The following is a 57,671-nucleotide window of genomic DNA, read 5'->3' on the forward strand; positions in this document are numbered from 1 at the left end:
CCGGCCCACCTTTTTTTACCATCCAAACCCCTGGGCTTGGGGGCCGCGGGGGGGGGGTCCCAACCGGGTTTCCCCCCCCCCCTGGCCAGCGGGGCACCAGTCAGCTGACGAGTGCCGCGATTCCGATCGCGGCCGTTGCGGCTCCCAGCACCATGGAAATGGTCACCAGGACCACGTGGACCGTGAGGAACTTCGTGGCCTTGCCGGCGGCGTCCCGTGCCCGCGGGTCCTTCATGACGCGGCGCAGGAACTGCGGCCACACCACCAGGGACCACACGCCCGAAACGATCAGGACCAGGGCGAGGAAGGCAGGGACGTCCACAGGGCTAGTGGCTTTCGAGCCAGGCCTGGGCCTGCTGCGACTGGATGTTCAGTGCCTTGCCCACCATGGGCTCGGCGGCGTCGGCGATCTTGCCGCCCAGGAACGGCACGGAAGAGGTGACGTTTCCTTCCAGTTCAACGCGCGTGCTGCCGCCGTCGGCGACGAGGCGCTGGACCGCGGTCACGTCAATCGGTGCGCCGGCGATCTTCAGCGAGATGGTGCTCTGGCGTGAGCCGTCGGCTGCCGGGGCTTCCCAGCTTTCCACCTGGGTCACCTTCAGGCTTTCGCCGACGAACTTGCGGGCGATTTCCGGCAGGCGCGTGGTGGGCAGGGTGCGCACCGACGTGGTGCTGAATTCCCCGGCAATGTCGCCAGCCACGGTGAAGGACTCGAGGCTGCCGCCGACGTATTCGCTGGTGTGACGCTGGAAGTCTTCGTTCGCGAAGACTGCGGTGACGCTGTCGACGCCGTGGGGAAGGGTGGTGGATGCACTCAGTGCCATTGATCCTCCGTCGTTGTGGGGTCAGAACGCTTTTTGCTCACCACATCCTACGGGGTTGGCCGCGCTTCCCCGGCACCGGGACGTTCCGCACCACGCTCTGCGGCCGCCTTCTGATCCTCGGCGGCGAGCCTCCGGGCTGCCGCCGTGATGTTGCGCGACATGGCCGGAAAGATGACGCTGTGGAAAGGAAGGACCGCCAGCCAGTAGAGCCTCCCGCTGAGCCCCTTGGGGAAGAAAATGGCCCTTTGGCGGTAACGGCTTCCGGCGCCGTCGGGCTCCACACAGAGTTCCAGCCAGGCGCGCCCGGGAGCGCGCATCTCCGCCCGCAGCCGGAGCAGGCGGCCGCGCTCGATCCGTTCCACGCGCCACCAGTCCACCACCTCGCCGGCCACCAGGTGGTGCGGATGCCGGCGGCCGCGGAGCAGCCCGGCCCCGCCCCAGAGCTTGTCCAGCCACCCGCGGACGCTCCATGCCAGCGGGAGCGAGTACCAGCCGTTGCGGCCGCCGATCCCCTCGATGATGGTCCACACATGGGACGGGTCCACGTCGCTGGCGAAGGTCCGCTCGTCGACGTACACCCTGTAGCCGGCCCAGCCGGGGTCACTGGGCAGCGGGTCGGCGTCGGCGCCCGCGTTGGCCCACGTCGTTTCCACCTGCCCGTCGCGTTCCTTGCCGAGCGCCAGGGCAACGGCCCTGCGGTAGCCGGTGAGGCCGCCGTCGGGCTGTTCGATGTAGTTGTCGATGTCGTGTTCGGCGGAGACAGCGTCATGCTGCAGGGACTGGACCAGCGGCACCGACATCGACAGCGGAATCGGGGTCACCAGGGCAACCCACAGCCCCGCCAGCCGGGGCGCCGGCACCGGCAGCGCCAGGACCGGGCGCGGCGGCAGCCCGGCCTCGGCCGCGTACTCCTGCATCATGCCGGCATAGGTCAGGACGTCCCGGGATCCGATGTCGAAGGTCCGGTTCAGGGGTTCCGGCAGCGAAGCGGCCCGGACGAGGTAGTAGAGCACGTCCCGGACGGCGATGGCTTCGATCCGGTTGCGGACCCAGCTGGGCGCCGGCATGAGGGGCAGCGTTTCGGCGAGGTGGCGGATCATCTCGAACGACGCCGAGCCGGAGCCGATAACCACCCCGGCCTGGAATACGATGGCGTCCACCGGGCCGGAGAGGAAGACCTCGCCCACCGCCTCGCGGGAGCGCATGTGCGTGGAAAGCGCGGTGGTGCGCGGGTGCAGGCCGCCCAGGTAGACGATCCGCCGGACGGAGGCGGCCGCGGCGGCACCGGCCACGAGCTGGGCCATGGCCTTTTCCTTGGCCTCGAAACCGGAGCCGGCTGCCATGGAATGGACCAGGTAGTAGAGGACATCCACGCCACGCAGGGCATCCTGCAGGGCAGCGGAGTCGTCGAGGCTGCTGCGGACCACCTCCACATCGTCGAACCACGGCACGCCGGCTATTTTCTCCGGCGACCGGACCAGCACCTTGACCCGGTGGCCGGCGTCCAGCAGCCGGGGGACGAGCCGGCCGCCGATGTATCCGGTGGCTCCCGTGACAAGCACAGTACGGGTGTCGGCGGCGCCGCCGGGTCCGGCTGTGCTGTTCGTGCTGCCGGGGTTTCCGCTGCTGTCGTTTCCGGTCTGGTCGCTCACGGGAGTCTCCTTGGGGCGGCGGCATGGCTGGGGTAGAGATCAGACTTCACCTGCTCGGCAAGCTTAGCAACGCGGCATTCGGACCCCGGATGCCGCCGCTGTGCCCGCAGGGGTAGGCTGGAAGCCCCGGCATTCGCTTCGAATCCCGGGTTTTCGTGTTGCCTGCGTCCGAATGAGATTCCAGGAGATCCTGCCCATGAGCCCCAAAGGCCAGAGCCCCAAAGGCCAGCCCTCCAACGGCCAGTCCTCCACTGCCCTGCCCCTCGACGGCCTGCGCCGCGTCCTTCATGCGGACAGGACGTTCGCCCGGGTACAGGCGGAGTCGGCGCGCAGCTTCAGCGTCCGCAGTGAGGACTACCAGATCAGCGCCCCGGCAGGCCTGCGGCCCGTGCTCCTGGCGGAGATGGCTGACGGGCTCCGGAACGCCGCGGGAGACGGCGCCACTGCTGGTGAAAAAGATGCCGCTGACCACACCGCGCCGGGCGTGGTCCTGGCCGTCACCGCCACGGGCCGCGAGGCCGAGGATCTTGCCGCCGCGCTGCGCGCCTACCTGCCGGCCGGCGCCGTCGCAGAGTTCCCCAGCTGGGAAACGCTCCCGCACGAGCGGCTGTCCCCGCGCTCTGACACGGTGGGCCGCCGCCTGTCGGTCCTGCGGCGGCTTGCCCACCCGGAAGACTCTGCCCGCCCGGACAATGCAGAAAGCCCGACGGCGGGACCCCTCCGCGTCGTCGTGGCTCCCGTGCGCGCTGTGCTTCAGCCGATTGTCGCAGGCCTGGGGGACCTGGTTCCGGTGACGCTGAGGATCGGCCAGGAGGTGCCGTTCACTGACGTGATCAAGAACCTGGCCGCCGCCGCCTACTCCCGCGTCGACATGGTGACCCGCCGCGGTGAGTTCGCCGTCCGTGGCGGCATGCTCGACGTCTTTCCGCCCACCGAGGACCACCCCATCCGGGTGGAGTTCTTCGGTGACGAGGTGGACCAGATGCGCTGGTTCGCCGTCGCCGACCAGCGCTCGCTGTCCGCCCCGGGCGTGCACCACCCCACAGAGCTCCATGCCCCGCCATGCCGCGAAATCCTCATCACGCCGTCGGTCATGTCCCGGGCTGCGACATTGAAGTCCCAGCTGCCCGCCGCCGCCGACATGCTGGAAAAGATCGCCGGCGGCATTGCCGTGGAAGGCATGGAATCCCTGGCTCCGGTCCTCGTGGACGCCATGGTCCCGTTCATGGAGCAACTGCCCGCCGGTTCGATTTCGGTGGTCATCGAGCCGGAGAAGGTCCGCACCCGCGCGCACGACCTCGCGGCCACGAATGAGGAGTTCCTGGAGGCGGCGTGGTCCACAGCGTCGGACGGCGGAACGGCGCCGCTGGATCTCAGTTCCCAGGCCTCGGCGGCCCTGCATTCCGCCAGCTTCCGGTCGCTTGCCGAGACCCGCACGGCGGCGCTCGGGAACGAGGTGTCGTGGTGGTCCATCACGTCGCTGGCCACCGACGAGGAACTGACCCCGGACATCGACGTGCTCAACCTCCACGCCCGTGAACCGCGCGGCTACCAGGGCGACGTGGCCGAAATGATGGACTTCATCGGCTCCCACGTGCGGGACCAGTGGCGGATCGTGGTGGCCACCGAAGGCCCCGGCCCCGCCCAGCGCCTGGCCGAACTGTTCCACGACGCCGACATTCCCTGTTCCCGGGTGGACACACTGGACCACGAACCCCAGGCGGGGATCATCGAGGTGACCACCGCCGCCGTCGGACGCGGTTTTGTCCTGGACGGGCTGAAACTCGGCCTCCTGACCGAGGCCGACCTGCTGGGCCGCACCTCCGCCGGCTCCACGAAGGACATGCGCCGCATGCCGTCCAAGCGTCGGAACGCCGTGGACCCCCTCCAGCTGGTGGCCGGGGACCATGTGGTGCACGAACAGCACGGCATCGGCCGTTTCGTCGAACTGCTGCAGCGCAAGGTGGCAGGCGGCAGCGACGGGGTGCGCGAGTACCTCGTGCTGGAGTATGCGCCGTCCAAGCGCGGGGCGCCCGGGGACCGGCTGTTTGTGCCGACCGACCAGCTGGACCAGGTGACGCGCTACGTCGGCGGCGACACCCCCGTCCTCAGCAAGATGGGCGGCGCGGACTGGGCCAGCACCAAGTCCAAGGCACGCCGGGCGGTCAAGGAGATCGCCGGCGAGCTCATCCGGCTCTACTCGGCCCGGATGGCCTCGCGCGGCCACGCCTTCGCGCCGGACACGCCCTGGCAGCGCGAACTGGAGGAAGCCTTCCCGTACGTGGAGACCCCGGACCAGCTGACCACCATCAACGAGGTCAAGGCCGACATGGAGCGCGAGATCCCCATGGACCGGCTGGTCTCCGGCGACGTCGGCTACGGCAAGACCGAGATCGCCGTCCGCGCCGCCTTCAAGGCCGTGCAGGACGGCAAGCAGGTGGCCGTGCTGGTGCCCACCACGCTGCTCGCGCAGCAGCACTACGAGACGTTCACCGAACGGTTCTCCGGCTTCCCGCTCCGGGTCAGGCCGCTGTCCCGGTTCCAGGCGTCCAAGGAAGCAAAGGAAACGGCCGAGGGCGTAAAGAACGGGTCCGTGGACGTGGTGATCGGCACCCACCGGTTGCTGTCCAAGGACTTCGAGTTCAAGGACCTCGGCCTCGTGATCGTGGATGAGGAGCAGCGCTTCGGCGTCGAGCACAAGGAAGCGCTGAAGAAGATGCGCACCAACGTGGACGTCCTGGCCATGAGCGCCACGCCGATCCCGCGCACGCTCGAGATGTCCCTGACCGGCATCCGCGAAACGTCCACGCTGGCCACTCCGCCGGAGGAGCGCCACCCGGTGCTCACCTACGTGGGGCCGTACACGGACAAGCAGACCTCCGCCGCCATCCGCCGGGAGCTGATGCGGGAAGGACAGGTGTTCTTCGTCCACAACCGCGTATCCACGATCGAAAAGACCGCCGCCAAGATCCGCGAGCTCGTCCCCGAAGCGCGGGTGGAGGTGGCTCACGGCAAGATGTCCGAAAGCCGGCTGGAGCAGATCATCGTTGACTTCTGGGAGAAGCGCTTCGACGTGCTCGTCTGCACCACCATCATCGAAACCGGCCTGGACATTTCCAATGCCAACACCCTGATCGTGGACGGGGCAGACAAATACGGACTGTCGCAGCTCCACCAGCTGCGCGGACGCGTGGGCCGCGGCCGGGAACGGGCGTACGCCTATTTCCTCTACCCCTCGGAGAAGCCGCTGGGCGAGGTGGCGCTGGAACGGCTGAAGGCCGTGGCCACGCACAACGAACTCGGTGCCGGCATGCAGCTGGCCATGAAGGACCTGGAAATCCGCGGCGCCGGCAACCTGCTGGGCGGCGAGCAGTCGGGCCATATCCAGGGCGTCGGCTTCGACCTCTACATCAGGCTGGTCGGCGAAGCCGTGGCGGAATATCGCGGTGAAGCCGAGGAGAAGGCCGCCGAGATGAAGATCGAGCTGCCCGTGAACGCGCACCTGCCGCACGACTACGTGCCGGGGGAGCGGCTGCGGCTGGAGGCCTACCGGAAGCTGGCGTCCGCCCTGACCAACGAGGCCATCGACGAAGTCCTCGCCGAACTCGTGGACCGCTACGGGGAGCCGCCGCTGCCCGCCCAGAACCTGGTCGCCGTCGCCCGCTTCCGGGTTGGTGCCCGGGAAGCCGGGCTGTCCGACGTCGCCCTGCAGGGGAACTTCATCCGGTTCTCACCGGCGCAGCTGCCCGAATCCAAGACCATGCGCCTCAACCGGATGTACCCGGGCGCCCAGGTCAAGCCTGCCCTCGACGCCGTCCTCATCCCCAAGCCGAAGACCGCCCGGATCGGCGGCCGGGACCTCCAGGACGCCGAGATCCTGGAATGGGCCGACGGCGTCATCCGCAACATTTTCTCGGACGCTCCCGTCCCGGCCGAAGCCGCCAAGGGCTAGCCGTGATGGGAGGACACCACGCCGCGTCAGGTGCCGCGGCGTGGGTGGCTGTTGCCTCGACGGGGCCGTACACCCTGGGCTGGTACCCGCTGGACGCCACCGGCGTGCTGATCGGCGGAATGGCGACGGCGGGCACCGCCCTCGTCTGCGACTGGGACCACCGTTCCAGCACGGTGGCGCACTCGCTGCCGCCCCTGTCCAACGTGATCGCCGTGGGCATCGAGAACGCCAGCGGTGGCCACCGGCAGGGGACGCATTCGGTCCTCGGCGCGGCCGTGTTCGTGCTGCTCGCAGCGGTTGCCGCTCAGATCCAGGTGGACACACCGTGGGGCGTGCTGTCGGTCGGTGCCGGACTGCTGTGCATGTTCATGATCAACATTGCCGCCAAGGCGCTGAAGCTGTTTCCGAGGTCCGGCTGGATCACCAACTGGGTTTTCGCCCTGGCCATGGCGGGCCTGGTGACCTGGTTCGCCCCGGAGCAGTGGACCTGGCTGCCGATGTCCATGCTGATCGGCGTCGTGGTCCATATTGTGGGGGACATGGTGACCACCGGGGGCGTTCCGCTGCTCTGGCCGCTGGTGATCAAACCACCCCGGTTCATGCGCCGGCTGTGGGTGCTGAGAAACTTCTGGCGGCCCAACGGCGCCTTCTCCATTCCGCTCTTGGGTCGGGCCGGATCGCGGCGGGAGTGGCTGGTGCTGATTCCGGTGAGCGGCTACGCCATGGTGGGCATGTGCGTGGCAGCCTGGTCGCTGGCCGGCACGCACTTCCCTGCGGCGCTGGCCCTGGCCGGCCGGCTGGTCAGCAGCCTGCTGGGACTTCCCTGAAATTGGACTTAAAGAGCTGAAGCCCCGGAGATTTCCGGGGCTTCAGCTCTTTAATTCTGGGGCTTTAGTATTCGCCGGCGCTGTCCGAGCGGCCCGTGATGGTCTGCGGGATCCAGAATGCGAGGGCGAAGAGGCCAAGGCACACAGCCATCGGCCACGGGTTGCCCAGGGTCAGGAAGGACAGCGAGTAGATGGAGCCCAGGAACAGGGCCATGATCACCACGAAGAGGACGATGCTGCCGACCAGGGTGTTCTCGTTCTGGGGCGTCTTTACGTGCTGGTCAATCTTGCTGGACATTCATTCCTCCTCGGCCCCGCGGGGCTCAAACTGTGGCTGCCGCCGGTCAGTACGCAGACGAACCCTGTTCGCCTTTGACGATTGCAATACCGGAGCTGGCGCCAATACGTGTTGCACCTGCAGCAATCATAGCCTGTGCGTCCTCGAGGGACCGCACACCGCCGGACGCCTTGACGCCCAGGTCCGGACCCACGGTGCGCCGCATCAGGGCGACATCCTCCACCGTGGCGCCGCCGCCGTTGAAGCCCGTGGAGGTCTTCACGAAGTCCGCCCCCGCCTCGACGGCCGCTTCACAGGCCAGGACCTTCTGGTCATCGCTGAGCAGGGCGGTTTCGATGATGACCTTGAGGATGGCCTCCCCGCCGTGCACTGCCTCCGCCACGGCCTTGATGTCATCCACCAGTGCGCCCTTGTCCGAGGCCCGAGCCGCGGCGATGTCGATGACCATGTCCACTTCATCGGCTCCGTCCAGCACCGCCCCGCGCGCTTCGAACGCCTTCACGTCGCTGGGCGTGGCTCCCAGCGGGAAACCCGCCACAGAACATGTGAGCACACCGGTATCCTTCAGGGCTGTCTTGACCGTCTTGACCCACACCGGGTTCACGCACACCGATTTGAACTTGTATTCTGCGGCCTCGGCACAGACCCTGAGGATTTCCGTCTCGCTGGCATCCGGCTTCAGCAGCGTGTGGTCAATGAAGGAAGCGATGCCCTGCGCGCCGGCACGTTCGCCGGGGGTTCCTGCGGGGCTGCTCGCGGTGCCCGTCGGGGCGCTTGCTTCGTGGCTCATGATGGTCCTTTCCAGGCTGCGGGCCCAGGGTGCGGCGTCCTTCCGAACCATCCTGCCACAGCAGGAGCGCTACGCCGCCGTGGCCAGCTGCCCCACGGAGAGGGCTGCCATGAGCTCGGCGGCGCAGACGCCGGCAGCGGAACCTGACGCCACCAGCAGGCCCAGCCGCACGCCGTCGAATGCTGCAGCATCCCCGATGGCCCAGATGCCCGGCACGGATGAGCGGAAGTCGCGGCCGACGACGATCCCCCCGGACGCCGCCGTCTTGACGCCGGCAGCGGCGGCCAGGCCGTCCCGGGGCGTGCGCTCCTCGGCGAGGACCACGAGGTCGCCGTTCATCCGGCTGCCGTCTTCGAACATGACGCCGGCGGCCGGCAGCACGGAGCCGGCAAGGGTGGGCACGACGGCGGCGGGCCGGGCGGTGGTGCGGACAGGCCGGACGCCGCGGGCGCGGAGCACGGCTTCGGCCTGGCCGGCTGCGGGACCGGTGCCCACCAGGATGCCCAGGGGACGGCGGCCCAGAACCCGGGTGACTTCCCGGACGGCGTGGCCGATCGTGTCGGCGTCGTCGATGGTGGAGTAGCTGAGGCAGCGGCCCGAGCCGTCCACAGGGGAGTCGGCCGGGGCCGATCCGGTGGCGATGACCAGTTCGTCGTAGCCGAACTCCATGCCGTCGGCAGTGGTCACCACCTTGGCGGCGGCGTCGATGTGGCTGGCGGGCTGGCCGAAGCGGACGGAGACGAACGGCAGGGCGGCCAGTTCCAGCAGCTCCTCGGGGGCGTCGTCGCGGCTGCTCAGGACGGTGACGGTGCCGGCGAAGCGGGCCGCGGCCAGCTGGGCCACGAGGGCCCGGGCGGCGGGGCCTGCACCGGCGATCAAGATTTTGGCGGAGCCGGTGGCGGTGGACGGAAACTGTGCCGGAGCGGACATGTGCGGGCCCTTTCGAATGCTGCACCAGGCGGGCCGGTCTCGGGCCCTGTTGTGCTGATGGGACCCAGCCTAGGGGGAGCGTTTTTCGGGGGTGTTTCCCTGCCGTTGCGGAATTGTCCCTGCCCGTTCGCTGCTTTTTACCACCCGGTAACAAAAGGGAGTTTTTGTACAGACATCGCGCCCTAAACCACGTTTTGGGGCCATTATCTGTACAAAAACTCCCGTTGTTATTGGCATCACACCGGCCGCTAGACGCGGATGCGGTAGCCGCGCTTCACCACGGTTTCCACGAGCTTGCCGTCCGGCAGGGACGAGCGGAGCCGGCTGACCGTCATGTCCAGCGCGTGCACGGAGCCGCGCAGTTCCAGGAGTTCGGAGAGGGATTCGCGGGACAGGACCGCCCCTTCGGCGCCCAGGAGCGCGCGGAGCAACAGCAGCGGGGCCGGGGCGATCTCCACCTGCTCGCCGTCAATGCGCAGTGAACGGCCCCGCAGTTCCACGGTTCCCGAGCGGGTTTCCAGGCGGCGCACATGGTTCAGCGCGAGGTGCTCGCACACCAGCCGGATCAGCGCGCCCATCCGGAACCGCTCCGGCACCAGGGGGGTGATGCCGGCGTCCAGCAGCGGCTGCGCGGTGACGGGACCCACGACGGCGGTCGTGACGGTGGTCTTCAGGCTCTCCACGAGCTGCTTGTACAGTCCCATCTCATGCGCCGTGCTCCACATGGCGTCCACGGCGGGGGCACTAGTGAAGGTGAGGACGTCCAGGTTGCCGCTGCAGGCAGCCTCGATGAGGCGGGGGAGCCGGTCGGCGCCGTCGGGCTTGACCCAGCGGTATGGGGTGACGGTGAGGACGGTGGCGCCCGACATCCGGAGGCGTTCCAGCTGGCGGACGTCCGTGTAGCCGTGCAGCTGCACGGCCACGGTCTTGCCGCGCACGCCCTCGGCCAGAAGCATGTCCACGAGCGTCGCCGTGGTCTCGTCGCTGCTGATTCCGACGTCGGCCAGGCCGGCCGCGCGCACGGCGCCGCGGGCTTTGGGGCCGCGGACGAACATCCGGCACGCGCCGAGGGTCTCCAGCAGCTCGTCGCCGATTCCCGAGGCGTCCGCCGCCTCGCACCAGCGGCGCATGCCGTAGGCGGTGGTGGCGATGCAGAGGTCCGGCTTGGCAGCGATGATCGCCTTGGTGTCCTCGATGAGGCTGATGTCCTCGTTTACGGGGGCGATCTTCAGGGCCGGGGCGTGCAGGACCTCTGCGCCGCGGCGTTCCAGGGCGTCAATGAGGTCGCGTGAACGGCGGTGGGATGTCACGCCGATCCGGAAGCCCTCCAGCGGGGCCTCGGCGGCGGATTCCGGAGCGCTTTCGGTGCCTGCCGCTTGAGTGCCCGCCGCTTCAGCGGGTGCTGTTTCGGCGGGTGTTGTTTCTCTGGGAGCTAGTGCATTCATTGCGTTCATTATCACGAACCCAGCAGCGAGGCCGCCAGACGGTCCAGCTCCGCCGCGGCCTCGGCATGCCCGCGGTTGGCCTCAGCCACCCGCACCACCTCGCCGATCACCAGGACGGCGGGGTTGCTGCAGCCGGCGGCCGCCGTGGCGATGGTGCCCAGTTCCGCGATGGTGGTTTTCTGGCCCGGCCGGTAGCCGCGCTCCACCACGGCCATGGGCATGTCGTTGCGCATCCCGGCCCGGCGGAGGCCCGCCGCGAGGTGGTGGAGCGTGCCGATGCCCATCAGCACCACGATGGTGCCGCCAAGGCCGGCCAGGTGCGTCAGCTCCTTCTCCGTGAGCGGTGCATGCCCGGACACGACCGTGAACATGTGGCTGACTTCGCGGTGCGTGACGGGGATGCCGGCGGCGGCCGGCACGGAAATCGCGCTGGTGACGCCGGAGATGACGCGGACGGGAACACCGGCGGCGACGCAGGAGGCAACTTCCTCACCGCCGCGGCCAAAGACGTACGGGTCGCCGCCCTTGAGCCGGACCACGTTGTTGCCTTCCAGGGCCGAGGCGACCATGAGCTTCTCGATGTCGGCCTGGCTCACCTTGTGGTGTCCGGGGCGCTTTCCGACGTCGACGAGATCGGCGGAGGTGAGGGACGCCAGCTCCTGGTACGGGGCCAGCCGGTCGTAGAACACGACGTCGGCATCCCGCAGCGCCTTGACCGCCGCCACGGTCAGCAGTTCGCCGGTGCCCGGGCCGCCGCCGACCAGGGTGACGTGGCCGGCCCGGCCGGCGGCCGGTTCGGCGGCCACCGGAATGCCGGCGGCGCGGCAGCGGTCCAGCAGCGGCTCCCAGCCGGACTGGCCGTCGTCGACTGCCGCGACGAGGAACGGGCGCTCGGGCAGGGGACCGTCGTGTCCTGCACCCTGCGGGGTGCTGAGGCGGTAGACGACGGCGCCGGCTGCCTCGTAGCGGCGGACGGCCTGGCGGGCGGCGTAGTCGGAGCCGGTGACCAGGACATCGCGGCCGGTGAGATCAATGCTGAGCTGCATGCCTATACCTCGTTCTCGTGGAGCAGTTCCGGCGTGGAGGGCAGTTCCGGGGTGGAGGGCCGCACGGGGATGGAGGCCCCGATCAGCACCTTGCCTTTTTCCTCCGCCGTTGCGGGCCGCATCTGGCCGCGCTCGTCCGGGACGAAGGTGATGGAGTCGTCCTTCTGGTCGGGGGCGTTGACGAAGGAGCGGAACCGGCGCAGGCGCTCGGGGTCCTTCAGGGTGTCGGCCCACTCGTCGATGTAGGTGTCGACGTGCTTGGCCATGGCGGCCTCGAGGTCCTCGGCGATGCCCAGGGTGTCGTGCACCACCACGTCTTCGACGTGCTTGATGCCGCCGTCGAGCTCCTCCTGCCAGCGCGCGGTCCGCTGCAGGCGGTCGGCGGTGCGGATGTAGTACATGAAGTAGCGGTCGATGTACTTGATCAGGGTTTCGTCGTCGAGGTCCTTGGCCAGCAGCTGGGCGTGGGCCGGGGTGGCGCCGCCGTTGCCGCCGACATACAGGTTCCAGCCGTCGGCCGTGGCGATCACGCCGACGTCCTTGCCGCGGGCTTCGGCGCACTCGCGGGCGCAGCCGGAGACGCCCATCTTGAGCTTGTGCGGGCTGCGGAGGCCGCGGTAGCGGAGCTCCAGCTGGATGGCCATGGCCACCGAGTCCTGGACGCCGAAGCGGCACCAGGTGGACCCGACGCAGGACTTCACGGTGCGCAGGCTCTTGCCGTAGGCCTGGCCTGATTCGAAGCCGGCATCCACCAGCTCCTTCCAAATTTCGGGCAGCTGCTCCAGCCGGGCACCGAACATGTCGATGCGCTGGCCGCCGGTGATCTTGGTGTACAGGTTGTACTTTTCGGCGACGGCTGCAATGACGCCCAGCTTCTTCGGCGTGATCTCGCCGCCGGCGATGCGCGGGACCACCGAGTAGGTGCCGTCCTTCTGCATGTTGGCCAGCGCCCGGTCGTTGGTGTCCTGCAGGGTGCCGCGGCCGGCGTCCAGGACGTAGTTGCTGTTCTGGCTGGCCAGGATGTTGGCGATGGTCGGCTTGCAGATGTCGCAGCCCGCGCCGGTGCCGTACTTGGCCATGATCTCCTCGAAGGAGGTCAGCTCCAGGACGCGGATGGCGTCGAACAACTCCTGGCGGGACAGCTCGATGTGCTCGCACAGGGCCTTCGAAACCTCGACGCCGGACTTGGTCAGCTCGGTTTCCAGCAGTTTCTTGAGCATCGGAACGCAGGAACCGCACTGGGTTCCGGCGCGGGTGCAGCCCTTGAGTTCGCCGAGTTCCTGGACGGGGGCGTTGCCGTCGCAGGCGCCGCAGCCGTTGATGGCGTCGCGGATGCTTCCGGCGGTCACGTTGTTGCAGGAGCACAGGGTGGCGTCATCCGGCAGTTCGGTCTCGGGGGCGTCGCCGCCGCCTGCGGCTGTCAGGTAGGCGCCCGGTTCTGCCGGAAGCTCGCGGCCCAGGAGCGGCCGGAGGCTGGTGTAGGGGGCCGCGTCGCCGACGAAGATGCCGCCGAGCAGGGTCTTGGCGTCGTCGGTGGTGACGATCTTCTGGTAGACGCCGCGGGCGGGGTCCGCGTAGACGATTTCGAGGGCGTGCTCGGTCTTGGCGAAGGCGTCACCGAAGCTGGCCACATCCACGCCGGAAAGCTTCAGCTTGGTGGCCGTGTCGAAGCCGGGGAAGGTGGCCTCGCCGCCGTGCAGCCGGTCCGCCACAATCTCGGCCATGGTGTTGGCCGGGGCCACCAGGCCCAGGCACATGCCGCCGAAGTTGGCGACCTCGCCGATGGCCCAGACGCCGGGCACCTGGGTGGCGCAGTAGTCGTTGATCACCACACCGCCGCGGGGGCCGAGGTCGAACAGGGCCTCCTCACCTTCGGCGGCGCGGAAGAGTTCGTCGCGGGGCCTGACGCCGATGGCGACGATGACGATGTCGGCCGGGATGGTGCGGCCGTCGGCCATCAGCACACCGGTGACCTGGCCGTCGTCGTCCGCGAGGATTTCGCTCGGGAACACGCCGCCGTGGACTTGGAAGCCCTTTGCCTCGATCAGGCGGCCCAGTGCCTGCCCGGCGCCTTCGTCGAGCTGGGTGTTCATGAGCCAGGGGGCGCCGTTGATGACCACCGGGGTGGCGCCGAGCTGTTCGGTGCCGGCGGCGGACTCAAGGCCCAGGAGGCCGCCGCCGATGGTGACGGCGTTGATCTTGCGGCCGAGCTTTTCGGTGAGTTCGGCGATGGACTTGTTGATGGCCCAGACGTCTTCGAGGGTGCGGTAGACGTGCACCCGCTCAGCGCCGGGAAGCGGGAGCCTGGCGGCGTCCGAACCGGTGGCAACCACCAGTTCGTCGTATTCATAGGTGTTCCCGGCAGCGGTTTCAACGGACTTGGCCGAGGTGTCGATCTTCACCACGCGCTCGCCGGTCTGCAGGTTCAGCGACTCGTGGTCCCACATGGACGCGGCACCAAGCGTGAGGTCAACCGCGCTGTCCGTGAGGGCCTTGCTCAGCGCGACGCGGTCGTAGGGGAGGTGTGCTTCCTCGGTGAGGACCGTAACCTGCCAGCCATCGAGGCCGCGGGCATGCATGGCATCTGCAAAACGGTGGGCCGCGGGGCCGCCGCCGGCGACGACGATGCGGCGCGGAGTCTCTGGGGTTGAAGTCTGTTCGGTCACTGTGGGCCTTTCGCACGGGCCGCAGACGGTGCTCTGCAGCTTGTGCATCCAGCCTAGGGAGGGGCAGTTTCGCTTCAGTTTCCCGTTTGTTTCGTGATCTTAACTTCTGCATCACGGGATTGTTTCGGGCCCTGTGAGGTGTCTTTTACGTACCCGACACATTGACTGCACCCCGTCGAAACACCTCCGCCCTAGCTTGGGTATACGGCCGCAGCGGCGGCAAGTGCAGGCGTCATCACACGCCTGGCAGGACCGGCCCGCCGCCGGAAAGCACGCAAAAGGGAGAGGAGCCGGACATGACGGCAACACTGGAACTTGAGGATCTCGCCACCGGGTTTGCAGGCTGGCACCGCGTTTGCGCGGTGGAGGACCTGGAACTGGCCTGGGGCGAAGCTGCACTCATAGCCGGCCGGCAGGTGGCCCTGTTCCGCACGGCCCCCGGTGAGGTTTTCGCCGTGGCCCAGGAGGACCCGGCCACCGGCGCGTTCGTCATGGCACGCGGCATCCTCGGCTCACGCGGCACACGCCCCACGATCGCGTCACCGCTGCACAAGGAGGTCTACGACCTCGAGACGGGCGAGTGCTTCGGCAACGCGGAGCTGCGCCTGGCCACGTTCAACACGCGCATCATCGACGGCGTCATCGAGGTTGAGCTCTAAGGGCTCCGCCTACAGCCCGAGGGCCTCGCGGACGTCCGTAAGCACCTGGTCCAGCGCGGCTCTGGCCGCCAGCCGGGCTTCCGGCAGTTCCGCGGCGGACCCGACGTTACGGATGACCTCCAGGTAGCACTTGAGTTTGGGCTCCGTGCCGCTCGGCCGGATGATCACCCGGCTGAGGTCGCGGGTCACGTAGAGCAGCCCGTCGGTCGGGGGCAGCTGTTCGCTGCCTTCGGCCAGATCCACGAATGACTCGACGGCCGAGCCGCCGAACGATTCGGGCGGGTTTACGCGCAGCCGGTTCATCATGGCATCCAGCAGGCCCAGGTCCCCGACGCGGATGCTCAGCTGGTCGCTCGCGTGCAGCCCGTGCACCAGGTACAGCTCGTCGAGGGTGTCGAAGATCGTCTTGCCTGCGGCCTTGGCTGCGGCCGCCAGTTCCGCAATGAGCACGGCAGCAGACAAGCCGTCCTTGTCGCGGACCAGGTCCGGCGCAACACAGTAGCCCAGCGCCTCCTCATAGCCGTAGACGAGGCCCGGCACCCGGGCGATCCACTTGAACCCGGTCAGGGTTTCCTGATGCGCATACCCGGCTGCCGTAGCGATGCGCGAAAGCAGCCGAGACGAAACAACCGAACTGGCGAATACGCCCTCCGCTTCCGTTCCGGAGGCCGCCAGGCGCGCCACCACGTGCGCTCCCAGCAGGGCGCCCACCTCGTCACCCCGGAGCATCCGCCATGCACCCGTGTCGGGGTCCTTCGCCGCCACCGCGGCACGGTCGGCGTCCGGGTCGTTCGCCAGGACAATATCCGCGTCCGCCTGTGCCGCCGCCTGAAGCGCCAGGTCGAGGGCGCCGGGTTCCTCGGGGTTGGGAAAACTGACGGTGGGGAAGTCAGGGTCCGGCTCCGCCTGCTCGCTGACCAGTGTCACGTCGTCGAACCCGGCTGCCCGGAGCACGGAGACAGCTGTGGCTCCGCCGACGCCGTGCAGGGGCGTCAGGACGATCTTCAGGTCCCGGGCCGGGAAGAGCGTCCGGTCGGCCAGCCCGGCCGTGGCCGCCTCGTAGTCACTGGTGATCGTGGCGTCCAGCGTCGTCCAGCCGTCCCGGGCCAGGGGGATCGAGGCAACGTCGCCCACGTTGCCGATCTCAGTGGCGATCAGGGTGTCGTACGGTGCCACGATCTGTGCGCCCCGGCCGCTTTCCTCCACCGCGTGCCGGCCCAGGTACACCTTGTACCCGTTGTCCTGCGGAGGGTTGTGGCTGGCCGTGACCATCACCCCGCCGTCGCACTCCAGCGCCCGGACCGCATACGCCAGCACGGGCGTCGGCAGGGCGGCCGGCATCAGGAACGTCTCGATCCCCACGGCGGTGAAGACCGCGGCGGTTTCCGCCGCGAAGATGTCCGAGTTGTAGCGGGCGTCATAGCCGACGACGGCGCGCGGTCGGGTTCCCGGTGCAGCCTCCGCCACCGTCCGGACCAGGAAATTTGCGAAGCCCGCCGCTGCGCGGCGGACCACGACGCGGTTCATCCGGTTGGGGCCCGGTCCCAAGGCGGCGCGCAGGCCGGCCGTGCCGAACTGCAGCGTTCCCCGGAAGCTGTCTTCAAGGTCCTGCCGGGCGGCGGGCGTGCCTGCCTCGGTGAGCTTCACGAGTTCGGTCAGCGTTGCCGCCGTCCGGGGATCCGGGTCCTGGGCGGCCCAGGCGCGGGCATCGTTGAGCAACTGCAGATCGGCTTCGGAAGACGTCATGGAAACCAAACTATCGTCAAAGTGCGGGGGAGCGGTGCCGGACGGGGCTGTGGCCCGGTCACAACCTCACCTGTTCACCGCCGCCTGCGCCGCCGCCGGAGCGACCCGGAGTGACCCGGACCAGCAGAAAATCTGGACACGGAAATTCGGGACACGTAGCGTCTGGGAGGTGAAATTGAACCAGGGGGTGGAGTGGGCCCTTCACTGCTGCGTGAACCTGGCGTGGGTGCCCGCCGGGGAACCCATCAGCAGCGGCAGGCTGGCCGAGCTCTATGGGCTGCCGCCGGCCTACCTCAACAAACAACTGCAGTGCCTGGTGCGCGCGGGCGTCCTGCAGTCGGTGTCCGGCCCCAGGGGAGGGTTCCAGCTGGCGCGCCGGCCGGACAGGATCTCCGTGCTGGACGTGGTGCTGGCCATCGAAGGCCGGGAGCTGGCGTTCCGCTGCGACGGCATCCTGGGGAGCTGCCCCGGCGGTAGCGCCGATGAGGACTACCTCCGGAGCTGCATCATTTCGCAGTCCATGCGCCAGGCGGAGCTGGCCTGGCGGACCGAGCTCGCGCGGCAGACCGTGGCAGGGATTGCCCAGTCGCTTGAGCGGCGCTTCCCCGACGCGCGGGCCAGCTCACTCTCCCAACTCCTCGCAGACGACAAGCGAGGGGTCATTTAGCGCCCGCTCCGAAGCCTGCCAAGGGCGCGAAGACCCCGCGCTCGGTTAGAGCCGGCCGATGATTTCCGCCAGGAGCTTGGAGATGCGCGGCCCGGCTGCGTGTCCGGCTTCAAGCACTTCCTCATGGCTGAGCGGCGTGGGGCTGATGCCCGCGGCGAGGTTGGTGACCAGTGAGATGCCAAAGACCTCCATGCCGGCGTGCCGGGCGGCGATGGCCTCCAGCGCCGTCGACATGCCTACCAGGTCAGCGCCGATCCGCTTGGCGTACTGCACCTCGGCCGGCGTCTCGTAGTGCGGGCCGGGAAACTGGGCGTAGACGCCCTCTTCAAGGGAGGGGTCGACGTCGCGGGCCAGGTCCCGGATCCGCGGCGAGTACAGGTCAGTCAGGTCGACGAAGGTGGCGCCTTCCAGCGGTGAGGCCGCGGTGAGGTTGATGTGATCTTTGATGAGCACCGGGGTGCCGGGTGCCCAGTCAGCGTTGAGCCCGCCGCAGCCGTTGGTGACCACGAGGGTTTTGCAGCCGGCGGCAGCTGCGGTGCGCACACCGTGCACGACGGCCCGGACGCCCTTGCCTTCGTAGTAGTGGGTGCGGGCGCCGAGGACCAGGGCGCGTTTGCCTTCCCGCGTCAGCACTGAGCGGATCGTTCCCACGTGCCCCGCCACTGCCGGGGCGGAGAAGCCGGGGACCTCCGAGGCTGCCAGTGTCGCCGTGGTCTCGCCGATAAGGTCGGCGGCCTCGGCCCAGCCGGAGCCCAGGACCAGGGCCGTGTCGTGCGCTGCGACGCCGGTCTCAGACGCGATGTAGTCCGCGGCTGCGCGTGCCGCCTCGAAGGGGTCCGTGTTCAGGAATTCTGTTGTGCTCACCCGGTCCAAGCTACCGTGCCCGGGCCCGTGCCGGCACGGGAAACGCGCCCCGGAAGGCCGCCGGGCCGGGCCCCGAAGGTTGGTGGTCCGGCGCCGGATGCAGGAGAATGACTCACTGTGACTATGCATCCTGATTTCAGCGCCCCCCGAATCGCAATTCTCGGCGGAGGTCCGGGTGGCTACGAAGCCGCCATGGTGGCCGCCTCGCTGGGGGCCATTGTCACCATCATCGAGCGGGCCGGCCTCGGCGGCTCAGCGGTGCTGACCGACGTCGTACCATCCAAAACGCTGATCGCGACGTCGGACCTGATGACCCGCGTCAGCGGCGCCGGGGAGCTGGGAGTCAAGTTCGACGTCGACGGCGGGGACTTCGTTCCGGTCATGCGCGCCGACCTCAAGCACATCAACGACCGCCTGCTCGGCCTCGCCCGCCAGCAGTCCCGCGACATCCAGACCGGCCTGGAGCACCAGAACGTCCGGATCCTGAACGGCTCCGGGAAGCTGGTGGACAACCACACTATCGAGGTCCTGACCGCGGACGGAACCGAAACTGTCGAGGCTGACGCCATCCTGCTGACCGTCGGCGCGCACCCGCGGGAGCTGCCCACGGCGCGGCCGGACGGCGAACGGATCCTGAACTGGGCGCAGATCTACAACCTGGACGAACTGCCGGAGGAACTGATCGTGGTGGGTTCCGGCGTGACCGGCGCCGAGTTCGCCTCCGCCTACAACGGCCTGGGCTCCAAGGTCACCCTGATCTCCAGCCGCGACCGCGTGCTTCCGGGCTCCGACACCGATGCAGCCGAGGTGCTGGAGGACGTCTTCGAACGCCGCGGCGTGCGGGTGCTGTCCCGTTCGCGGGCCGAGACGGTGGACCGGACCGACGACGGCGTGGTGGTCACCCTCGGTGACGGCTCCAAGGTCACGGGCAGCCACTGCCTGGTGTGCGTGGGCTCCATTCCCAACACCGCCGGCATCGGCCTGGAAGAAGCCGGCGTGGCGCTGACCGAAAGCGGCCACATCAAGGTGGACGGCGTCTCCCGCACCACCGCCCCGAACATCTACGCTGCGGGCGACTGCACCGGCGTCCTGGCGCTCGCCTCCGTCGCCGCCATGCAGGGCCGCATCGCCATCGCGCACTTCCTGGGCGACCAGGTGACCCCCATCAAGCTGCACCAGGTGGCCTCCAACATCTTCACCTCGCCGGAAATCGCGTCGGTGGGTGTGTCCGAGGCGGAGATCGAGTCCGGCAAGTACCAGGGCGACGTCATCAAGCTCTCCCTGCAGAGCAACGCCCGTGCCAAGATGCGCAACGTCAAGGACGGCTTCGTCAAGATCTTCGCCCGCAAGGGCTCGGGCACCGTGATCGGCGGCGTGGTGGTGGGCGCCAACGCGTCTGAGCTGATCTTCGCCATCTCCATCGCGGTGAAGCAGAAACTGCACGTCGACGACGTCGCCAGCACCTTCACGGTGTACCCCTCGCTGAGCGGCTCCATCTCCGAGGCTGCCCGCCGCCTGCACGTCCACATGTAGGCAGCGCCCCGCCGTTGGTGCGGTCGCGTTGGCCTGTCGAGGCCAGGGCCGCGCTTCCTGTGAATGGCACGTTTCTCCTAGTCGCCGCCCCCGGGCCTGAGTAAAATTCAGACTGTCGATCCCCGGGATTGGCGGCACCGGGCTTCCGACAGACCGACCCACCAGCGGTCAGCTATGCGGAGATTTTCTTCCGGACGGTCGGACCGCGGAAGCCAGGAGCATGCCATGATCACTGTCCAGAAAGCCGCAATCAACACGGCCCTCATAGCGGCCCTGGTGGGCGGCGGCGCCTACCTCGCCATGGGGTATCCCCTTATCGCCTCGTCCACCAGCAGTAGCGGCAGCCAGTCCGGCACGGAATCCTCCAAGGGAGGCCACACGGCCAACGGGATCACCGAGCAGCAGCTGACGGGCAGCACCGCCACCAGGGTGAGGAACGCAGTGCTGGCGGCCAACCCCGGCGCGACGATCCACCGGATGGAAACAGACGCCGAGGGTGCCGTGTACGAAGCGCACATCACGACGGCGGACGGCTCGCGGGTGACAGTGAAGCTGGACGGTTCCTTCAACATCACGGCCACCGAAGCCGGACGCGGGCGTAAGTAGCGGCCGCCGGATATCCGGCGGAGGCAGCGGGCGGTTCAGGAACAGGCGTACGGGGGGACGGCGTCGCCGGGCGCGAAGGGCTCGAACCAGTGCCTGATGCCGAGCCTTCCGGTGTCCGCCCCGCCGGTACCCTCCGCGTAGAGGGTCTCCGAGTCGGCGTCTTCCAGCAGGACCTCCTCGACGATGGCCCGCCACTCCTCGGGGAGGTCCAGTTCGTAGATGTCCTCGGTGATCCGGGCCTGGTCGAGCAGGCAATGGACGGCGAGCTCGCCGGCCAGGCAGCCGGGGGCAGTCCAGCCGCGGGCCAGGGACGCGGTGACGTCCGATGCCACCACAATGAACCGCTGCGTGAACTTCGCGTCATAGCTGGCAGCGAACTGCGGGGGCAGCGAGGACAGCACCGAGGTTCCGGCGATGGCCTCGGGCGTGACGGTTTCCAGCTCGTGCAGTGTGCCAAGGTCGCGGAACAGCTGGTCGATGAGGATGCCGGACGAGTTCCACAGCAGGCCCGCCAGCAGGCGGGTCTGGCGCACGGACCGCTCCCGCTCGCCGGTTGCGGCGATGGCCATTTCGGCCAGGTCCTCGGGATCGAACTGGAGCCGCTGCTCGTCGGTCATGTCATCCGGGTGCGGGTCCAGCCCCAGGAGTTCAAGGCTCAGCCCGGTGAGCTTGTCGGCGTCGGCCAGCAGTTCTTCGGTGATGTCGTCGTCTTCGTCGGCATTCATGCTCCCGATGCTACCGGCCAGCCACAGCAGGCCCGATTTGTGTGACGCGGCAGCTCAAGGCCACGTACAAGGTCCGATTACGCGGCAGCGGCCTCAGGCGGCAGCTCCCTGAAAGTGCTTCTCGATCAGTCCTTTGATGTCCTCGTGGCAGCCGCCGCAGCCGGTGCCCGCGCGGGTGGCGGTGGAAACCTCGGCCACGGTGGAGCACCCGCCTGCGGCGGCGTCGGCGATCTTGCCTCCGCTCACGCCGGCGCAGCGGCACACGGTGCTCTCAGGATCGTTGGAGGGACCTGCTGCAGCCAGCTGGTCGGGTCCGTCGAGGCGCAGGAGCAGGGACCTGTCCGCCGGCAGTTCAGCGCCGCGTTCGAAGAGCTGCACCAGCTCTCCGGCGGTGCGCGGCATGCCCACGCTGACCAGGCCCTCCAGCACGCCGCCGCGGGTGGTCATCTTCACGTAGCGCCCGTGCTCGGGGTCCGCCCACTGGGCCACCTGCAGCCGCGGCCTGCCGTTGACGGCGCCGGCTGCCAGGACTTCCTCATCCCACGGTTCCGCGGAGTTGTCACCGGCCACGGCCATGTTCATGCCGCGGGCCTTCAGCACAATCACGCCCGGCTTCTCCTGGGGGAGCGGGGGCAGTGCTTCAGCGTCCTCCACGGCACCCTCGGACAGCAGCAGGAGATATTCGGCGAGCCATTCGGCCTGGCGCCAGCCGGGCCCCACCAGCCCTGAGGGTCCCCGCGCCGTGCGGCACTCGATGCAGGCGGGATCCGGGCAGCGGACCTCGGCGCAGTCACCGATGGCGAAGATGTGCGGCTCGTGGTGGGCACGCAGCCGGTGGTCCACCAGGATGCCCGTGCCGGTGGAAAGTCCGCAGCCTTCGGCGAGTTCGATGCGCGGGCGGACGCCGCAGGAGAGGACCAGCAGGTCGCCGTCGATCGCCGACCCGTCGTCGAGCAGCAGTGCCGAGAACCCGCCGTCGGGGCCGTTGTGTTCAATGCCGGTGGAACGGGCGTTTCCAGCCATCCGGACGCCGCAGCTGCGCAGGCTGGCAGCCAGGACGGCGCCGCCGCCGCGGTCGATGTTCCGGCCCAGCGGGTGGGGGCCGTTGTGCACCACGGTGACCGTGGCGCCTTCCTCTGCGGCCGCGAGGGCGGTCTCCAGCCCCAGCACGCCGCCGCCCAGCACCACCACGCGCTTGCGGCCTTCCACCGCCGTCCGCAGGACCCCGGCGTCGCGGAGGTCGCGGAGCGCGGTGACGCCCGGCGGGAGGACGGGGGCCGCGGGGTCCGGGTTCAGCCCGGTGAGGTTGGGGATCACCGGCCGGGATCCGGTGGCGAAGACCAGCCGGTCATAGTGCGCGGTGGTGCCGTCGGAGAGGATGACGGACTGCCGGGCACGGTCCACGCGCCGGACCTTCACGCCCAGCCGGACGTCTACGCCGTCGGCCACCAGTGCTGCGGCGTCGGCGAGGGCCAGCGCCTCGGGCGTGGTGCGGCCAACGCCGAGGTCGGCCACCAGCACGCGGTTGTAGGCGGCCTCGGTTTCCTGCCCGATGACCGTCAGCCCCACCTGCCCGGCACGCAGTGCCGGCAGCAGCTCATCGACCAGCCGCGCGGCCACCGGACCGAATCCGACAATTACAATTTGCTCGCTCATGAGGCCTCCGCTGTCTGAAGAACGCTGCTGGCCGGGGTGGCCGCTGCCAGCCGGACCCACACTTTGTTGAACTTGAATTCGGGCATCCCGGAGATGGGATCCGTGGCTGCTTCCGTTAGCCGGTTCGCGCTTTCCAGTTCGGGGAAGTGGAACGGCAGGAAAACGGTCTCCTGGCGGATGGCGGTGCTGAGCTCGGCACGGCAGACCACCTCACCGCGCTCATTCGCCACCGAGACCTCCGCACCCTCCGTGATCCCCATGGCGGCGGCGGCCGCCGGATGGATCTGCACCCGGGCTTCGGGCTGCGACGCCAGGAGTTCGGCCACCCGCCGCGTCTGGGCGCCTGACTGGTAGTGCTCCAGCAGCCTGCCGGTGATCAGGGTCATGGGCTTGGCGGCCGGGTCTGGATTGGCAGTGGGAGTACGACGGCGGCGCGGCGCCACCGGTGTCATGACGGCCTTGCCGTCCGGGTGGGCAAAGGCGTCCAGGAACATGCGTGGGGTTCCGGTGCTGCCTGCGGGGTAGGGCCAGTACGCGGCTGCGCCGCTGTCCAGCAGGGCGTAGTCGATGCCCGAGTAGTCAGCCGCGCCTCCCGCTGATGCCTGGCGCAGCTCCTCGAAGACCGTCTCGGGGTCGTCGCTGTAGGTGGACGGCGCCTCGAGGGCCTCGGCGAGCCGGGCCATGATCCACAGCTCGCTGCGGGCGCCGGCGGGCGGCTGGATCGCCTGCCGGCGGCGGAGCACGCGGCCTTCCAGATTGGTCAGGGTGCCTTCCTCTTCGGCCCACTGCAGCACCGGCAGGACGAGGTTAGCCTCGGCTGCGGTCTCGGACATGAAGAAGTCGCAGACCACCAGGAAGTCCAGGCTGCGGAGCCCGCGGATGACGGCGTTGGCATCCGGCGAGGCGACCGCGATATTGGAGGCGTGCACCAAAAGGCACCGGACGCCGTCGGGCTGTCCCAGGGACTTGAGCAGCTGCACGGCCGGCAGGCCGGGTCCCGGAATGAGGGACTCATCCACGCCCCAGACCTTCGCCATGTGTGCCCGGGCGGCGGGATCGGTGATCTTACGGTAGCCGGGCAGCTGGTCGGCCTTCTGGCCGTGCTCGCGGCCGCCCTGGCCGTTGCCCTGCCCCGTGAGCGTGCCGTAGCCGCTGCGGGCGCTGCCCGGCAGGCCCAGCAGGAGGCTGAGGTTGATGGCCGCCGTCGCGGTGTCCGTGCCGTCCACGTGCTGCTCCACGCCTCGTCCGGTCAGGATGTAAGTGCCGCCCCGGCGCGCGCCGGCGGCCAGCCGGCGGGCTGTCTCACGGATGAGGTCGGCGGGTACGCCGGTGATGGACTGGACCCGTTCCGGCCAGTAGGCGTTGATGGACCGGACCACGGCGTCGAAGCCGGTGGTGCGCGCCTCGATGTATTCGGCGTCGAGGAGGCCTTCGTGGATCACTACGTGGGAGAGGCCCAGCAGGAGCGTGAGGTCGGTGCCGGGGAGGGGCTGGAGGTGGATGCCGCCGCCGTCGGAGGTAAATCCCGCCGTGGCGGAACGCCGCGGGTCCACCACGATGAGGCCGCCGGCGTCGCGGACGCCCTGCAGGTGCTGGACGAAGGGCGGCATGGTCTCGGCGACGTTGGAGCCGAGCATCAGGATGGTGCTGGCCGTATCCAGCGCCTCCAGCGGGAAGGGCAGCCCGCGGTCCAGGCCGAAGGCCCGCATGCCCGCGGCCGCCGCGGACGACATGCAGAACCGGCCGTTGTAGTCGATCCGCGAGGTGCCCAGCGCGAGGCGGGCGAATTTGCCGAGCTGGTACGCCTTTTCATTGGTGAGGCCGCCGCCGCCGAACACGCCGACGGAATCCGCGCCGTACCTGGCCCGGGCATCCTTCACGGCGGCGGTGACGCGGCCCAGGGCCTCATCCCAGGAGATGGGGCGGAAGACGCCGTCGGGCCCTTTGAGCATGGGCTCGGTGACGCGGCCAGGGTGCTGCAGGAGCGAGGCCGAGGTCCACCCCTTGCGGCAGAGGCCGCCGCGGTTGGTGGGGAAGTCGCGGCCGTTCACCTCGAGGGCGGGCCCCTCGAGAGCAGGCACCGCAAGGGCAGGCACGGGGCCTGACCCCGGCTGTGCAGCCGGGGCCAGGCCCGTGGCGGCCTGGGCCGCCGGGGACTTGAGCGTCATGGCGCACTGCAGGGCGCAGTAGGGGCAGTGCGTGTCGGCGCTTTTGGTCATGTTAGACGTGTCCCATCGCGTTTCGGTTGGCGTTGCGGATGTAGCAGAACCAGCAGACGGCGAGCATCAGGGCGTACGCACCGACGAAGCCGTAGAAGGCCGGCGTGTAGGAGCCGCTGGCGGTGTTGGAGGCGTTGAGCACCTGCGGGATGACGAACCCGCCGTAGGCGCCGATCGCTGAGATCAGGCCGAGTGCCGAGGAGGCCAGGCGCTGGGTCTGCACCGAGCTGGCTCCGGAGCGGGCTGCCCGGCTGGAGGTCGCGAAGATCACCGGGATCATGCGGTAGGTGGCGCCGTTTCCGAAGCCGCTGGCCGTGAACAGCATCAGGAACAGGACCAGGAAGAGCCAGAAGTTCTTCAGCGGCAGGGTCCAGATCATGGTCAGGGTGATGACGGCCATCGAGGCGAAGGCTGCCACCGTCATGCGCGCTCCTCCCATGCGGTCGGCCATGCGGCCGCCGTAGGGGCGGGCCAGGGAACCGACCAGCGGGCCGAGGAAGGCCAGGGAGAGGGCCACTGCGCCCACGGAGATGGAGGAGAATTCGGGGAAGTAGTCCTTGATGAGCTTCGGGAACACGCCGGCGAAGCCGATGAAGGAGCCGAATGTGCCGATGTACAGCAGTGCCATGACCCACAGGTGGGGTTCCTTGATTGCTGCAACAGAACCGGCCACGTCGCCCTTGGCGCTCGTGAGGTTGTTCATGTACTTGTAGGCGCCGAAGGCTGCCAGGAGGATCAGCGGAACCCACATGAGCCCGGCCATCGGCAGGTTGACGGTGCCCGCGGCCAGCAGCGTGATGGCGATCGGCACGGCAAGCTGTGCCACCGCGGCACCGAGGTTGCCGCCGGCGGCGTTCAGGCCCAGGGCCCAGCCCTTTTCACGGGCGGGGTAGAAGAAGGTGATGTTGGCCATCGAGCTGGCGAAGTTGCCGCCGCCGAAGCCTGCAAGGGCGGCCACCAGGAGCATGACGCCGAACGGTGTTTCCGGGTTGGAAACGCACACGGCCAGTCCCACCGAGGGGATCAGCAGGAGCAGGGCGGAGACGATGGTCCAGTTCCGGCCACCGAAGCGCGGAACCATGAACGTGTACGGGATCCGGAGCGTGGCGCCGACCAGGCTCGGCATGGAGATAAGCCAGAAGATTTCGGAGGTGCTGAACGTGAAGCCCGCAGCGGGGAGCTGGACGACGACGATCGACCACAGCTGCCAGACGACGAAGCCAAGGAATTCGGCGAAGATGGACCAGTTGAGGTTGCGGCGTGCGATGGAGCGGCCCTGTGATTCCCACTGGTGCTTGTTCTCGGCGTCCCAGTTGGCGATCCAGCGACCGGGGCGCACTTCGAGGGCAAGGGTATCGGGTGCATCGGCAGTGGTGGCGGCGGCAAGATCGAGGGAATTATGGGTTCCGGCGTCTGCGGTGCGGTCAGCAGTCACGGTATACCTCCTTGGGGAATGGTGTCCTTCCAAGGTAGGGACGGCGCGTTTCGCAGATGGTCGCCCTTTGTTAACGTGCTGTGACATTTGCCTATCAGTCGCCTGGGGCCAGGGTTAGGCTTGTCGGACGACCTCATGCTGAGACAACTCAGGAAGTCCGAATGCTGGACCGCTTGTCCGCTGGATGGATGGCGGGAACTAAGATTGAACTCTGTTTTATCCCTATGGTTGGAGGGGCTTCCGTGCGAGGTCCGTCCAGTACTCATGAAAGCGTCCCCACATGTCATCGCCTGCAACGTCAACGGAACATGGCTCCGTCAAACCGGTGAACTCCAAGGGCAAAGTGATCTTTGCCAGCCTCATCGGCACGACGATCGAGTTCTACGACTTCTACATCTACGCAACCGCGTCGGTACTGGTCTTCCCGCGGCTCTTCTTCCCGCAAGCCACCGAGATCAATGCCCTCCTGAGCTCCTTCGCCATCTTCGGCGTCGCGTTCATCGCCCGGCCCATCGGCTCGGTCCTCTTCGGACACTTCGGCGACAAGTTCGGCCGCAAGGGCACCCTCGTTGCTTCGCTCCTGACCATGGGCCTCGCCACCTTCTTCATCGGCCTGCTGCCCACCGCCTCCGTGGCCGGCTGGGCGGTCCTGGCGCCGCTGATGCTGGTGCTGCTGCGCTTCGCCCAGGGCCTGGCGCTGGGTGGTGAATGGTCCGGTGCCGCACTGCTGGCCACCGAGAACGCCCCCGAGGGCAAGCGCGCCATCTACGGCACTTTCCCGCAGCTCGGCGCCCCCATTGGCTTCATCCTGGCCAACCTGCTCTTCATCTGGTTCAACGCCGTGCTCACCCCCGAGGACTTCCTGGCCTGGGGCTGGCGGGTGCCGTTCCTGCTCAGCGCCGTGCTGGTGATCGTGGGCCTGTACGTCCGCCTCAAGCTCGTGGAAAGCGCCTCCTTCCAGAAGGTCCTGAAGGAGGACAAGGTGGCAAAGGTCCCCTTCGCCGCCACCATCAAGAGCCACTGGCGCCCGGTGCTGGCCGGTACCTTCATCATGCTGGCCACTTACGTGCTGTTCTACATCATGACCTCCTTCACCCTGACCTACGGCACCAAGCCCGCCTCCGTTGAGGCCGCGCAGGCTGCCGCGGAGAAGGCCGGCAAGCCGATGTCCGCCGCCGAGGTGGCCAACTTCGTTCCCGGCCTGGGTGTTCCGCGCGGTGACTTCCTCTGGATGCTGATCCTCGGCGTCGTCTTCTTCGGCATCTTCACCCTCGTGTCCGGCCCGCTGGCCGAGAAGTGGGGCCGCCGCAAGTTCCTCATGGGCGTCACCGCAGGCATCTTCGTCTTCGGCGCGCTGTGGTTCACCATGTTCGGCCCCGGCCCCGGCGCAGCGATCGTGGGCCTCATCGTCGGCTTCACCCTGATGGGACTCACCTTCGGCCCGATGGCTGCCATCCTGCCCGAGCTGTTCCCGTCCAATGTGCGGTACACCGGCTCGGCCGTCGCATACAACCTCTCCAGCGTCATCGGCGCTGCTCCGGCGTCGTTCATCGCCATTGCCCTGTGGCAGGCGGCCGGCGGCAGCACGTGGCTGGTCGGCGTCTACATGGCCGCGGCCGCGGTGCTGACCTTCATCGCGCTGTGGATCACGCGCGAAACCAAGGACACGGACTACGAGAACAACGTGGCCTGATTCCCAGCTCCTGCGCTTAAACGGAAAATGCCCGGTGTGGTTTCACACCGGGCATTTTCCGTTTGTTCTAGCTAGTCTTCGATCGTCGCAATCACGGCGCCGGCAGAGACGGTCTGGCCCGCCGCAGCGGACAGTCCCGTGATGGTGCCGGCGCGGTGCGCCGTCAGCGGCTGTTCCATCTTCATCGCCTCAAGCACGACGACGAGATCACCTTCGGCGACGACGTCGCCGTCGGCCACGGCCACCTTGACGATGGTTCCCTGCATGGGGGAGGCCAGGGCGTTGCCGCCCGCGGCGGCGGTGGCGCCGCCGGTGCGGCTGCGCTTCTTGGACTTGGCGGGCTTCGCGCCGGCTGCCGCGTTGCCGCTGAAGCCGAGGCTGGCGGGCAGTGCCACCTCCAGGCGCTTGCCGCCCACTTCCACCACCACGGTGCGCCGCTCGCCGGCTTCCTCGCTCTCCGGCGCGGCGCCGTTGGGCGTCCACGCGGGAAGGTCGTTGACGAACTCGGTTTCGATCCAGCGCGTGTGGACGCTGAACGGTCCCTCGGCCGGCGCGAACGCAGGGTGGCTGACCACGGCCAGGTCGAAGGGGATAACGGTGGGAATGCCTTCCACCACCATCTCCTCGAGGGCGCGGCGTGCACGCTGCAGGGCCTGGGGGCGGTCGGCTCCGGTCACGATCAGCTTCGAGAGCATGGAGTCGAAGTTGCCGCTGATGACGTCGCCCTCTTCGACGCCGGAGTCAATGCGGATGCCGGGGCCGGTGGGGTTCTTCAAAGTGCTGATAGTGCCCGGTGCGGGCATGAAGTTGCGGCCCGGATCTTCGCCGGTGATGCGGAACTCGAAGGAGTGGCCGCGGACCTCGGGGTCGCCGTAGCCAAGCTCTTCGCCGCGGGCGAGGCGGAACTGTTCGCGCACCAGGTCGATGCCCGTCACTTCCTCCGAGACGCAGTGCTCCACCTGCAGCCGGGTGTTCACCTCGAGGAAGGAGATGGTGCCGTCCTGGCCGACCAGGAACTCGCAGGTTCCGGCGCCCAGGTAGCCGGCCTCCTTCAGGATGGCCTTGGACGACTCGTAGAGGCGGCGGTTCTGTTCCTCCGTCAGGAAGGGGGCGGGGGCCTCCTCCACGAGCTTCTGGTTGCGGCGCTGGAGCGAGCAGTCGCGGGTGGAGACGACGACGACGTTGCCGTACGCGTCGGCGAGGCACTGGGTTTCGACGTGGCGCGGGGCGTCCAGGAACCGCTCGATGAAGCACTCGCCACGGCCGAAGGCGGCAGTGGCCTCGCGGACGGCGGAATCGAAGAGCTCGGGGATTTCCTCGCGGGTGCGGGCCACCTTGATGCCGCGGCCGCCGCCGCCGAAGGCGGCCTTGATGGCCACGGGCAGGCCGAACTTGTCCGCGAATTCCAGGATCTCCTCGGCGGACTCCACGGGGTCGGCGGTGCCGGGCACCTGCGGGGCGCCCACCTTCTCGGCGATGTGGCGGGCCTGGACCTTGTCGCCCAGGGCGGAGATGGCCTCGGGAGACGGTCCGATCCAGGTGATGCCGGCGTCGATGACCTTCGCGGCGAACTGGGCGTTCTCGGCCAGGAAACCGTAGCCGGGGTGGATGGCGTCGGCACCGGACTGGCGGGCCGCGTCGATCAGCTTGTCCATCACGAGGTAGGACTCTGCTGCCGTGGTGCCGCCCAGGGCGTAGGCTTCGTCGGCGAGCCGGACGTGGAGGGCGTCCCGGTCCGGATCGGCGTAAACGGCGACGGAGGCGATGCCCTCGTCCCGCGCTGCACGGATGATGCGGACGGCGATTTCACCGCGGTTCGCAATCAGAACCTTGGTGATTTTCGAATGCACTGGACCTGCGGACTGCTCCGGCTTTACTGACAAGGCGTCTCCTTCTTTCCTTCAGGGAGCCTAGCCTGATTTTGAGGATTCCGCCGATATTACTGGCGGAATCCGCGTGTAGGAGGCCCGGCCTTTGTAGGGAAGCTACAACTCCCCGGGATTTGCCGAGTCCGGCAGGTCCTGCCAGAACTCGGTGATGCTCACGTTCGCCTGGGCCAGCAGGGAGCGGAGCGTGGATACGGACAGGCCGACGACGGCGTGCGGGTCGCCGTCGACTTTCCGGATGAAAGCTCCGCCCAAACCGTCAATGGTGAAGGAGCCGGCGCAGTGGAGCGGTTCGCCGGTGGCAATGTAGGCGTCGATCTCGGCGAGCTCCATCTCCATGAAGTGCACCTCCGCGGAGGCGACGCTGCCCAGTGTGGCGCCTGAGCCGCCGTCGTCATCCGTGTCACGGCAGTCCACCAGCCAGTGGCCGGTGTGCAGGACCCCGCTGCTGCCGCTCATCCTCAGCATCCGCTGCCGGGCCACGTCCACGGTGTACGGCTTGCCGTGGGACTCGCCGTCGAACTCGAACACGGAATCGCAGCCGAGCACCAGGGCACCCTCGGCTTCCGGGAGCGACGCGACAGCCTCGGCTTTGGCGCGGGCCAGGAGCAGGGCGGTGTCGTGCGGATCGGTCACGCCGTAGCGTTCCTGGACGGCGTCCTCGTCGACATCGGACACGAGCACCTGGTGCTCGATGCCGGCCTCAGCCAGAAGTTTGGTACGGGCGGGGGACTGGGAAGCAAGAATGAGGCGGGTCACGGCTCCAGCCTAATTCATCGCCGCTTTTCAGCGGGCGGCGGCCTCCGCGGGTTCGGCCTCCGGCTCGGGGTTCGAGTCGGCCGCCTCGGGGACCTGCTTGCCGAGCTTGGCGCCCTCCACGTCCACGTCCGGAAGTATGCGTTCCAGCCACCGCGGCAGCCACCAGGCCTTGTCGCCAAGCAGGTACATGACGGCCGGGACGATCGTCATACGCACCACGAAGGCGTCCACCAGCACGCCGAACGCCATCGCAAAGCCAAGCGGCCGGACCATGTTCAGGTGCGAGAAGATGAAGCCTGCAAAGACACTGACCATGATGATGGCAGCGGCAGTGACCACCGCAGAGGCATGGCTGAACCCGGAACGGACGGCGTGCTTTGCGGACTCGCCATGCATGAAGGACTCGCGCATGCCCGAGGCGATGAACACCTGGTAGTCCATGGCCAGGCCAAACAGCACACCGATCAGGATGATCGGCAGGAAGCTCAGCACGGCGCCGGGATTGTCGACGCCGAACACAGGACCCAGCCAGCCCCACTGGTAGACGGCCACCACGGCGCCGAACGCGGCCGCCAGCGACAGCAGGAACCCGCCGGTCGCCAGCAGCGGCACCACGATCGAGCGGAACACGAGCAGCAGCAGGATCAATGACAGCCCCACCACGATGGCCAGGTAGGAAGGCAGGGCGTCGCCCAGCTTGGTCGAAACATCGATGTTGCCGGCGGTCTGGCCGGTGAGGCCGATGCTGACGCCGGTGGCATCTTCGATTTCGGACCTCTCGGCACGGATGTCGGAGACCACATCCACGGTGCTGGCGCTGGCCGGGCCTTCCTTCGGGATGACCTGGAACACCGCCGTCCCGCGGTCCTCGCTCAGCGCCACCGGGATGGCCGCAGTGACGTTTTCGGTCTTCCGCAGGATGTCCGCGACGTCCAGCTGCTTGGCCGTGGCCTCCGCCTCACTCAGGCCGTCCGGGAAGTCACCCACCACGATGATCGGCCCGGTCATTCCTTCACCGAAGCTGCGCTTGGTGGCGTCATAGGCCTGGAAAGCCTGGGAATCGACGGGTTCGGAGCCGCCGTCGGGCAGCGCCAGCCGGAGCTGGGCGGCGGGCAGGGCCACGATGCCCAGCGCCAGGACTCCGGCCAGCATGGCCATCACCGGGTGCCGGGTGACAAGTCCGCCCCAGCCGTGGCTGCTGCGGTGTTCGTCCTTGGCGCGGTCTTCAACCTCACTGTTGGGGTCGGCATTGTGCTTCTCGGCCTTGGCCCAGGCCCGCTTGGAGATCAGCTTCCTGCCTACCAGGGAGAGGATGGCCGGGGTGAGTGTCAGGGCGACGAGGACGGCAACCGCCACGGTCGCGGCCGCCGACACGCCCATGACCCCCAGGAACGGCAGCCCCGGAACCACCAGAGCGGCGAGGGCGATGATGACCGTGAGGCCGGCAAAGAGCACGGCATTGCCGGAGGTTCCGGTGGCCCGGGCCACCGATTCTTCGGCCTCCATGCCCGCCAGCAGTTGACCGCGGTGGCGGTTGACGATGAACAGCGAGTAGTCGATGCCGACGGCGAGGCCGAGCATGAGGGCGAGCATGGGGGAGATCGAACTCATGTCGACGACGCTGCTCAGCGCCATGGTGGCGCCTACGCCCACCGCCACGCCGATGATCGCCATCAGCAGCGGCAGCCCGGCGGCGACCAGTGTTCCGAGCATGATGATCAGCACCAGTGCCGCCACGGCGATGCCGATAATTTCGGCCACGCCGAAGATCTCGGAAACGTCCTCGCTGATCTCCTTGCTTGGCAGGGCGGTAACCCCTGCCGATGAGACTTGGTGCACGATGTCCTGGACTTCCTGGCGCACCTCCGGGTCCAGCCCGTTGATGGAGGTCTTGAACTGGACCTGTGCGATGGCGGCCTTGCCGTCCTCGGAAACGAAACGCATTCCCGTGGACGCCTCCAACTGGCGCTTGGCGAGTGCCAGCTTTGCGTCACCTGCCTCCAGTTCCCTGGTCCCGGCGTCGAGCTTTTCCTGGCCGGCGGCCAGGGCGGCTTGCTGCTGGCCCAGCTGTGCCTCGATGACCGGCGCCGGGAACCCGGCCGCCGTCATCTGCGCCTCGGCAGCGGCGAGCTGTTCCTTGCCGGCTGCCAGTTCGGCGGCAGCTTTTTCCAGCTGTTCCTTGCCGGCAGCCGCCTTGGCTTCACCGTCCGCCAGGTCTCCGGCGGCCTTGTCCAGCTGGGCCTGGGTGGCGAACGGGTCGACGGTTCCCCGGACATCGGGGAGGGTCTCAAGCTTGGTCAGCGCCGCGGACACCGCCTCCTTGCCCGCCTGGCTGAACTGGGCATCATTGGCCTGGAAGACAACCCCGGCGGAGCCTCCGGACGACGCCGGCAGCTCCTTCTGGAGCTTGTCCGCCATCTGCTGGGTTTCCGTGCCGGGAATCTGGAAATTGTTGGACAGTGTGCCGCGAAAAGCTGCGGCTGCGCCGCCGACGGCCAGCAGGACCGCCAGCCAGAGCGCGACGACGAGCCATCGGTGGCGATAGGAAAACTTGCCAAGGCGGTATAGGAGAAGTGCCATGTCAGGACCGTTCTGCGTTGCGGGTGGAAGGTTTAGCGGAAGATTCAGTCGACGGGATACCCGGTGCCGGCCCGGCAAAACCGGATCCGAGCAGGGCCATCGAATCGATGAGCAGCTGGCGCAGGATGGCCAGGGACTCGGGGGAGAGGTCGGGACCGCAGCGGCGGAACCACACGTCCATCGCTGCCTTGCCACAGGAAACGACCGATCCCGCGAGGGCCCGGACATAGAGCTCGTCCTGATCAGCTGCCGGGGGCTGTCCGGTCCCGGAGCCTTGCTTAGACCCGGTGCCTTGTTCGGTCCCGGTGCCTTGGGGCGAACGCTCGCGGGCGGCTGCAACGATCTGCTCGGTGCAGTGGTCCCAGGCCTCCAGTTCGGAGCGTGCCATCAGGGGATTTCCCTGCGTGAGGCCGAACAGCTCGGCCAGCGGAGCCACTGTCATGGGATCTGCCAGCGCCACCAGGGCGGCCCGCGCCGATTCGATGATGGGCTCATCCGCAGGACGGCGGCGGAACTGCTCGAGGGCGCTGTCCAGGAAACCGTTGGTGACCGAGGCGATGGCCGCCTCTGTGCTGCTGAAGTAGTTGAAGAACGTCCGGCGTGAGATGCCTGCGGCTTCTGCGATGTCCTCGACCGTGAAGTTGCCGGGGCCGTTCTGCCGCAGGAGGGCAAGCGTGGAATCGGTGATGGCCTGCCGGGTGGCTGCTTTGTTCAGCTCGCGCCGGGAGACCGGCCCGCCGGCCTCTGCAGGAACGGAACCAGGCGACGGCGAAGGGGAAGAAGTGGAAGTGGACACCCAGTTACACTACGTGCAAGTTTGCACTCTGCGCAACTGGAGGTCTACGCATGGGTTTCACCCCTGGATTCACAGCATCTTCACAGCAGGGCAAGAGGTGTTCTTGAGGAGCCGGGTGCATCCTGTTTCCATGCCGGCGCGGCAATGGTGCTTCAGGCCGGCGGATCGAGGAGCGAACCATGGAGCGTTCAAGAAAAGTAGCTCTCGGGCTGGGCGCGACAGCGCTGGCACTGACTGCCGGATTCGGTGTCAGCGGAATGGCGGCCGGGACAACAGCCACTCCCACGCCCTCCCCACCGTCCAGCAGCCCGGCCGGCCCTCCCGCTGACGCGCCGCGTTCGGACGTCGGCCGGCACGGTCATGGGCACGGCCACGGCCACGGACACGGTCACCATGGGAATGGACGCGGCCACGGTGTCCTGGGGCGGGACGCGGCGGCCCTCGCGGCAAAGCTGGGGGTGGACCAGTCCAGGGTGGAGGATGCGCTCAGGGCATTCCGCGACGCTAACCACCCGCCCGGCCGGTCCGCCGACGGGACCAAGCCGGACAAAGCGGCGAGGGAGGCAGCGCTGGCAGCGTCACTGGCCAAGTCGCTGGGGATCGAGGAAGCCAAGGTCAAGGCCGCCCTCGAGGAGCTCCGCACCCAGGCGCAGACGGACCGGGCGGCAGCATTGAAGGGCCGGCTCGACCAGGCGGTCCGGGACGGGACGCTCACCCAGGCCGAGGCGGACGCAGTCGCCAAGGCCGTGGAAAAGGGCGTGATCGGCGGCCACTAGGTGTGGCCCGGTAGTGCGTTAGCCGGTGCGGTCGACGGCGGCGAGGATTGCGGCCCCGAGTTCCGCAGGCCTGGTGAACTGCGGCCAGTGGCCGGTGGGAAGGTCCACGAGTTCGAGGTCGCGGATCCGGGCGAGCTCCTCAACGTAAGGGTGCCCGGCGTCCATCCACTCCGTCAGCAGGGAGGACGGGAACTCGCAGGCGATCACCGTGGCCGGGACCTCGTAGCGGCGCACGTCGTGAAGATGCTGCTTGTCGCAGGCCACAGCCCTGGGTTGCGGGATGGCCCGTGCGCGGAAGGCCTCCCGCAACCCGTCGTCGAGATCGGTGAGGTCGGCGTCGTCGAACACGTCCCACGGCGGCAGAGGTATCTCGTCACCCTCGGCCGGCAGCTCATCATTGATGACCCCGCCCTCGCCCAGCGGGCCGCTGTCCACATAGACGGCCCGGACGACGCGGTCCGGGCGTTCGTCCACGGCGCCGTAGATAATGGCTCCTCCGCCGGAGTGGCCCACCAGGACCAGGGGACCTTCTATTCCGTCGATGGCCTCCACTACCGCATTGATGTGGTCGCGAAGCCCAATGCCGGACCGTTTGGCGTCCTTGGCCTCGAGCCCGGGAAGGGTCAATGCGTGGATCTGGTGGCCGGCCTCCACCAGCGGGGGAGTGACGCCGGACCAGGATGAGCCATCGAGCCAGAAACCGGGAACCAGAATGATGTCCATGCCCCGTACCCTACCCTCGGCGCCTGCCGAAGGGGGACCCATCCGGGCGGGCTGATTTAAATGAGTGTGCCCCGGGTGAACTTTGAGCAGTTCATCCCGGGGCACACTCATGTGGCTTGTGTCAGGCCTTTGAGCCGGCCAGCTCGGGCTCGACGGCGGCGGGGGCCTCTTCCTCGCGGAAGGCCTCTCCGGTGCGCGGTGCGTTGTACAGGGTTTCGTCAAGGATCCCCTGGCGCTTGGCCACGATGGTGGGCACGAGTGCCTGGCCCGCCACGTTGACAGCCGTGCGGCCCATGTCCAGGATCGGGTCGATCGCCAGCAGGAGTCCGACGCCGGCCAGCGGCAGTCCCAGCGTGGAGAGGGTCAGCGTCAGCATGACGACGGCGCCGGTGGTGCCGGCCGTGGCTGCGGATCCGAGGACCGCGACCAGGGCGATCAGCAGGTAGTGGCTGAAGTCGAGCTGGATCCCGAAGAACTGGGCCACGAAGATTGCCGCGATGGCCGGGTAGATGGCCGCGCAGCCGTCCATCTTGGTGGTGGCGCCCAGCGGCACGGCGAAGGAGGCATAGCCCTTGGGGACGCCGAGGTTGCGCTCGGTGACGCGCTGGGTCAGCGGCAGCGTGCCGATGGAGGAGCGGGACACGAAGGCCAGCTGGATCGCGGGCCAGGCGCCGGAGAAGTACTGCTTGACGGACAGGCCGTTGAAGCGGACCAGGGCCGGATAGACGCCGAACAGCACCAGGGCGAGGCCGATGTAGATGGCCGCCGTGAACTTGCCCAGCGAGCCGATGGTGTCCCAGCCGTACACGGCCACTGCGTTGCCGATCAGGCCCACGGTGCCCAGCGGTGCAATGCGGATGATCCACCACAGGACCTTCTGGATGACGGCCAGGGCCGAGGCATTGAGGGCCAGGAACGGCTCAGCCTGCTTGCCCACCTTGAGGGCGGCGATTCCGACGGCGATCGCGATCACCAGGATCTGCAGGACGTTGAAGCTGACGGACGTGGTCACGGCGCCGGACTCAGCGACCGTGGAGCTGGCGCCGAGGCCCAGGAAGTTCTTCGGGAACAGGCCGATGAGGAACGCCCACCAGTCGCCCTGCTTGCCGTCGTACTCCGCGTCGCCGGAGATGCCGGTGTTCGCGCCGGGCTGCAGGAGCACGCCCAGGCCAATGCCGATTAGCACGGAAATCAGCGATGTGATGGCAAACCACAGAAGGGTGTTCCAAGCCAGCCGCGCGGCGTTGGAGACCTCACGCAGGTTGGAAATGGAACTGACCACGGCCGTGAAGATCAGCGGCACGACGGCGGTCTGTAGCAGCGACACGTAGCTGGAGCCAATGGTCTGGAGCGTCGCGCCGAGCCCGTTGGGCTCCGCCTTGGTGCTGCCGGTGTACTTTGCCAGCAGGCCAAGCCCCAGCCCGACGATCAGGGCTGCAATGATCTGGAAGCCGAAGGAACCTGCCCACCGGGGCAGCTGGAAGCCGGGGCGGCCGGCCGTGGATGAAGTGGTTTTATTGCTCACCCCAACAAGTTAGGCCCCATAAAATACAGCTTCCAGTCGATATTGAGAAATATTACGCTGCTCCCGGTGGGTAGGTGACTCGGAACGCCCGGAAAAACGCCGCCACCCCGCACTTTTATGAAGTTATTCCCGCGGGTGGTGTGGCAAACATCTCGCCCCCAGCGGGGTGCCTAGCCGAGCATGGCCCGCTTGAGGGTGTCGAGGCCCACGGAGCCGATGTTGAGCGCCTTCGTGTGGAACGCCTTGAGGTCAAAATCCGGCCGGGCTTCGAGCTCCGCTCGGATCTGTTCCCAGAGCCTTTGGCCCACCTTGTAGGAAGGGGCCTGGCCCGGCCAGCCGAGGTAGCGTGCGAACTCGAACTGCAGCTGGCCTTCGCTGATGTCCAGGTTGGCCTTGAGGAAATCAAAGCCTTTCTCCGGCGTCCAGGTGCCCGTTCCCCAGCGTGCGGGGACTTCAAGCTCCAGGTGCACGCCGATGTCGAAGACCACCCGCGCCGCCCGCATCCGCTGCATGTCCAGCATGCCCATGTGGTCGCCCGGATCCTTGAGGTAGCCGAGTTCCTCCATCAGCTTCTCTGCGTACAGGGCCCAGCCCTCGCCGTGCCCTGAGGTCCAGCAGACGTTGCGCCGCCAGCTGTTAAGCAGTTCGCGCCGGTAGACGGCGGTGGCCACCTGCAGGTGGTGCCCGGGCACGCCCTCATGGAACACGGTGGTGGTCTCGGCCCAGGTGGTGAACGTGTCCTCGCCTGCGGGCACGGACCACCACATCCGTCCGGGCCGGCTGAAGTCGTCCGAAGGCCCCGTGTAATAGATGCCGCCCTCGTCGGTGGGGGCAATCCGGCATTCCAGTGTCTTCATGGCGTCGGGAATCTCGAAGTGGACGCCGGCAAGGTCGGACACCGCACGGTCGGACAGCTCCTGCATCCATGCTTTCAGGGCATCCGTTCCCTTCAGCTGCCGGGCGGGATCGCTGTTGAGGATCTCCTTGGCCTCCGCGATGGAGGCACCCGGCTTGACTTCGGCGGCGACCCGTTCCTGGGCGGCAATGATCCGCTCGAGCTCCTCGACGCCCCAGGCGTAGGTTTCTTCGAGGTCGACGGCGGCGCCCAGGAACACCCGCGATGCGAGGGCGTAGCGCTCCCGGCCCACGGCATCCTTCTCCGGGGCAACCGGGAGCAGTTCCTCCTTCAGGAATTCGGCCAGCCTGGCATACGCCGCCCGGGCGGCGGCAGCACCGGCGTCGAGCTTCTCCTGCAGCGCCGCCGGCAGTGGGCCGTCCGCGGTCCTGGCTTCTGCCGCGAGCTTGGCGAAGAAGCCGTCCTCCGCCGCGTATTTGGTGGTCTGTTCGATCACGATCGACACCTGCCGCCGCGCTGAAACCTTGCCGCCGTCCTTGGCGGTACGCAGGGACTCGATGTAGCCACCGATGGCTGCGGGAACGCTGTGGGTGCGGCCCGCGATGTTCGCCCAGTGCTCCTCGGTGTCCGTGGGCATGAGGTCGAAGATCGAGCGGATGTTCTGCGCCGGGGAGTCGATGTTGTTCAGCTCCGCCAGGTCCCAGCCCGATTCGTAGATCTCAAGCTGGAGGCCGAGGCGTTCGCGCAGTGCGTCGAGGGTGACGGCGTCGACCTCGTCAACAGGTTCCAGCCCCTCGAGGGCTTCCAGGGTTTTCCGTTCCGCCGTGGCGAACCTGCTGATGCCGGCAGGAGAAAAGTCCTGGAACTCGGTGTCGTGCCCGGGGATGCCGAGCGTGGTGGCCAGGCTGGGGTTCAGGGCAATGAGGGTATCGGTGTGGGCGTCGGCGACGGCGTCGATGGCGGTCCGGGGGCGTGCCGGGACGGCAGATTCAGTAGTCACCCCACGAGACTAATCGCGAGGCTTCAGTTATGAAAGAGTCACTGAATATTTCCCGAGGCTTCCTTAGCTGGGGCCTCCGCCGCCGCGGGTTCCCTGGCCGAGCGAAGCGAGGTTAGGGAGGCGGTGGGGACTGGTCAGCCCCGGCTGCGCTTCCAGGCGCCCGGACCCGGCGTCGGTCCCAGCCGCAGCTGCTGCCGCCGCATCCACTGCCGCGTGCCGGACTTCGCCGGTCCGGCCTCTGCAGACGGCTGCATGGAAAGCATGACGGCGGTAAGCGCCGCCAGCTCTTCGGGCGTCGGTTCGCCCTTGGTGACGGAGAACACGGGTTGGGCCGGCTGGGCGTCTTCGGCAGGCTCAGCTGCCTGATTCTGGGCGCTCACAGCGGGATGTTTCCGTGCTTCTTGGCGGGCAGGCTCGCGCGCTTGTCGCGCAGCGCCCGGAGCCCCTTGATGATCTGAAGCCTGGTGTCCGAGGGTGCGATGACGGCGTCGACGTACCCGAGCTCGGCGGCCTGGTACGGGTTCAGCAGCTCTTCCTCGTACTGCCGGATCACGTCGGCGCGCTTTGCCTCAACGTCGCCGCCGGCCTCGGCCACAGCGGCGAGGTCGCGCCGGTAGAGGATGTTGACGGCGCCCTGGGCGCCCATCACGCCGATCTGGGCGGTGGGCCACGCCAGGTTCAGGTCGGCACCGAGCTTCTTGGAGCCCATGACGATGTAGGCGCCGCCGTAGGCCTTCCGGGTGATCACGGTGAGCTTGGGCACGGTGGCTTCGGCGTAGGCGTAGAGAAGCTTGGCGCCGCGGCGGATGATGCCCTGGAACTCCTGGTCCTTGCCAGGCAGGAAGCCCGGAACGTCAACGAGGGTGATGATCGGGATGTTGAAGGCGTCGCAGTGGCGGACGAAGCGGGCTGCCTTTTCGGAGGCCGAGATGTCCAGGGTGCCGGCGAACTGCAGCGGCTGGTTGGCCACGATTCCCACCGTGTGGCCCTCGACCCGGCCATAGCCGATGATCACGTTCGGCGCGTACAGCGCCTGCATCTCCAGGAAGTGGGCGTCATCGACGATCTGTTCGATCACCTTGCGCATGTCGTACGGCTGGTTCGCGGAATCCGGGATCAGCGTGTCCAGGGTGAGGTCGTCGTCGTCGAGTTCCAGCTCCTGCTGGTGGTCCAGCACCGGCGCCTCGGAGAGGTTGTTTGAGGGCAGGAAGTCCAGGAGTTCCCGGACGAACTCAATGGCGTCGGCCTCGTCGGAGGCCAGGTAGGTGGAGGTGCCGGTGGTGGCGTTGTGCTGCCGGGCGCCGCCAAGGGTCTCCATGTCCACGTCCTCGCCGGTGACGGTCTTGATGACGTCGGGGCCGGTGATGAACATGTGGGACGTCTTGTCCACCATGACCACGTAATCGGTCAGGGCAGGGGAGTAGGCTGCGCCGCCGGCGCAGGGGCCCATGATGAGGGAGATCTGGGGCACCACGCCGGAGGCGTGCACGTTGTTGCGGAAGATGTCCGCGAACATGGCCAGCGAGGCGACGCCCTCCTGGATCCGCGCGCCGCCGCCGTCGTTGATGCCCACCACGGGGCAGCCGTTGCGCAGCGCGAACTCCTGGACCTTCACGATCTTTTCGCCGTTGACCTGGCTCAGGGAGCCGCCGTAGACACTGAAGTCCTGGCTGTAGAGGGCCACGAGCCGGCCGTCCACGGTTCCGTAGCCGGACACCACGCCGTCACCCAGGGGCTTCTTCTTCTCCATGCCGAAGGCTGTGGAGCGGTGCACGGCCAGCGCGTCGAACTCCACGAAGGAGCCCGGGTCCACCAGCAGGTCGATGCGCTCGCGGGCGGTGTTCTTGCCGCGGGCATGCTGCTTCTCGATGGCTTCGGGGCCGGAGGGCTGCTCTGCACGTGCCTGGCGGTCGCGGAAATCGGCAATCTTTCCCGCCGTCGTGGTCAGATCGTGGCTCATGAAGGGTCTCCGGCTCTGTAGCTGTTGTGCTGTAGCTGTTCTGCTGCGGCAGCGTGACGCGGGCGCTGGCTGCCGGCTTAAGTAGCATCCGTACAAATCCAAGGCCCTGATGGCTAGTCTAGTGACGCAAATTCCCGGGACCGCTGTAGGGTTCCTACAATTTTCGTCCGTGGCGCCGACGGAAGCTCAAATGTTACTCGCGGGTAACAAATCCCGGCTAGAGTGTCCCTATGACTTCGAGCAGCGACGCTTTGCCTGTTCCGGCCACGCCCTACCGGGCCACCGGCAGCCTTCGGGACCGGACCGTCCTGATGTCCGGCGGCAGCCGCGGCATCGGCCTCGCCATCGCCCGGCGGGCCGCCCGGGATGGCGCCAACGTGGTGCTGCTGGCCAAGACCGGTGAGCCGCACGCGAAGCTCGAGGGAACGGTCTACAGTGCCGCCGGGGATGTGGAAGCCGCCGGCGGCAGGGCACTGCCGCTGGTCGGGGATGTCAGGAACGACGGTGACGTCGCCCGCGCCGTGGACGCCGCCGTCGGCCGTTTCGGGGGAATCGACGTCGTCATCAACAACGCCTCCGCGATCGACCTTTCGACGACGGATGCCATGGACATGAAGCGCTACGACCTCATGCAGGACATCAACGTCCGCGGCACCTTCCTGCTGTCCAAGCTGGCACTGCCGGCACTGCGCAAATCCACCGCGGGCCATATCCTCACGCTCTCGCCGCCCCTGAACCTGGACCCGAAGTGGGCGGGCCAGCACCTGGCCTACACCATGGCCAAGTACGGCATGAGCCTGACCACCCTGGGGCTGGCTGAGGAACTGAGGAACGACGGCATCTGCGTCAACTCGCTGTGGCCGCGGACGCTGATCGACACGGCCGCCATCCGGAACATGGCAGGCGGCGAGTCGATGGTCCGGGCAGCCCGCAGGCCGGAGATCATGGCTGACGCGGCACACGCCGTGCTCACCGGGGCAGCGGCCGGCACCAGCAACACAGGCAACTTCTACACGGACGAGCAGGTCCTCGCAGCCGCGGGCGTCACGGATTTCCGTCCCTACAGCCTGGGCGCCGCCGAAGCTGACCTCGTCCCTGACATCTTCCTCTGACCCTGGAACGCACAGCGCGAACGTACACTTGTGGCCCCGTTTCCACCCGGAATTGGGGCCACAAGTGTACGTTCGCGCTTCCAGCCGACCCGGCCGCAGGCTTTCCCGGCCGTGCCGCCCGGCGAGTCGCTAGGATTCAGGTATGGATGCCGCACGCCCTGACGATAGCCGTGGACCGCAGGAGAACCCGACCGGAACGACGGGCCTGCCCGAGCGGCCGGCCCTGGACCGGGAAGCCCTGTCCGACGCCAACTTCCTCGCCGCCACCGGCATCGCGCAGCTGACGGTCGTGGAGACCACGGGGTCCACCAACGCCGATCTTCTGCAGGCCGTGACCGCGGACCCCAAGGCCTGGCCGGACCTGGCAGTCCTGACCGCGGAGCACCAGACTGCCGCCCGCGGCCGGCTCGACCGCTCCTGGGAGGCGCCCGCCCGCAGCTCGGTCCTGGTGTCTGTGGTGCTGCGGCCGGCGAATTCCAACGGCCAGCCGCTGCCTACCGAGACGTACTCATGGCTGTCCCTCCTGGCCGCCGTCGCGCTGCGCGATGCGCTGGATGAGACTGCGGGACTTCCCGCCGAGCTGAAGTGGCCGAATGACGTCCTGGTGCGGGGTGGAAAAATCGCCGGCATCCTCGCCCAGCTCGGACCGATGGGTGACGGCTCCGTGCCGCCCGTCATCCTTGGCACCGGCCTGAACGTCACACTCACGGAGGATGAGTTGCCGGTGCCCACCGCCACGTCAGTCCAGCTGGAGGGTGCCGTAACTGTTGACCGGACCGCCCTCCTGAAAAGCTATCTCTCGCGTTTTTGTTCGCTCTACCGCAGCTTCTGCAACGCCGACGGCGATGCCACGGCCGGCCTGGCCGGCGGTCCCTCGCTGCACAAGCGGGTCGAGACGGCGATGGTCACCCTGGGCCAGCAGGTCCGTGCCCAGCTTCCCGGTGACCACGAAATCATCGGCCACGCCTCCCGGCTTGATGACTCGGGCTCCCTGCTGGTGGTGGACGCCTCCGCCCACGAGCATGTGGTGACAGCGGGGGACGTTGTCCACCTGCGGCCGTGGTCCCCGCAGGACCAGGGCAAGCATGGGGCTGCAAAGCCCGGCCCGGCGGGGCACAGCACTGTGAAGCATGGCTCTGACAAACAGGGGTCCGGCGAAAGCGGTTATGCGTAAAGAGCTCCTCCCCGGCGAGCAGGTCATTGTGGTGACCCGCCCGCAGCCCAGGGTGCTGTTCCTCCCGGCGGTGGTTTTCATTGTGGTGCCAGCCCTTGTTGCGTTCGCGAGCGCCTGGATCATCCGCGGCGGCCTGTCGGCGCTGGCCCCGGCCGTTACGCGGGAATGGACGTTCTGGGCGGTGGCCGGCTGTGTGCTGGCCGGGCTGTGGGTCCTGCTGGGCTACTGCCTGCCGCGGCTCCTGAGGTGGCAGGCCACCCGGTACTTCCTGACCAGCCAGCGGGTGTTGGCGCGCTTCGGCCTGCTCAGGCGCCGCGAGCGGCAGGTTTTCCTGGCGTCAGTGCGTAATGTCACAATCAGCCAGTCGATGCTCCAGCGGATGTTGCGGTCAGGGAATATATCCTTGGATGCCGGGCACCATTTCGGCGCAGTGCTGAAGGATGTGCCGGAAGTTGCCACCTTCCACAGGTTCCTGCTGGACGCCCTTGACGAGCTTCCGGACGAGGAAGCATTTGGATTGGGTCAGGCGCCGGATGAGCCCGGCGACCGGTTTCCGCGGGATGTGAGAGAAGGTGGAAGAGATGAACGATGAGGATCAGCGCGGCGGCCAGGAGACGGGTACACAGGAGGCAGTCATGCCTGAAAGCGGCATGCAGGAAGCCGGGGCAGAGGAAGCCGGCGCAGGCGAGTCCGGGGCGCAGGACAGCGGCCACCGGGAGGTGGCGGACGCCGTCGTCGAAAATCCGCCCACTGGCACCATGTCCGCGGAGCGCATTGCAGCCAAGGCCCTCGAATCAAAGCTTCTGGGCGGTGAACGCAAGCTGCGCCGCCGCGAGGTGGCCGCCGGCGTAGGTCTGTCGCTGCTCTCGGCACGCAAGCTGTGGCGCGCCCTGGGCTTTCCCAACTGGGGCGACGACGACGTCGCCTTCACGGAGCGCGACCAGGCCGCCCTTTCCACGGCCGTGGGCATGGTCCGGGCCGGGAAGCTCACCGAGGAAGCGGCCATTTCCGTGACCCGTGCCATCGGGCAGATGACGGACCGCATGGTGGTGTGGCAGATCGAGGCCCTGGTTGAGGACATGGTCCACGAACAGGGGCTCACCGACGCCCAGGCCCGCAAGCGCCTGGTCCATGAGTTGCCTGCCCTGGTGGACCCCCTCGAGGAGATGCTTGTCTACTCCTGGCGGCGTCAGCTCAACGCCGGCGTGCAGCGGCTGGCTGTCCGGGCCGAAGCCGGCCTGCAGGCCAGCGAGGAAGGCCGCGAAGGGGACGAGGACGATGCGCCGCTTCCGTTGGCGCGTGCCGTGGGCTTCGCCGACCTGGTCTCCTACACGAGCCTTTCGCGGCGGATGAACGAGAAAACCCTGGCCAAGCTGGTGCAGCGCTTCGAGAACAAGTGCGCCGAGATCATCTCGGTGGGCGGCGGCCGGCTGGTGAAGACGGTGGGCGACGAAGTCCTCTACATCGCCGAGACGCCGGCGGCGGGCGCCGAAATCTCCCTTGCCCTGGCCGAGGCCTTCACCCGGGACGAGATCCTGCCCGAGGCCCGCGTTGCCATGGTGTGGGGGAGGATCCTCTCCCGCCTGGGCGACATCTACGGGCCCACCGTCAATCTTGCCGCCCGCCTGACCACGCTGGCCGATCCCGGCACTGTGCTGGTCGACTCCATGACGGCCGCGGCGCTGGACCAGGACGAGCGGTTTGTGCTGATTCCCCAGAACGTGGAGAACGTCCGGGGATTCGGTGAGATCCAGCCTGTCACGCTGGCACGGGGACGGGGCCAGGGCCTGGTCCTGGACTAGGCGCCGGGCCACGTTCCCGCACCAGGCGCGGCGTGGGCAGTCCTCCCCATCGCCCGGAGGGGACTGCACGGGTAGGCTGGCGGGGTAACGGACGGCCGGAGGGCTGTTCTTGGACAAGCCGCCAGCGCCCATGTCATAGTCGAGACTCGAAAATTGTTCCGGCGTCTCTACGGGGGAGTGGCGGACTGTCACCGGCCCCTGATGAACATCAGGAGCTAGTAAGCCGCGCTCAGGCGGCTGGGATTTCAGGGGAATAATAACGCTGTGTCAACTTTGTTCGGCAGGCTGGGGCTGAGGAACCGCCGCAACAAGATCGTCACCGGCACCGTCTTTTCCGCTGCTGCTGCAGCGCTGGTGGCCGGTGCCGTGATCTACCCGGGGTTCAAGACAACCGAGGTTGACCTTAACGACGGCGGCGTCTGGGTGGTCAGCAAGGCACGCAATGCCGTCGGCCGGCTTAACTACCCCTCGCGCGTGCTTGACGGTGCCGTGACCCCGGCCAGCACCACCTTCGATGTCCTGCAGAACGCCGGCAAGGTGTTCGTCGACGACGAATCCGGCGCCACGCTGAACCAGGTATCCGCCGCCAACATGCGGCTCGGCGGCGACAAGAAGCTCCCCGGCTCGGCCCAGGTGAGTTTCGGCGCCGACGTCATTTCAGTCACCGATCCTGCTTCCGGCAAGATGTGGGCGATGTCACCGTCAACGGTCAATGCCTTCGACGAGGAGTCGACCGAGCCCGCGGTGGCCGGTTCCCAGGGACTGGTGTCCGCCGTCGGTCCGGATGACCGGATCTATTCGGCCGACCCGAAAACGGGGCAGGTGACAGTGACCACGGTGGACGCCTTTGGGGCAGCCACCGGCACCAACACCAGCACGTGGGACGGGCTGAAGGGCGCGGGGGACCTCCAGCTCGCTGTCGTGGGGGACCAGCCTGTGGTCCTGGACGCCGCCGCCGGAAAACTGTTCCTCCCCGGCGGGCGCGAAGTGCCGCTGGCCGATGCCGGCGACGCGAAGCTCCAGCAGTCGGGCCCGGCCTCGGACTCCGTGGCTGTGGCCACCGGCAAGGCACTCCTCAAGCAGCCGCTGAACGGCTCTGCCGCGAAGACCGTGACCTTCGGCGGCCAGGGGATGCCGGCAGCGCCGGTCCAGCTGGACGGCTGCATCCATGCGGCATGGTCCGGCGCCAACAAATACGTCCGGGACTGCACCAATGACGCGGACGACAAGAACGTCGCCGTGCCCAAGGCCAGCGCATCACCGAGCTACGTGTTCCGCGTCAACCGCGACCTTGTGGTCCTGAACGACGTGAACTCGGGCAACGTGTGGCTGGTCAACCAGAACATGCAGGTGGTCAACAACTGGGACGACGTTGTTCCGCCCAAGAACCAGGCTGACGACCCCGACGAGGAGTCCGCCGACGACAACACCATCAACGTCCTGCCGGACCGCACCAAACCGAACCGTCCCCCCGAAACGAAACCCGACGCCGTCGGCGTCCGTCCAGGGCGCACCACGGTCCTGAGCGTCCTCGACAACGATTCCGACCCCGACGGCGACGTCCTGACCGCCTCCCTCGGCGCAGAAGGCCCGCGGGCCGGCAGCATCGAAAGCATCCATGGCGGCTCCGCCTTCCAGATCACCGTGCCGGCCGATGCCTCGCCCGGGACCGAGACGTTCGATTACACGGCCGCGGACGGACGCGGCCTGTCCGCCGGCGGCAAGGTGACCCTGAGCGTCGTCGGAGCGGACGAGAACCGGCCCCCGGCCTTCAAACGCGGCGACCCCACCACGCTCCTCGTGGAGCAGGGCAAGACCGTCAGCCAGAACATCCTCACCGACTGGGCCGATCCCGACGGCGACGACCTGGTCCTGATGTCAGCCACCGCCGACAACGACCAGGACCAGGTCAAGGTCCGCCGCGACGGCCTGCTCACCTTCCAGGACTCCGGCGCCACGGCCGGAAAGAAGAGCGTCACGGTGTCCGTCTGGGACGGCCGCGCCACCACCACGGGCAAGGTGGTGGTCAACGTCCAGCCGCCGGGAGCCCTCGCCCCCGTGGTCAACGCCGACCACGTCACCGCCGTGGTGGGCCAGGACCTGGTCATCGCGCCCCTGAAGAACGACGTCGACCCCAACGGTGGCGCTCTGCGCCTCGCCCAGGTGGAAGCCAGCGGAGCAGCAGAGCTGGGCCCGGTCACCGACGGCGGCACCTTCACCTTCAGGAGCCGCACCCCGGGCCCGGTGTACCTCACCTACCTGGCCAGCAACGGACCGCAGAGCAGCCAGGGCCTCATCCGGGTGGACGTGGAATCCGGCAAGGACTCCGGAAACCCCGTCGCCGTCCACGACGTGGCGCTCCTGCCCGTCGGCGGCAGCGTCCTGCTGGACCCGCTGGCCAACGACTCCGACCCGTCCGGCGGCGTGCTGGTCCTGCAGTCCGTCGCGGTGCCCGAGAACGCCACCGCCTCGGTGAGCGTGATCGACCACAGCGTCCTGCGGATCACCGACATCGCCGGCACCAAGGACCCGTTCCTCTTCCGCTACACGATGTCCAACGGCAAGGCTTCGGCCACCGGCAGTGTGTCGGTGGTGCCCGTGCCCGCCCCCGCCGTGGTGGAAGCGCCGCAGCCCAAGCCAGACGAGGTCAACGTCCGCGTGAACGACGTCGTGACGATCCCCGTCCTGGACAATGACACCCACCCGCAGGGTGAAAAGCTGACGGTCGACGCTGTCCTGCCGCAGGCCGTTCCCGCGGAGGACGGCAAAAGCTTCGTCTCGGAGAACACCCTCCGGTTCATCGCCGGCAGCCAGCCCAAGACCGTGCGCGCGATCTACAACGCGGTGGACCCGCAGGGCCAGAAGAGCGCCGCCGCCGTCACCATCCACATCCTGCCGCTGGAGGGTGCCGAAAATTCCCGGCCACAGCCCAAAAACCTGACCGCGCGGGTGGTGGCGGCGGGTACGGTGCGCATTCCTGTTCCCCTGGACGGCATTGATCCCGACGGCGACTCCGTCCAGCTGACCGGCATCGACAGCACGCCCGGCATGGGCACGGCGACGGCGGGCAGCAACTTCATCGACTTCATCGCCGCCGGGAACGGCGCCGGAACCGATACGTTCCGCTACAAGGTGGTTGACCGGCAGGGCGCCGTGAATACCGGGACCGTCACCGTGGGCATCGCACCGCGCGGCGACACCAACCAGAAGCCCACCCCCGTGGACGACCAGGTCAAGGTCCGGCCCGGGCGCCAGATCGCCGTCGACGCGGCCGGCAACGACACCGACCCGGACGGCGACCCCATCAGGATCGTCGGCGACGGCATTGAGGCCGACGCCGCACTGAAGGCAACCGTCAGCAAGCAAAGCGGACGCATCCTCCTGCAGGCTCCGGCTGCCGAAGGCACCGTCAACCTCCGTTACACGGTGGCCGACGAGCGAGGAGCTTCCGCCCAGGCAGCCATCCGGATGGTGGTGGACAGCAGCGTCCCGCTGCAGGCACCGATTGCGCGCGACGACCGGGTGACCTCGGCGCAGACGCTCGGCAAGACCGCCGTCGACGTTCCGGTGCTCAAGAACGACGAAGACCCCGACGGCGTTGGCGAGAACCTCAAGATCAGCAGCGCGGCCGAAACCGCCCGGCCGGGCGCGGACGGCAACATGATCGTGGAGCTGACCGAGCAGCCGCAGCTGGTGCCCTACACGGTGGAAGACGTCGACGGCCAGAAGTCGACGGCGATCATCTGGGTGCCGGGCCTCGGCCAGCAGGTTCCCACCCTTGCCAAGGACGAGGTCCTCGAGGTTGTCGCCGGCCAGTCCGTGACCGCTGACCTCGCCGAATGGGTGAAGGTCCGGGACGGCCGCTCGCCCCGGCTGACCCAGACCGACAGGATCAAGCTCATCGGCGCGGACGGCAGCAACCCGGTGGCCGGCAACGGCACGGCCGTCAGGTATACCGCGGACCGGGACTACGCGGGCCCCGGATCCATCACCTTCGAAGTGACGGACGGCTCCGGCCCGGACGACCCCGCCGGCCTGAAGTCCACCCTGAGCATCAGGACCAGGGTGCTGCCCGATCCCAACCGGAACAACCCGCCCGTCCTGCTCGGCGGCTCGGTTGATGTCCCGCTGGGTGACTCGGCCTCCGCGGACCTGGCCAAACTCACGACCGACCCCGACGGGGACGACGCCGGCAACATGAAGTACGAGACCGCCGGCGCGGTCCCGCAGGGCTTCAACGTGTCCACCGACGGTGCCACCCTCAAGGTGTCGGCCCAGGACAGCCTGCGGCCTGGCGATGCAGGGTCCGTGCAGGTGAAGGCGAAGGACCCGCGCGGCCTTGAATCCACCGCCACGTTCCGGTTGGCCGTGACGGCGACAAACCGGGCCAAGCCGGTGGCGAACGACGACATCGAGGAAAACGCCGCAGCGGGCAAGCCTGTCACCATGAAGGTGCTGGCGAACGATGCCAACCCGTTCCCGGAGACTCCGCTGAAGATCATCGGCGTCGCCACCGAGACAGGGCAGGGCACTGCCGCCGTCAGCGGCGACTCGGTGACGGTCACGCCCGCGGCCGGATTCTCCGGCACCCTGGTGGTGTCCTACACGGTCGGCGACAAGACCGACGACGCCTCGCGGTACGCCACCGCCCGGATCCGGCTCACGGTCAAGGACAAGCCCCTGGCCCCGACCACCCCGCAGGCGCAGAGCGTGGGAGACGGCACGGCGCTGCTGAACTGGACGGCGCCGGCGGACCGGGGATCACCCATTACCAAGTACACGGTCTACGGCGAAGGCGGCTACTCGCAGGACTGCCCGGCCAACTCGTGCACCCTGAACAACCTCGTCAACAACACCAAGTACCACTTCCAGGTGACGGCAACGAATGAGTTCGGCGAGTCCGACAGGTCACCGGTTTCCGCCGAGGTCCGGCCCGACGTCAAGCCGGACATGCCGCTGGCTCCGGCGCTGAGGTTCGGCGACCAGCAGCTGGCCGTGACCTGGCAGGCACCGGCCAGCAAGGGCTCTCCGGTCAAGTCTTACGATCTGGAAATCTCGCCCGCACCCGCCGGCCAGAACCCGCAGATCCAGAACCTGACATCCACCAGCTACGTCTGGAAGGGTCTCACCAACGGCGTGGCCTACAAGGTGCGGGTCCTGGCCCGCAACGACGCAAAGGATCCGTCGGAGTGGAGCCCGTACTCCGCTGCCGAGGTACCGGCCGGGGTGCCGGCGACGCCGGCTGCCCCCAGCGCGGCCGGGGCCGGCTCCGTGGGCAGCCAGTCCCAGGTCAACGTCAGCTGGACGGCCCCGAACAACAACGGCGATGCGGTCTCCGCCTACACACTGACAACCCTGCGGGGCGGAGCCGTGGTCAAGAGCCAGCAGGTGGCTTCCGGCACGTCGCTGAATGTCACAGTGGACAACTCCGAGGCCGACTACGCCTTCACCGTTTCCGCCACCAACAAGGCGGGCACGTCCGGAACCAGCGCCCAGTCCGCCCCCGTCAGGGCCGCCGGCAAACCCGGCACCGTGGGCGGCGGGACCGTACGGGCGAACGGGACGAGCGGCCAGCTGGATGTGACCTTCACGCCCCTCACCGAGGCACAGCGGAACGGGTCGCAGGCGTCGGAAATCAGCTACCGGTGGTCCACCGCCTACGGGTCCGGGCCCATCAACGCCGGCGGCGGAACCATCACCGGCCAGCCCAACGGGCGGGACGTCACCGTCAACATCATCGCCTCCTCCACCAAGAACAACGTGTCCGGCGATGCCAAGGCCATTGGCTCGGGAAACCCGTACGCACCGCCGAACGCGCCGAATGTCAGCGGCGGGAAGTCGGCCACCGGCGACCCCCAGGTCCACTGGACCTGGAATTCCACAGGCACCAACGGGCGGCCCCTGGACCACTACGAGGTCAGCCTCGACGGCGGCGCCTGGACCAGCGTCGGAAAGGCCACCAGGTTCGACGCTTCCGGCGGCGGCTGGAACCAGACCCGGACCCTGCGGGTCAAGGCCGTCACGGTGGTCGACGGGGCCATCGGACGCGCAGATGCAACCTCCGGCAACGACCCGACCCCGCCGCCGCCGGCGTCGCAGATCCAGGTCGACGCCAGCAGCGTGCGCACCTGCCCAGGGAAGCCCGGCCTGCCGGACTCCTACACGCCCGGCAGCCCCGCCAAGTGCGGCGTCGGCTGGGTGGAGCGTTCCTGGGGCAGGCTGTCCATCGACTGCACCAAGGACATCTACGGCAACGGCACCCCGTGGTACCGCCTGACCGAGTCGGCCAAGAGCGGATGGTACGTGAAGTCGACCACTGTGGACCTGTACGGTTCGCGGCCCGGCGGATGCTGACCGTCCGCCCACCAGCACCCAAGCCCGCCCATCCCGCACCAGCACCAACCTAAGAGGAATCAACCCATGACCATGACAACCGAGCAGGCCGCCTGGTTTGCAGGGACGTTCGAGAAGCTCGTTGCGAATGTGGGCCAGGCAGTCCTGGGCAAGGCCCACGTCATCCGCTTGACCTTCACCGCGATGCTCGCCGAAGGCCACGTCCTCTTCGAAGATGCCCCGGGTACCGGCAAGACGTCGCTGGCCCGCGCCCTTGCGGCCACGGTCCAGGGGTCAAACAGCCGCATCCAGTTCACGCCGGACCTGCTGCCCTCCGACGTCACCGGCGTGACCATCTACGACCAGAAGACCCAGAAGTTCGAGTTCCACAAGGGGCCGATCTTCAGCAACATCGTGCTCGCCGATGAAATCAACCGGGCCTCGCCCAAGACGCAGTCGGCGCTGCTGGAGGTCATGGAGGAGTCCCGCGTCACCGTGGACGGCACCACCTATGAGGCCGGCCGTCCGTTCATGGTGATGGCCACGCAGAACCCGATCGAGCAGGCCGGCACCTACCGTTTGCCCGAGGCCCAGCTGGACCGCTTCCTGATCAAGACCTCCATCGGGTATCCGGACCACGCCTCCACCGTCCAGCTCCTGGGCGGCACCAACCTCAAGGACCGGTCCCGGGACCTGCACCCCGTCATCACCACGCAGGCTGTGGCGGACATGGCGGATCTGGCCGCCACCACGCACGTTGATACCGCCGTGCTGGAGTACATCTCCAGGCTCTGCGAGGAAACCCGCAACGCCCCGGAGACCCGCCTGGGTGTCTCCGTCCGCGGCGCCCTCGCAATGGTCCGGGCGGCCAAGGTGTGGGCCGCGAGCCAGGGCCGCAACTTCGTCCTGCCGGACGATATCAAGGACCTCGCCGGCGTCGTCTGGACCCACCGTTTCGTGATGGACCCCGAAGCCGAGTTCTCCGGTGCCACCGCCGAAGCCGTCCTGGGGCGAGTCCTGGCCGACGTCGCAGCGCCGCAGCAGCGCGCCGCCGTCTAAGGTGCGGCTGCCTAAAGTGCAGTGGTCCGGTCTCAGGGGGTCCGGAATGCGGCTGCCGAAGTTCCGGCCCCAGGAGCACTCATCCAGATTATGGTCCGATGCGGGCAGCACCGCGCGTCTCGCGCTGGGCCCCGCCTGGCGGGTGGCCGCCGGCCTGTGGGGCCGGCGCGTCCGGCCCGTCCTGTCCGTGGTCAGCGTCCTGGGTTGGTCCGTGCTGGCCGCCGCGGTCCTGCTGTTTGCGGCCGGGGATGCCTACGGCTGGCAGGAGGCCAAGGCGGCAGCCGTTGCGGCACTGGTGCTCTTCGTCATCGCCGTCGGCTTCATCCTGGGCCGCTCCTCCTATGGCGTGCTCCTCGACCTCGCCCGGACCAGGGTCGCGGTGGGCGACAGCGCCGTTGGAAGCATCGCCGTGTCCAACACGTCTGCCCGCCCGCTCCTGCCGGCTGACCTGGAACTGCCCGTCGGCTCTGCCACCGCCGTCTTCCACCTCCCGCGGATGAAACCGCAGCAGGTCCACGAAGACCTTTTCACCATCCCGACGGCGCGGCGTGCCGTCATCGTGGTGGGCCCGGTCCGTTCTGTCCGGGCCGATCCGCTGCACCTGCTCCGCCGGCAGGTGCTCTGGACGGAACCGGAGGACCTCTACGTGCACCCCCGCACGGTGGCGCTGGCCGGTTCCGCGGCCGGGTTCATCCGGGACCTGGAAGGCATGCCCACCACGGAGCTGTCCAGCGCCGACGTTTCCTTCCACGCCCTGCGCGACTACGTTCCGGGTGATGACCGGCGGCATATCCACTGGAAAACCACGGCCCGGACCAACAAGCTCATGGTCCGCCAGTTCGAGGAAACCCGCCGCGCCCACCTGGCCATTTCACTGTCCATCAACACGGACGAATACGCCTCGGAAGAGGAATTCGAACTGGCCATATCGGCAGCGGCGTCCATTGGCCGGCAGGCCATCCGTGAACAGCGCGAGCTGGATGTCCTGACCCAGGGCGGTCCGCTGCGCTGCGAGACCGGCCGCAACATGCTGGACGACATGACCCGGATCGTCGGCACTCCACTGCGGAAGACCGCCGTCGACCTCGCCCGCACGCTTGCCGACACGGTGCCCAATGCCTCGGTGGTCTTCTTCGTCGTGGGCAGCCAGGTGACGGCCACCCAGCTGCGCTCCGCTGCCGCCTCGGTGCCTCCGGGTGTGCGCAGCCTCGCAGTGCGGGCCGACCTTGGCGCTGCCCCGGCCCGCGCCAACATCGGTGACCTCACCGTGCTCACGGTCGGCGACCTCTCTGACCTTCCCTCCGTCCTGCGAAAGGCTGCAGCATGAGTGAGGCCACCGGTCTCCGCCCCCGTCGGCACGACCGTTCGGACAGCTCCCGCCGGCACAACGGTTCACAAAGCCCCCGCCGCCCGGTCCGCCCGGCCGCCGGGTCCGCCTTCGCCGACGGCCGGCCGCGGTGGCATTTTGTGCTCGACGCCGGTGCCCTCACCATTCTGCTCGGGCTTGGTGTCCTCGGGTTCAGCCTCAGCTTCGGCGGCGACCCCTACTACCTGATTGCCGGGTTTGGCGGCATTGTCCTGGGGCTGGCCGTCGCTGCGCTCAACGCCCACTTCCGGCTGGGGCTGCTGATCACCACGGCACTGGCCTTCGGCAGCTATCTCGTGCTGGGAACAGCCCTGGCCGTCCCCGGCGCCGCGATCGCAGGGTTCATTCCCAGCCTGGAATCGCTGCGCACGCTGCTGCTCGGCGTCGTCTTTGCCTGGAAGGACATGCTCACCGTCGGGGTGCCCGTGGGCACCGCAGGCGGCGTGCTGATCGTTCCCTTCCTGAGCGCCCTGATCACCGCCGCTGCCGCGGGCGCCCTGACCTGGCGCATCCGCAGCCCGTACTGGCCGCTGCTGCCGGTCCTGGTGCTGTTCGTCACCGGGATCGCGTTCAGCACCAACGCCGGATTCCTGACCGTGGAAAGGGGCATTGCCCTGACGGTGGTCGGCATCGCCTGGGCCACCTTTCGGCGGGACGCGCTGCGCCGGCGCGACACCCACAAGGTTTCGGTGAACCGTCCCCAGCACGACGCCGGCACGGCGGCGAAGGCGCGCACGCGCCGCCTGGCGGCCGGCGCCGCCGTCCTGGCCGCAACGGTGGGAATCACCGCGGCGGTATCGCCGCTGATCGCCGCCGGTGACGAGCGGCGCGTCCTCCGCAACGTCGTCGTACCGCCCTTTGATCCGAAGGCGTACGTCACGCCGCTGGCGAGCTTCCGCAACTTCGTCAAGGACAAGAAGGACGACACGCTGTTCACCGTCAAGGGGCTGCCCAAGGACGCACGGGTCCGGCTCGGGGCGCTCGACTCCTTCAACGGCACCAACTACACGATGGACCCGAACGGCTCGGGCAGCTTCAGCAAGGTGGGGGACGCGAAGTCGATCAACACACTCGCCGACTCCACGGACCCGGTCCCGACGAACGACTACAGCCTGGACATCACCATCGATGACTACCAGGGCTACTTCGTTCCGGGCGGACGGAAGACCACCGGGCTCAGCTTTGCCCCGGACTCGTCCGGCGCAGCCTCGGGGCTGTACTTCAACTCCGGCACAGACACCGCGGTGACCACCCAGGGCCTGTCCAGGGGTGACTCCTACACCGTCCAGATCTCGGACCCGGTGAAGCTGGAGCACGGGCAGCTCACGCAATACGACTTCGCCAAGGTCAGCCTGCCTGACGTCACCGACGTGCCGCCGGTGGTGGGCGCCCAGGCCAATGACCTGGCCGCGGACGCCCCGACCGCGGTGGACCGGGTCCGGCAGATCGAGGCCCACTTCCAGAAGAAGGGCGCCTTCAGCAACGGGCTCATTGCGGACGGGCAGCTTCCCAGCGTCTCCGGGCACGGTGCGGCGCGCATCCGCGACCTGCTGACCGCCAAGCAGATGCTCGGCGACGATGAGCAGTACGCCGTCGCGATGTCCCTGATGCTGCGGCACCTGGGCATTCCCTCACGCGTGGTCATGGGGTTCTACCCTGACCCGAAGAGCCCGGAGAACGGCGCCGGCGACATCAAGATAACCGGCAAGGATGTCCACGCCTGGGTGGAGGTGGCCTTTGACCGCGTGGGCTGGGTGGCCTTCGACCCCACACCGCCCAAGGACAACATCCCCATTCCGCCCGACCCGGAAAACAAGTCCAAGCCCAAGCCCCAGGTCCTGCAGCCGCCGCCACCGCCGCAGGAACCCGCCGACCTGCCGCCGGACTCCTCTCCGGACGCCCTCGACGCCGACGAGAAGAAGACCAACCCGTGGCTGTTCTGGGGTCCCATCCTCACCGCCATCGGCATCGCCCTGATCCCCGTGGGCATTCTGGCCCTGCCGCTGCTGCTGATCGCACTGCTCAAGTTGCGGCGCCGGAAGGCCCGCTTCACCGGCGGCGATCCTGTCCAGCGCGTCGGCGGCGGCTGGAGCGAGGTCCTTAGCCTGGCCACAGACATGGGCGCCCCGGTGGACAGCCGCGCAACCAGGCGGGAGACGGCGGCAGTGGTGGCCGAGGCGTTCCCTGCCGCCGGCGCCACCACAACCCTGCTGGCGCACCGCGCCGACGCCTCCATCTTCGGCGCGGGCCAGCCGAGCGAGGATGAGGTGCGGGAGTACTGGGACGTGGTGGACGGCTCGCTGAAGGAGATGACAGGAACGCTCGGTTTCTGGCGGCGCCAGCAGGCGCGGTTCTCACCCCGGTCGCTGCTGGCTGAGGCCCGGGCCGCCCTGGCTGCACGGGGGTTCCGGCGGTGAGCGGCTCGCCAGTGCCTGGGACGGGACCGGGAGCTTTACCCGGAGCTGCCCCCGCGGGACCTGCCTCCGAGCGATCGGCTTCCGACCGAAGCGTGCCGTGCCTGCGCTGCGGCCAGCCGGTCCGGGCCGGAGCAAGCTTTTGCGGTGCATGCGGAACACCGCTGCCCAACCGCGGATCTGTGCCCCAGCGGGCCGCCACCTTGGACCGGGGCGGGAGGCAAGCCGCTCCGTTTCCCGGTAGCATCCCGGTAGGGCCGGGGGAAGGATCAGACATGTCAGGCACGCTTTCGCTGGTTCCGGCTTCCCCGGGCAAGCGTCTCGGCGCTGCCGTCCTCGATTGGCTGGCGCCGGTGGCCATCCTGACGGTCCTGCTGTCCATCGGGTTCGCCGGCATCACCAGCACGCGGAGCGCCGGGCTGATCATTTACGACACAAGCCTGCTGGCGCTGCTGGGAGGCATCGGAGCCGGACTGACCCTGGTGTACGTGCTCACCGTGGCCGGCGTCGAGGGCCGTTCCGGCAACACCATCGGCAACCAGCTCATGGGCATCCGCAGCGCCGACAGGGACGGTTACGCGCCGGGCCTCGGTGCCGTGTTCCTGCGCGGCATCGTCACGGGAGCCGGCATTCTGCTGGCCGTCCTCGCCTCAGTAGTGGTAGTCGTCTTCAAATGGTTCGACGCCGCGCTGCTGGTCCTGGGACCGCTGCTGCTCCTTGGAACGGCGTGGGCCGTCGCCGTTGTGGCGTCCAGCGCCTGGGACCGGAACGGAAAGCTCCGTGGGTGGCATGACCGCGCGGCAGGAACGCTCGTCTTCGATGTGGTGCATGGCCGCAATCCCGTTTCCACCGGCGGCATCGAAGGTCCCTACAGTTTCGCGCCCATGGACCTGCCCCCGGTGCAGCAGGTGGCGTCGCCGGTTGCTTCCCGGAACCCAGTTGCTTCCCGGAACCCGGTTGCTGCCCCGCCCGCCGTCGCGCCGGGCCAGCCGGCAGCCGCGGACGGCACTGTCATCCCGGCCGACGGTGTCATCCCGGTCGACGGTGTCATCCCGGTCGGCGGTGTTCAGCAGGTCAACCGTCTTCAGCAGATTAACGGTGTCCACCCCGACGACGCCATGGACCGCACCCAGGTGCGTGGCGGGGCCCGCCAGGACGTCCCCCAGGCCGTGCTGCGCATAACGCTCGACGACGGCCGCGACTTCCGCCTGGAACGGAACGTCCTGATCGGCCGCAACCCTGCCCCCGCCGCCGGGGAATCGCAGGCCCAGCTGTTGCCCGTACCGGACCCGGGCAGGACCATCTCCAAGACCCACC

General features: G+C 68.2%; 41 protein-coding genes (1 of these 41 cut by a window edge). 17 read left to right on the plus strand and 24 right to left on the minus strand.

Going from position 1 to position 57,671, the window contains the following annotated elements:
• Window positions 1-100: 100 nt before the first annotated feature.
• From ACFTR6_RS05940 to ACFTR6_RS05950, 3 genes are read right to left on the minus strand one after another with little or no spacing between them, the layout of a single operon-like run.
• Complete coding sequence (locus tag ACFTR6_RS05940) at window positions 101-322, minus strand: SCO4848 family membrane protein (RefSeq protein WP_377957226.1); 222 nt, start codon at window positions 320-322, stop codon at window positions 101-103.
• Between the two features lie 4 nt (window positions 323-326).
• The gene (locus tag ACFTR6_RS05945; protein WP_076798334.1) at window positions 327-824 is read right to left on the minus strand and encodes a DUF2505 domain-containing protein; all 498 of its coding nucleotides are present in this window, start codon (window positions 822-824) and stop codon (window positions 327-329) included.
• 47 nt (window positions 825-871) lie between these two features.
• Window positions 872-2,386: an SDR family oxidoreductase gene (locus ACFTR6_RS05950; RefSeq protein ID WP_377957330.1), complete on the minus strand. Its 1,515-nt coding sequence runs from the start codon at window positions 2,384-2,386 to the stop codon at window positions 872-874.
• Between the two features lie 286 nt (window positions 2,387-2,672).
• Between ACFTR6_RS05950 and mfd the strand changes: the two genes are divergently transcribed.
• Both mfd and ACFTR6_RS05960 read left to right on the plus strand, forming a co-directional pair.
• A complete protein-coding gene (mfd, locus tag ACFTR6_RS05955; protein ID WP_377957227.1) occupies window positions 2,673-6,428 on the plus strand; it encodes a transcription-repair coupling factor in 3,756 nt (1,251 codons plus the stop codon).
• A gap of 5 nt (window positions 6,429-6,433) precedes the next feature.
• Window positions 6,434-7,255, plus strand: coding sequence for a metal-dependent hydrolase (locus ACFTR6_RS05960; protein WP_377957228.1), 822 nt, complete (start codon window positions 6,434-6,436; stop codon window positions 7,253-7,255).
• Window positions 7,256-7,319: 64 nt separating this feature from the next.
• Here ACFTR6_RS05960 and ACFTR6_RS05965 read toward each other — a convergent pair whose 3' ends face one another.
• The 6 genes from ACFTR6_RS05965 to nirB form a co-directional block, all read right to left on the minus strand.
• On the minus strand, window positions 7,320-7,553 hold the full coding sequence (locus ACFTR6_RS05965) for a hypothetical protein (RefSeq protein ID WP_076798333.1): 234 nt from the start codon (window positions 7,551-7,553) through the stop codon (window positions 7,320-7,322).
• A 46-nt stretch (window positions 7,554-7,599) separates the two neighbouring features.
• Window positions 7,600-8,343, minus strand: coding sequence for a deoxyribose-phosphate aldolase (gene deoC / locus ACFTR6_RS05970; RefSeq protein ID WP_377957229.1), 744 nt, complete (start codon window positions 8,341-8,343; stop codon window positions 7,600-7,602).
• A 69-nt stretch (window positions 8,344-8,412) separates the two neighbouring features.
• On the minus strand, window positions 8,413-9,273 hold the full coding sequence (locus tag ACFTR6_RS05975; protein ID WP_377957230.1) for an FAD-dependent oxidoreductase: 861 nt from the start codon (window positions 9,271-9,273) through the stop codon (window positions 8,413-8,415).
• 248 nt (window positions 9,274-9,521) lie between these two features.
• Window positions 9,522-10,718 carry a uroporphyrinogen-III synthase gene (locus ACFTR6_RS05980; protein ID WP_377957231.1) on the minus strand — a complete coding sequence of 399 codons (1,197 nt, stop codon included), beginning with the start codon at window positions 10,716-10,718 and terminating at the stop codon, window positions 9,522-9,524.
• Between the two features lie 11 nt (window positions 10,719-10,729).
• The gene (gene cobA, locus ACFTR6_RS05985) at window positions 10,730-11,764 is read right to left on the minus strand and encodes a uroporphyrinogen-III C-methyltransferase (protein WP_377957232.1); all 1,035 of its coding nucleotides are present in this window, start codon (window positions 11,762-11,764) and stop codon (window positions 10,730-10,732) included.
• A 2-nt stretch (window positions 11,765-11,766) separates the two neighbouring features.
• Window positions 11,767-14,430, minus strand: a complete 2,664-nt coding sequence (gene nirB, locus ACFTR6_RS05990) for a nitrite reductase large subunit NirB (RefSeq protein WP_377957233.1) — start codon at window positions 14,428-14,430, stop codon at window positions 11,767-11,769.
• Between the two features lie 296 nt (window positions 14,431-14,726).
• Between nirB and nirD the strand changes: the two genes are divergently transcribed.
• Window positions 14,727-15,089, plus strand: a complete 363-nt coding sequence (nirD, locus tag ACFTR6_RS05995) for a nitrite reductase small subunit NirD (RefSeq protein ID WP_377957234.1) — start codon at window positions 14,727-14,729, stop codon at window positions 15,087-15,089.
• A 9-nt stretch (window positions 15,090-15,098) separates the two neighbouring features.
• On the opposite strand, the gene ACFTR6_RS06000 is transcribed toward nirD, so the two are convergent.
• Window positions 15,099-16,835 (minus strand): phospho-sugar mutase, encoded by a 1,737-nt coding sequence (locus tag ACFTR6_RS06000; protein ID WP_377957235.1) that lies wholly within the window; start codon window positions 16,833-16,835, stop codon window positions 15,099-15,101.
• Between the two features lie 169 nt (window positions 16,836-17,004).
• On the opposite strand from ACFTR6_RS06000, the gene ACFTR6_RS06005 reads away from it, so the two are divergent.
• Entirely contained in the window at window positions 17,005-17,502 is a 498-nt protein-coding gene (locus tag ACFTR6_RS06005) for an RrF2 family transcriptional regulator (protein WP_377957236.1), read from the plus strand.
• A 45-nt stretch (window positions 17,503-17,547) separates the two neighbouring features.
• Here ACFTR6_RS06005 and ACFTR6_RS06010 read toward each other — a convergent pair whose 3' ends face one another.
• The gene (locus ACFTR6_RS06010) at window positions 17,548-18,366 is read right to left on the minus strand and encodes a purine-nucleoside phosphorylase (protein WP_377957237.1); all 819 of its coding nucleotides are present in this window, start codon (window positions 18,364-18,366) and stop codon (window positions 17,548-17,550) included.
• A gap of 117 nt (window positions 18,367-18,483) precedes the next feature.
• On the opposite strand from ACFTR6_RS06010, the gene ACFTR6_RS06015 reads away from it, so the two are divergent.
• Entirely contained in the window at window positions 18,484-19,899 is a 1,416-nt protein-coding gene (locus ACFTR6_RS06015) for an NAD(P)H-quinone dehydrogenase (RefSeq protein WP_076798326.1), read from the plus strand.
• Between the two features lie 225 nt (window positions 19,900-20,124).
• A complete protein-coding gene (locus ACFTR6_RS06020; RefSeq protein WP_087872710.1) occupies window positions 20,125-20,505 on the plus strand; it encodes a hypothetical protein in 381 nt (126 codons plus the stop codon).
• A 35-nt stretch (window positions 20,506-20,540) separates the two neighbouring features.
• On the opposite strand, the gene ACFTR6_RS06025 is transcribed toward ACFTR6_RS06020, so the two are convergent.
• The 4 genes from ACFTR6_RS06025 to ACFTR6_RS06040 form a co-directional block, all read right to left on the minus strand.
• Window positions 20,541-21,230 (minus strand): hypothetical protein, encoded by a 690-nt coding sequence (locus ACFTR6_RS06025; protein ID WP_377957238.1) that lies wholly within the window; start codon window positions 21,228-21,230, stop codon window positions 20,541-20,543.
• A 93-nt stretch (window positions 21,231-21,323) separates the two neighbouring features.
• Window positions 21,324-22,886 carry an FAD-dependent oxidoreductase gene (locus ACFTR6_RS06030; protein WP_377957239.1) on the minus strand — a complete coding sequence of 521 codons (1,563 nt, stop codon included), beginning with the start codon at window positions 22,884-22,886 and terminating at the stop codon, window positions 21,324-21,326.
• Window positions 22,883-25,105: a molybdopterin oxidoreductase family protein gene (locus ACFTR6_RS06035; protein ID WP_377957240.1), complete on the minus strand. Its 2,223-nt coding sequence runs from the start codon at window positions 25,103-25,105 to the stop codon at window positions 22,883-22,885. The genes ACFTR6_RS06030 and ACFTR6_RS06035 overlap by 4 nt, the downstream gene beginning before the upstream one ends.
• A 1-nt stretch (window position 25,106) precedes the next feature.
• Window positions 25,107-26,540, minus strand: coding sequence for an MFS transporter (locus ACFTR6_RS06040; RefSeq protein WP_076798321.1), 1,434 nt, complete (start codon window positions 26,538-26,540; stop codon window positions 25,107-25,109).
• A gap of 280 nt (window positions 26,541-26,820) precedes the next feature.
• Here ACFTR6_RS06040 and ACFTR6_RS06045 point away from each other — a divergent pair, with 280 nt between their 5' ends.
• A complete protein-coding gene (locus ACFTR6_RS06045; protein WP_377957241.1) occupies window positions 26,821-28,233 on the plus strand; it encodes an MFS transporter in 1,413 nt (470 codons plus the stop codon).
• A 71-nt stretch (window positions 28,234-28,304) separates the two neighbouring features.
• Here ACFTR6_RS06045 and ACFTR6_RS06050 read toward each other — a convergent pair whose 3' ends face one another.
• The 4 genes from ACFTR6_RS06050 to ACFTR6_RS06065 form a co-directional block, all read right to left on the minus strand.
• Window positions 28,305-30,116, minus strand: coding sequence for an acetyl/propionyl/methylcrotonyl-CoA carboxylase subunit alpha (locus ACFTR6_RS06050; RefSeq protein ID WP_377957242.1), 1,812 nt, complete (start codon window positions 30,114-30,116; stop codon window positions 28,305-28,307).
• Between the two features lie 102 nt (window positions 30,117-30,218).
• Window positions 30,219-30,878, minus strand: a complete 660-nt coding sequence (locus tag ACFTR6_RS06055; RefSeq protein WP_377957243.1) for a Maf family protein — start codon at window positions 30,876-30,878, stop codon at window positions 30,219-30,221.
• 27 nt (window positions 30,879-30,905) lie between these two features.
• The gene (locus tag ACFTR6_RS06060; protein ID WP_377957244.1) at window positions 30,906-33,458 is read right to left on the minus strand and encodes an MMPL family transporter; all 2,553 of its coding nucleotides are present in this window, start codon (window positions 33,456-33,458) and stop codon (window positions 30,906-30,908) included.
• 1 nt (window position 33,459) lies between these two features.
• Window positions 33,460-34,254 carry a TetR/AcrR family transcriptional regulator gene (locus ACFTR6_RS06065; RefSeq protein ID WP_377957245.1) on the minus strand — a complete coding sequence of 265 codons (795 nt, stop codon included), beginning with the start codon at window positions 34,252-34,254 and terminating at the stop codon, window positions 33,460-33,462.
• A gap of 179 nt (window positions 34,255-34,433) precedes the next feature.
• Between ACFTR6_RS06065 and ACFTR6_RS06070 the strand changes: the two genes are divergently transcribed.
• On the plus strand, window positions 34,434-35,030 hold the full coding sequence (locus ACFTR6_RS06070; protein WP_377957246.1) for a hypothetical protein: 597 nt from the start codon (window positions 34,434-34,436) through the stop codon (window positions 35,028-35,030).
• An 18-nt stretch (window positions 35,031-35,048) separates the two neighbouring features.
• On the opposite strand, the gene ACFTR6_RS06075 is transcribed toward ACFTR6_RS06070, so the two are convergent.
• The 5 genes from ACFTR6_RS06075 to ACFTR6_RS06095 form a co-directional block, all read right to left on the minus strand.
• A complete protein-coding gene (locus ACFTR6_RS06075) occupies window positions 35,049-35,753 on the minus strand; it encodes an alpha/beta fold hydrolase (RefSeq protein ID WP_076798314.1) in 705 nt (234 codons plus the stop codon).
• A gap of 121 nt (window positions 35,754-35,874) precedes the next feature.
• Window positions 35,875-37,278 carry a dicarboxylate/amino acid:cation symporter gene (locus tag ACFTR6_RS06080; protein WP_377957247.1) on the minus strand — a complete coding sequence of 468 codons (1,404 nt, stop codon included), beginning with the start codon at window positions 37,276-37,278 and terminating at the stop codon, window positions 35,875-35,877.
• Window positions 37,279-37,448: 170 nt separating this feature from the next.
• Window positions 37,449-39,134 carry a DUF885 domain-containing protein gene (locus tag ACFTR6_RS06085; protein ID WP_377957248.1) on the minus strand — a complete coding sequence of 562 codons (1,686 nt, stop codon included), beginning with the start codon at window positions 39,132-39,134 and terminating at the stop codon, window positions 37,449-37,451.
• A 134-nt stretch (window positions 39,135-39,268) separates the two neighbouring features.
• Complete coding sequence (locus ACFTR6_RS06090; protein WP_377957249.1) at window positions 39,269-39,514, minus strand: acyl-CoA carboxylase subunit epsilon; 246 nt, start codon at window positions 39,512-39,514, stop codon at window positions 39,269-39,271.
• A complete protein-coding gene (locus ACFTR6_RS06095; RefSeq protein WP_076798310.1) occupies window positions 39,511-41,094 on the minus strand; it encodes an acyl-CoA carboxylase subunit beta in 1,584 nt (527 codons plus the stop codon). The genes ACFTR6_RS06090 and ACFTR6_RS06095 overlap by 4 nt, the downstream gene beginning before the upstream one ends.
• Before the next feature lie 230 nt (window positions 41,095-41,324).
• On the opposite strand from ACFTR6_RS06095, the gene ACFTR6_RS06100 reads away from it, so the two are divergent.
• The 9 genes from ACFTR6_RS06100 to ACFTR6_RS06140 all read left to right on the plus strand — a co-directional run.
• Entirely contained in the window at window positions 41,325-42,206 is an 882-nt protein-coding gene (locus tag ACFTR6_RS06100; RefSeq protein ID WP_087873617.1) for an NAD(P)-dependent oxidoreductase, read from the plus strand.
• Window positions 42,207-42,348: 142 nt separating this feature from the next.
• A complete protein-coding gene (locus ACFTR6_RS06105; RefSeq protein WP_377957250.1) occupies window positions 42,349-43,380 on the plus strand; it encodes a biotin--[acetyl-CoA-carboxylase] ligase in 1,032 nt (343 codons plus the stop codon).
• Window positions 43,373-43,972, plus strand: a complete 600-nt coding sequence (locus tag ACFTR6_RS06110; RefSeq protein WP_377957251.1) for a PH domain-containing protein — start codon at window positions 43,373-43,375, stop codon at window positions 43,970-43,972. The genes ACFTR6_RS06105 and ACFTR6_RS06110 overlap by 8 nt, the downstream gene beginning before the upstream one ends.
• Window positions 43,962-45,182 (plus strand): adenylate/guanylate cyclase domain-containing protein, encoded by a 1,221-nt coding sequence (locus tag ACFTR6_RS06115; RefSeq protein WP_076798306.1) that lies wholly within the window; start codon window positions 43,962-43,964, stop codon window positions 45,180-45,182. The genes ACFTR6_RS06110 and ACFTR6_RS06115 overlap by 11 nt, the downstream gene beginning before the upstream one ends.
• A gap of 264 nt (window positions 45,183-45,446) precedes the next feature.
• Window positions 45,447-51,536: an Ig-like domain-containing protein gene (locus ACFTR6_RS06120; RefSeq protein ID WP_377957252.1), complete on the plus strand. Its 6,090-nt coding sequence runs from the start codon at window positions 45,447-45,449 to the stop codon at window positions 51,534-51,536.
• 66 nt (window positions 51,537-51,602) lie between these two features.
• Complete coding sequence (locus tag ACFTR6_RS06125; protein ID WP_076798304.1) at window positions 51,603-52,574, plus strand: MoxR family ATPase; 972 nt, start codon at window positions 51,603-51,605, stop codon at window positions 52,572-52,574.
• A gap of 46 nt (window positions 52,575-52,620) precedes the next feature.
• Window positions 52,621-53,901: a DUF58 domain-containing protein gene (locus tag ACFTR6_RS06130; RefSeq protein WP_377957253.1), complete on the plus strand. Its 1,281-nt coding sequence runs from the start codon at window positions 52,621-52,623 to the stop codon at window positions 53,899-53,901.
• Entirely contained in the window at window positions 53,898-56,357 is a 2,460-nt protein-coding gene (locus ACFTR6_RS06135; RefSeq protein ID WP_377957254.1) for a transglutaminase family protein, read from the plus strand. Before ACFTR6_RS06130 ends, ACFTR6_RS06135 begins: the two co-directional genes overlap by 4 nt.
• Before the next feature lie 92 nt (window positions 56,358-56,449).
• Window positions 56,450-57,671 carry the 5' portion of an RDD family protein gene (locus tag ACFTR6_RS06140; protein WP_377957255.1) on the plus strand. The gene runs 179 nt beyond the window's last position, so the window shows 1,222 of its 1,401 coding nt (coding positions 1-1,222); it begins with the start codon at window positions 56,450-56,452; its stop codon lies beyond the right edge, outside the window.

The organism is Arthrobacter sp. NPDC057009 (assembly GCF_042673905.1).
In the GTDB taxonomy this organism is placed as follows: Bacteria; Actinomycetota; Actinomycetes; order Actinomycetales; family Micrococcaceae; genus Arthrobacter.

What these genes read in the sequence shown, in the direction of transcription:
- ACFTR6_RS06035 (WP_377957240.1), bottom strand. Translation starts at nt 25,105, where the DNA reads ATGACCAAAAGCGCCGACACGCACTGCCCCTACTGCGCCCTGCAGTGC.
- ACFTR6_RS06125 (WP_076798304.1), top strand. Translation starts at nt 51,603, where the DNA reads ATGACCATGACAACCGAGCAGGCCGCCTGGTTTGCAGGGACGTTCGAG.
- ACFTR6_RS06130 (WP_377957253.1), top strand. Translation starts at nt 52,621, where the DNA reads ATGCGGCTGCCGAAGTTCCGGCCCCAGGAGCACTCATCCAGATTATGG.
- ACFTR6_RS06105 (WP_377957250.1), top strand. Translation starts at nt 42,349, where the DNA reads ATGGATGCCGCACGCCCTGACGATAGCCGTGGACCGCAGGAGAACCCG.
- ACFTR6_RS05980 (WP_377957231.1), bottom strand. Translation starts at nt 10,718, where the DNA reads ATGAATGCACTAGCTCCCAGAGAAACAACACCCGCCGAAACAGCACCC.
- ACFTR6_RS06115 (WP_076798306.1), top strand. Translation starts at nt 43,962, where the DNA reads ATGAACGATGAGGATCAGCGCGGCGGCCAGGAGACGGGTACACAGGAG.
- ACFTR6_RS06030 (WP_377957239.1), bottom strand. Translation starts at nt 22,886, where the DNA reads ATGAGCGAGCAAATTGTAATTGTCGGATTCGGTCCGGTGGCCGCGCGG.
- ACFTR6_RS06000 (WP_377957235.1), bottom strand. Translation starts at nt 16,835, where the DNA reads ATGACGTCTTCCGAAGCCGATCTGCAGTTGCTCAACGATGCCCGCGCC.
- ACFTR6_RS05975 (WP_377957230.1), bottom strand. Translation starts at nt 9,273, where the DNA reads ATGTCCGCTCCGGCACAGTTTCCGTCCACCGCCACCGGCTCCGCCAAA.
- ACFTR6_RS06110 (WP_377957251.1), top strand. Translation starts at nt 43,373, where the DNA reads ATGCGTAAAGAGCTCCTCCCCGGCGAGCAGGTCATTGTGGTGACCCGC.
- nirD (WP_377957234.1), top strand. Translation starts at nt 14,727, where the DNA reads ATGACGGCAACACTGGAACTTGAGGATCTCGCCACCGGGTTTGCAGGC.
- ACFTR6_RS05960 (WP_377957228.1), top strand. Translation starts at nt 6,434, where the DNA reads ATGGGAGGACACCACGCCGCGTCAGGTGCCGCGGCGTGGGTGGCTGTT.
- ACFTR6_RS06060 (WP_377957244.1), bottom strand. Translation starts at nt 33,458, where the DNA reads ATGGCACTTCTCCTATACCGCCTTGGCAAGTTTTCCTATCGCCACCGA.
- ACFTR6_RS06025 (WP_377957238.1), bottom strand. Translation starts at nt 21,230, where the DNA reads ATGAATGCCGACGAAGACGACGACATCACCGAAGAACTGCTGGCCGAC.
- ACFTR6_RS06020 (WP_087872710.1), top strand. Translation starts at nt 20,125, where the DNA reads ATGATCACTGTCCAGAAAGCCGCAATCAACACGGCCCTCATAGCGGCC.
- ACFTR6_RS05965 (WP_076798333.1), bottom strand. Translation starts at nt 7,553, where the DNA reads ATGTCCAGCAAGATTGACCAGCACGTAAAGACGCCCCAGAACGAGAAC.
- ACFTR6_RS06095 (WP_076798310.1), bottom strand. Translation starts at nt 41,094, where the DNA reads ATGAGCCACGATCTGACCACGACGGCGGGAAAGATTGCCGATTTCCGC.
- deoC (WP_377957229.1), bottom strand. Translation starts at nt 8,343, where the DNA reads ATGAGCCACGAAGCAAGCGCCCCGACGGGCACCGCGAGCAGCCCCGCA.
- ACFTR6_RS06100 (WP_087873617.1), top strand. Translation starts at nt 41,325, where the DNA reads ATGACTTCGAGCAGCGACGCTTTGCCTGTTCCGGCCACGCCCTACCGG.
- ACFTR6_RS06070 (WP_377957246.1), top strand. Translation starts at nt 34,434, where the DNA reads ATGGAGCGTTCAAGAAAAGTAGCTCTCGGGCTGGGCGCGACAGCGCTG.
- ACFTR6_RS06135 (WP_377957254.1), top strand. Translation starts at nt 53,898, where the DNA reads ATGAGTGAGGCCACCGGTCTCCGCCCCCGTCGGCACGACCGTTCGGAC.
- ACFTR6_RS06075 (WP_076798314.1), bottom strand. Translation starts at nt 35,753, where the DNA reads ATGGACATCATTCTGGTTCCCGGTTTCTGGCTCGATGGCTCATCCTGG.
- mfd (WP_377957227.1), top strand. Translation starts at nt 2,673, where the DNA reads ATGAGCCCCAAAGGCCAGAGCCCCAAAGGCCAGCCCTCCAACGGCCAG.
- ACFTR6_RS06045 (WP_377957241.1), top strand. Translation starts at nt 26,821, where the DNA reads ATGTCATCGCCTGCAACGTCAACGGAACATGGCTCCGTCAAACCGGTG.
- cobA (WP_377957232.1), bottom strand. Translation starts at nt 11,764, where the DNA reads ATGCAGCTCAGCATTGATCTCACCGGCCGCGATGTCCTGGTCACCGGC.
- ACFTR6_RS05945 (WP_076798334.1), bottom strand. Translation starts at nt 824, where the DNA reads ATGGCACTGAGTGCATCCACCACCCTTCCCCACGGCGTCGACAGCGTC.